Genomic DNA, 55,017 nt, shown 5'->3' with positions numbered 1-55,017 from the left:
AGCGTACCCCGTCAATGTAAGATATACACATATTTAAGAAATAATGTTAGAAACTTTGTCGAAAAATATTTTTTTGACACCCCTGAAACGGCTACAACCGTTGATATATCAACATTTATAGAGGGAGGATGGAAAGTGGGTGTTCATACATTGACAAAAGAACAATATCCTATTGCCAACACAAACACATTGAATTTTTTGAAAACGAATGTTTTAAGTGTTACGGATCTTTCTAGAACAAAAAAATTATCAGAGATACTGGATCGTTTTTCAAATGGAGTTTCAGATGAAGTATTTGTTATTCAAAATGCAAAAAAGAAAAATGCACTGGCTGTAGTTGTTGATATAGATTATTTTGAGCAGTTGCTTCAAATAAAAGAAGTTGTAGAAGAAGCACTTGACCAAATTGTTATGGAAGAGGCATATGCACGTAAGAATAAACCTGTAAATCAAACTTTATCAGATATTTTTGATGAAGAGGATATTAATGTAAACGAACTAATGAAATTATTAGAGGAAGATTGATGTGAAAACGCTTGAAGATTTGCAGGAGATTATTTTAGAAAAATATAATGTTGAACTGAGGTTTGTTGAGGATGTAAAGCAGGATATTAAAGCGATTAATAAAGGACATAGACAAACCATTTTATTAGAAATTTTAAGAAGGGCAAAGCAAGGTCCCCTATTTAAGCCGGATGGAATTGCTGAATCGTTACATGGGGACTTGCATGGTTTTGCAAAGATTAAGTCGAAGTCACTAAATATTAGAATTATTTATCGCCCGGTTGAAGGACAGCCGATAAGGATGGAAATAATTGCGATAGGTCCTCGTGATAAAGAAAAGGCATATCGAATGGCTGCGGAACGTTTACAAAAATTCTTCATGGAAATGGGATAGCATGCCTGCCACGCCCCGAAGGTTGTCGAAGATTGATAGAGACAGAGAGTCATTGAGTGGCTCTCTGTTTTTTGTTGCGAACGTGGTTACGTGCCAGTCGTCCAGAGAGAGAAATTTTTCTTTTGATGCAGGATTTTCGCTGTTTTTGTCGAAGGGATATGTAAGAAAATTCATGTGAGGTGAAAAGTGTGGGTCGGGCAAGGCGGATATGGGTGCCGCATTTGTTTTATCACATTGTGTGCCGTGGGAATCGGCGTGATCCATTGTTTAAAGAAGCGAATGGTTTCCGCGCGTTTTTGTATATCCTCGAACAGCTTCATGAAAACATTCCGTTTGAAATTGCTTCGTATTGCCTCATGACGAATCATTTCCATCTGCAGCTTCGTTCGCAACAACAATCCATTTCCAAAGTCATGGCACTGATTAACAAACGATACGCCAATTATTACAATACACGTTACGGATTAACCGGTCATGTGTTTGAAAAGCGTTATTTCAGTAAACTCATTGACGATGACGCAGGGATGTTAGAAGTCAGTCGCTATATCCACCTCAACCCTGTCGAGGCGCGTAACGAGAGTAGCTTTTCGCGAAATCGGGCGCGATGAACAAGGAAGGAAACAGTCTTGTAAGTTTTCTGTAACGGTGTTAAGTATGGTGCGAGTGATTCGAATGGCGGAAGAAAGAGCGAGAATCAATGAAAGCCAGCAGGCAATAAAAAAATATTTAAGCGCAAGATTAGGGTTGGAAAGTAAACCGATGCAAAATAAAGTAGATCGTATTACGGATTTGTATTTGTTGCATCATTTGCTAGACGATTTATATCGAGCAGAGAAGGAAGGTTTATGATCATGGCGAATGAGAGTATTATAAATACACAAAAAATTCAAAAAAATTTTTATTGAAATTTCTTCTTTTTTTATGTACGATACTTAGTAAGTGGGGCCGTTTGTCACCCCTTTACTATACCCCTTTGTGCAAACGGTTTCACTCGAAAGAAAATTTAAATAAAGGAGGAGCAAATGGTGAAGGGAAGATGGAGAAAGTATGTCGCTTATTTCTCAATCTTTTTGCTTTTTGCACAGTTGTTTTCATTTAGCGCAATCGTTCGCGCAAATGAACCAGTGCAAAGCCCTGTTGTCAACGGAAACGATGTGACGTTTCGCTACGTTGGAACGGGAGAAGAGCAGTCTGTTTTGCTGGTCGGATCGTTTAATGACTGGCAAACAGATGGTGAGAAAAAGATTGAATTGACGAAAGAAAGCGATCATATTTGGTCAGTAACAAAAACGCTTTCAAATGGAACGTATATGTACAAGTTTGTTGTAGACGAAAATTGGATGACAGATCCATTAAATAACAACAAAACAGATGATGGATATGGCGGAAAAAATAGCGTTGTCGTAGTCGGTCAACCTGTCGAACAACAACGAACCATCACGCTTGTTGGGAACTTACAAGATGAATTTGGACATACAAGTGAATGGGATCCGAAAGCGACTGCTACGATCATGACGCATGAAGGCAATGGATTGTACACATTCACAGGAACGCTTCCAGCAGGTACGTATGAATACAAAATCGCCATAAACGGAAGCTGGGATGAAAACTATGGTGCAGGTGGACGGAACGGTGGAAACATTTCTTTCACGCTTGAAAAAGAGACAGAAGTAACGTTCTATTACCACGATAGTACTCATGCGATCGCTGATTCAACGTGGTATACGCCGATTCCAAAAGAAAAACAGCCACGATTAGTCGGAACGATTTTGCCTGCGATCGGCTATGAAAAAGAAGACAATGGTTGGACGCCAGGGACGTCGAGTGCATTTTTAGTCGATAATAACTTCGACTTCATTTACACATTTACTGCTCGTGTACCAAAAGGAAACTATGAATTTAAAGTGACGTTAGGGAATAGTTGGGATGAAAATTATCCTCAAGATAATGCTAAATTAAACGTGTTAGAAGAAACGACAATTACGTTCTTCTTTAACGCAAAAACAAAGGAGTTATATACAGACTACAGTCCAACAGGTTCGGATGGAAACGTTGACAAAGATCGTTTAAAGCATAATACGTGGGACTCTTTATATCGTCAGCCGTTTGGAGCAGTGAAAGCAGGAACGGAAGTGACGTTACGTTTAGCTGCGAAAAAAGGCGATGTAACGAAAGCGAACGTGTATGTGAAGAATACAACGACAGGAACGGCGAAGTTGTACGAGATGAGCAAAGTAGGAGTGATCGGAGACGATGAATATTGGGAAGCGACATTCACTCCTGAAGAAAAAGGGTTATATGGCTATAAATTTATCGCGATGGACGGTGCAGCTAAAGCAGAGTATGGTGAGGATACACAAGAAGGTCAATGGGGACGAGCGGTAGATAAAAACGCAGAATTGTTCCAGTTGACGGTATATGATCCAAACTATAAAACGCCAGATTGGATGAAACAGGCGGTTGTATATCAAATTTTCCCTGATCGTTTCTTTAATGGCAATCCAAACAATGACGATGCTAAATCGAATGCGCGAGGAAATGAACCAATTGAACATCGTGAATGGTCTCAGCTTCCTGACAATCCGCGCATGAAAGGAACGGCTGGATATGATGGGGACGGCATTTGGTCGAACGACTTTTTCGGTGGAGATATTGCAGGAATTGAACAAAAGCTAGATTATTTACAATCTCTTGGGGTTAATACGATATATTTAAACCCGATTGCTAAAGCGCCGTCAAACCATAAATATGATGCGAATGACTACAAAGAGCTTGATCCAATGTTTGGAACGCCTGAAGAATTTCAATCATTTGTGCAAGCGGTTGCATCTCGTGGTATGCACTTAATTTTAGACGGTGTATTTAATCACGTATCAGACGATTCCATTTATTTTGACCGCTATGGAAAATATCCAACCGTCGGAGCATACGAATATTGGTCGGCTGTGTATGATTTGATGAATGAAAAAGGATTATCAGAAGAACAAGCTCGTGCTCAAGTTGAACAAAAGTTTAAAGATGAAGGACAAGAGTTTAGCCCATATGGTTTTCACTTATGGTTCAACATTGAAAACGAAAAAGTAAACGGTGTGTACAAATATCAATCGTGGTGGGGATTTGATAGTTTACCAGAATTTAAGTCTATTTCTGGAACGAAAGTACCGTATGCGAGCGAATTAAACAATGAGCAACTCGCAAACTACATTTTTTACGAGCAAGATTCCGTCGCCAAAAGCTGGATTACGCGCGGAGCATCCGGTTGGCGTTTAGATGTAGCTAATGAGGTGGATACGGAGTTTTGGCGTGAGTTTCGTAAAGAGTTATTGCAAGGTGACTATGACCGTGGGCCAACGCTCAAAAACGGACAACAGCCGTTAATTCTCGGTGAAATTTGGGATGATGCATCAAAATACTTCCTTGGTGATCAATACGATTCAGTCATGAACTACCGTTTCCGCGGAGCTGTATTAGACTTTTTACGAAACGGTAAAGCAGAGGAAATCGATGCGCGTTTAACAGCTATTCGTGAAGATTATCCGGAAGAAGCTTTTTATGCGCTCATGAACTTAATTGGTTCACACGATACGGCACGCGCTGTTTTCTTACTTGGAAACGGAACGGATTCATACGAACGTGCTGAACTTGATCCGAATTATAATGAAGAACTCGGTAAAAAGCGATTAAAACTCGCTGCTATTTTACAAATGGGTTATCCAGGTGCGCCGACAATCTACTATGGTGATGAAGCAGGAGTGACAGGTTCGAAGGATCCGGACGATCGTCGTACGTATCCGTGGGGAAGTGAGGACGAGCAACTCATTGCACACTATCAAAAAGTAGGTGCGATTCGCACGAAGCATCAAGATGTATTAGCGAAAGGAACAATTGAGACAGTATATGCGAAAGGTGATGTATACGTCTTTGCCCGTCAGTACGAAAAAGATGTTGCGCTTATTGCGGTAAACCGCGGCAATAGTGAACAAACGGCTGAATTGGATGTCGCTTCACTTATTCCAAATGGCATCAAATTAGTAGATGAACTACATGATTCATATGATGTAACCGTAACAAATGGAACAGTCACATTACGTGTTCCAGCAATGGACGGTCGAATGTTATTTGGAGAAGCAACTGTTGCTCTTCCGAATAAAGTAACAAATGTTCAAGCGACAGCAGGCGTTGGACAAGTGGAGTTAATGTGGGAAGGGGATGCACCGACTTATCGCATTTATCAATCCACGTTAAAAGGTGCAGGTTATACGTTCGTGAAAGAGACGAAAGAGAAAAAGGCTATCATTGATGGTCTGAAAAATGGAACAGCGTATTATTTTGCTGTTACAGCTGTTGATGAAAACGGAAATGAGTCGGCTAAAGTAGAAACGAATCGCGTCGTGCCACATTATCCTTTAGATAAGCAGCATATTGTACATGTGGACATCGTAAGCGATGGTGTTTTGGACTTGGCAAAAGCGATCGTTGTTGAGGCGAAAGTGCGCATTGATGATGTAACAAAGCACGGCTTAGCGGACGGTTTAGAAGCTGTATTACAAGTGAAAAGACCGAATAGTGACAAGTGGGAAGACATACAAGCAGTGTATGATCGTCAAGATGGTGAAGCAAACGTATTCCGTGCTTCTTTCACTCCGTTGCAAGCGGGAACGTACACGTATCGTTACGGCTTTACAACAAATCTCGGTGACAGTTGGGTGTATACAGAAGAAAAAACGTTTACACTCGCTGCAAATGAGGCAGATCGACAAGCACCAGCAAAGGGCATTCAGCTCTTGCAACCAGATGTCGAATCTGGTCAAGTAAATTTATCATGGTCGTTTACTGAAAGAGATGATCATGATGCTTATATGGTAGTCATTGAGCGCGACGGTCAAGTGATTCATACGACAACAACGATTAGCACATCATTTACAGATTATGATGTAGAAAACGGAAAAACGTACACATATGTCGTAAAACTGTACGACCGAGCAGGAAATGTTGTCGAATCCAATGCGGTGGAAGTAACACCGAACATCGTTATGGTTCAAGTGACGTTTAAAGTGAGAGCGCCTAGTTACACGCCGTTAGATACGCGCATTACTATTCCAAACAGCTTGAACGGTTGGAACACAGGAGCTTGGGAAATGACGCGTGGTGGAGCGGTAACACCGGATTGGGAGTTTACAACGGAGCTTCAAGAAGGCGAAACAATTACTTATAAGTATGTAAAGGGTAGCTCATGGGATCAAGAAGGATTAGCTGATCATACACGTGATGATCAAACAGATGATGATGTTAGCTATTATGGCTATGGCGCAATCGGAACGGATTTAAAAGTTACGGTACAAAATCAAGGCAATAACAAAATGATCATTCAAGATTACATTTTACGTTGGATCGATATGCCTGTCGTTATTGAAGAAGTGAAAAAAGATGGCGATCGCGTCACGATAAAAGGAAACGCCATTAAAGGCGGTGTGCTCACGATCAATAAAGAACGTGTAACGATTCACGATGATATGTCATTTACGTACACGTTCACACCGAATGCAAACCAAAAAGAAGTAGCTATCCATATTGAGCCTTCTGAAGAAAGCAAGGCGAATATTTTCAAAAATGACGGTGGAGCCATTGCGAAAAATACGAAAAGTTATGTGTTAAACATTGAAACGAAGCAATTACGTGAAGGGGTGTTAACTGAGCAGCCAGACAGCGGTACAACACCAGGAAGTGGCACAACACCAGGAAGCGGTACAACGCCGGGTAATGGCACAACACCAGGTAGCGGCACAGCACCAGGAAGCGGTACAACACCAGGAAGTGGCACAACACCAGAAAAAGGTGCAGTTGTTGTTGAGCCGAAAGTGGAAGTGAAAGAGAGAGATGGAAAAGTTGTTGAAAAAGTTGCTGCCGTTTCGTCGAACGATATCGCAACGATTGTCAACGAACTTTCGAATGAAAAGAAACAAGTCGTCATTTCCACAGGTTCGCTCGTTAAAGATGTAGCAACAAAAGTGGACGTACCTGCGGCGTTGTTTGTTCAAGCAGCGAATAAGCAATCCGATGCGCCGATTGTTAGTGCGAGTGAACAAGCGGTGTATAAATTGCCAGCAAAAGAAGTGAAGCAAGCAGTAGATCAAGTGGCTAAACAGCTCGGAACGACGGTAGATCAAGTAAGCATTTCCATCGAGATGAAAGTAAAAGATGCGCCACAATTACGGGTTAAAACGTTGTCTGATGCGGTACAGTTCCACGTTGTCGCAAAAGCAAATGGAAAGGAACAAGCTATTGATCGCTTTACTCAATATGTCGAGCGAGAGATTGCGCTCAAACAACCTGTTCAGCCAAATCGCGCGGTAGTTGTGCGCGTAAACGATGATGGGTCATTGACTCCAGTACCGACAACGTTCGTCGATCAAAAAGCGGTAGCGAAGTCGTTAACGAACTCGACGTATGTTGTTGTCGAAGGAACAACGACGTTTGCGGATGTCGGTCAACATTGGGCGAAGCCGTATATTGATTCGTTGGCAGCAAAACAGCTCGTTCGCGGGGTAACAGAGACGGCGTACCGACCAAATGAACCGATGACGCGTGCACAATTTGCCGTATTGCTTGTGCGTGCCCTCGCGTTGCCTAGTGAAACATATGACGGTCGATTTGCTGATGTAAAAGGAACAGAATGGTTTAACAAAAACGGTGAATTAGCGGCTGCAGTCAAACTAGGTATCATTCAAGGAAAGACGCTAAGCACGTTTGCACCAAATGAGCCGATTACACGCGCCGAAGCAGCTGTTATGATCGAGCGAGCATTGAAACTTTCGTTTGTTGGCTATAATGAAGCAACAAACGACAAAACGAAAAAGGTAACAGATTTCCGCGATGCAAAACAATTGCCACCATGGGCAAAACAGGCGATTGAAGCAGTATACCAAGCAGGAGTCATGCAAGGACGAGATAATGGAAGCTTTGATCCTACGAGCCATATGACGCGCGCCGAAATGGCGAAAGTATTGGCGGAGTTTTTAGGAAAAGTAAAATTGATGTAACGAAAGGGAGGCCTCCGATATGGAAGCCTCCCTTTACTTCACCGTCGAAACTTCAACCCCAAGCGGCAGCGCGGCTCCGCCCGCATGCATGAATTCAAGCTCGAGAACGTCTTGAGGGGAGAAGACGGTATAATCGATATAGGCTGATTGGGTAATCGGTTGAAGCGGCGGGATGAGATAAACAACACCGTTTATTTTCACAGCTCCACAATAAGCCCCGCCGCGACCGCTAAAACGAAGGCGAATCGTTTTTATTTCCCCTGTTCCATTTTGAATCGGAAGCGATAGACGGTATGTTAAGCCGTAATGCCCCGGGTTGTGTACCGTTTGTGACGGATCGCTTAACGCATTGGCAACCGAGAGTAGATGATCCGTTCTTCCGTTTGAGATACTGTAGGCGACGGCTGGGCTGTCAGTTGTATATGCAGGCAACGTCGCTTCTAGTGTCGATCCTTTCCATACGCCGCGCGGATGGGTTGCATAAGAATCAATCGGTGCAAGCGTAGGAGAAATGGTTGAAAAGTTAGCTAAAGAACTCGTTACGATCGTTCGTATGCGATAGTTAGTCATTGCCCCTTCTTGTTGGACGGTAAAGTCATATAAAAATCCGAGCAGTTGGTTGTTTGAGACGTCAAATGCTTGAATGACCGCGCTCGTTCCTGCTTTCACTTTTATTGTTGGAAAGGTTGCGAGCGATTGGCGCAACACCGCCTCTGCAATCGGTAAGCCAACATCGTAATGTCCCCAACTGTTTGGGCTTGTTCGATACGTCCCCTTTCCGCTTGTAACGACAAGGTCGTTAGATGAAGAGAGGTTATCAATCACAATAGCAACCGATGCCTGTTGACCTAACATATTGGCATGCCAACCGAACACACGATGATCGACTGTTTGTTGTCGCTCGCGAACGTCATCTAGCGCTAACGTTGCTTGGCGATTTGGCACTGACTCCGTTGTAAGTAGTTCGGGATTGTCGCTAATGAGTAAACGCCGTTCGTCAGCAACGGTCGGTGTATGAATATGTTGCGGTACAGTAATCGCTGTTTCTTCGGTAAGTAACATAGGGCTTCGAAACGTCGTTCGTGGAATCGTGAAAAACATATTTGTTCCGCTCGTCGACATTTGTGCCCCAAATATGCTCATAACCCAAGAAGCGGACACGTACCATTCATCGTTTACACGAATCGGTGCGAGCGGAGTGATCATTTCATGGTTATCGACGATCACTTCTCTTTTTCCAGCGGTAATCATCATTTGTCCATGTGACAAACGAACCGTCATTGTTTCATTCGTTTCGATCCAATCGACATTCACATCAATGGCGGTTAATAGCTGTTTCAATGGGATGTATGTATAGACGCCGTCGGTCATCGCGTGGCTCTCGATTTTTGTTTGATTGACATATACAGAAAAAGTGCTTCGTTGCAACGCATTCCATGAAATGCGTACTTCTTTCCCCGTCCATTGAACGTTAGCATCTAACGCTTCCGACACGAATCGAACGGGTACAAACGTGCGTCCTTTATGAATGATCGGGGGGACATCAAGTGTTACGGACTGACCATTGATTGTTGCGGCCGTTGACTGCACTTGAAGAATGATCGTCTTTTTATTTTTTTGTACAATGACACGTCTTGTTGTTGCGTCCCAATGTACGTTCGCCCCTGTCGATTGAGCGATAGCTCGAAACGGGACGAGAATGCGGTTTTGTACCATAATGGGTGGCACATCTGTTTGTAACGCTTTCCCGTTTGTTATGATCGGGATATGAACAGGTCGAACGCTTGATGCTTGGGCATCTGTTGTTATAAACGACAAGCTAAAAAGCGCAATGACTGCATATCCAATAATTTTGTTTAACAACATATTCACTCCTTCCTAATTCCTAACACATTATACCATATTTATCTCTTTTGTCACATGTGTTAAAAAATAGAATAAAAAGGCGTCCTACCATGACGGTTAGGACGCCTCTCGTTTATTGATTCACGACTGTTATTCTTCCTTCAACAGTTGGGATCGGCTTGTTCGATTGCAAGTAGTTCATAACAATGGTGCTTAGCAGCTCGCCGCTATCGAACTCAATCGTGCTTGATTTGAACATGTCATAGCCGTCGCCGCCTTTTGCAATAAAGTCGTTTGTAGCAACGGTATACATTTTCGTCTCATCAAGCGGCTGTCCGTTAATTTTTACAGATGTTACACGTGCTCCTGCTTGTTTTGTCGCATCGAATGTAAACTGAATGCCGGAGACGTGCGGGAAGCCGCCGTTTTGTTCTGGGTACAGGCGAACACCATGTTCAAGTGCTTTTTTCAAATCGGCGCCGCTCATTGACACTTTGACAAGTGTGTTTGCAAACGGCAACGTTGTTAAAATGTGATTGCGCGTCACATCGCCTTTCGGAATGGAAGCGCGAATACCCCCGCCGTTCGTTAGAGCGACATCGGTTTGAAGAGCTTGGCGCATCGCATCAGCGACGAGGTTACCGAGGTTTGTCTCTTTCGTGCGCACGTTTGCACGCTCGCCGTCTAACTGGACATCAATTGTAGCGATCACTTGTTGTAGCGTTGCATCTGTGCTATTTTTATGTGCATCGACAATTGCTTGAACGGACGCATCTGCTTGCTTTGTTGCGCTATCGCGATATAAGAAGCCATTTACACCAATGAGTTTACCTTTGTAAAACAATAAATTCGTTTGTCCGACCGCTTTTCCATATTCGAATGCTTGGGCAACATAGGCGTATTTAAATTTTTTCGGCGTTTCAATTGTGTCGTGGCTATGACCGCCGAGAATGACATCGACACCCGATACGTTGTTTGCCAGTTTTTCATCTGTTTGTAAACCAGAGTGTGATAGGACGACAATATGGTCGACTTTTCCTTTTAATTCGCTCACAAGTTGTTTTAACGTTGCTTCTTCATCAGCGAACGTAATGCCGACGATGCCAGCAGGGTTCGTTTTGACTGCTGTGTCTGTCGCGGTTAAACCGACAAGGGCAATTTTTTTATTGCCGACTTGCTTAATTGTATAAGCAGGAAAAAATGGTTTTCCATCTTTGTAAATGTTTCCGCTTACAATTGGGAATTGAACGGCTTGTTTTAATTCAAGCAATCGATCTTGCCCGTAGTTGAAATCGTGGTTGCCTGGAACCATCGCATCATACTTCATCGCATTCATCAGTTCGACGACTGCTTGTCCACTATTTAAGTTGACGTATGTCGTACCGTGGAACGTATCGCCCAAGTCGACAAGTAACGTTTGTTTATTTTTTTGACGCATATCTTGGGCGATTTTTGCGATTTTAGCAAAGCCCATTTCACCATTTTGTGCATTGGCAATGATGCGCCCATGTGTATCGTTCGTATGGATGAATGTAATCTTCTCAATGTTCGTGTCGTACCGTTTCAATATCGTTTTAGCTTGTTCGACTGTTAGCCATTGTTGTGGGCGGAGCGTTTGATCGCTATAGCCTTGAAGCAATCCGAGATGAATCGCAGCAGCCATTGGCTGTTGTGTCCACGGTTTAATGCTCGTTCCGTCTTTATACAACTTAAATATGTTTGTTGCATAGTGATGGCGAAGCTGTAAGGAACGAATGAGAAAAACATACGCTTGTTCGCGCGTTAATTTCTCATTTGGTGCGAAAGCGCTTTCCGTTTTTCCGTTTGTGATGCCTAGTCGAATAGCCGCTTCGACGTAAGGAGCAAGTTGCGGATCAACGTCTGTAAAAGGAAGCTCTTTTACTTCACTTTTGACGTCTACGCCAAGTGTTGTGATGAGCTGCTGTACAAACTCTCCGCGCGTGATGTGCTCGCTCGCTTGCGATGGTTGCGGATGGAGCGCGAAAGCTACCGCTAGCATACAGACGAGCATCAGCCATTTTTTCATTTTGTGCATCTTTTTTCCTCCTCTATGTAATTTTTACTCTATTAAATTATAACAAGTTTTTTCACTAAAATGTTAAAAAACTATTATTTTTTAGTTAAATCTCTATTTTTATGAAGTTGAAATTTTTGTCTATTCTTGTCGAAATGGACGCGATACAATGGAAGTACGTAGGAGGGAATTTCATATGAGTAGATGGTTATGGCTATCATTTATTTTTCTTTTTATCCCACAAGTCGTTTGGGCGAGTGAAAAAGAAGAATGGATCGTTCAAGTTCGCCACACCTCGGACGTTCGACATCTTCAACCGTACGTTGTGGATACGATCGGGACGTTTGTGAAAGTGGCGGTAACAGAAGAAGAGCGAGAAAACATATCTCGTTTACCGTTTGTGTTAAACATGGAGAAAAACGACATCAAACGAGCCGCTGTCGATGATCCGTTGTTTTCCGAGCAGTGGTCTTTAGCGGTGATTGATTGGCATATCCCCTCGCTAACATCTATGAATCGGCTAATTGGTAAACAGATGATTGTTGATGGACGAGAATACGTGTACGATGGTGAATCGTTTGAAGGGGAACATATCGTCATTGCGCTCGGAGAAGAAACATTATCTCGCCTTTCTGTCACAGTCGATCATATCGAAGGACCGTGGCGTATACAGGTGAAAGATGAAACAGGGGCGATGTTAGGGGAGAACGAAGGAGAACTTGCTCGTCTGGATGTTCTTCTCTCTCGCCCTTCCTCAACGGTTCATTTATATGTTACAGCACCAAATTGGACGAATCGTCCGCGCATCGTGGAGTTGAAAGGGGTCAATCATGTCATTGTGGCGATTGTCGATTCGGGTGTCGCACTGCATGAAGATTTGAACGATCATGTGCTGTATAGTGTAAGCGTTGATTATGCAGAAAACAAGCGGTATGCGGATGATACGTTTGGGCATGGGACACATGTGACAGGCATTTTAGCTGCTAGCGTCAATAATGGAAAAGGAATAGCGGGGCTCATTGGAGATGCGCCGATTGATATTTTACCGATTAAAGTGTTGGACCGTTATGGAGTCGGCGGTGATTTTGAAATTGCAAAAGGAGTGAAATATGCCCTCGATCATGGCGCTTCCGTTATTAATTTAAGCTTAGCCGGTCAAGGAGAGACGGAAGTGTTAAAAGCGATCATTGAAGAAGCTGTAAAACGTGGCGTGCACGTCGTGGCAGCGGCTGGCAATAGCCATATGCCAACGACAAACATTTATCCTGCTAGTTATCCAGGGGTCATGACGGTAGCGGCGGTTGATCGGGAACAAATGCCGCTTTCTATTTCAAATTATGGTTGGGACGTAGAAATAAGCGCCCCAGGGGACTTTTTAATAAGCACTTATATATCTGGCTATCGTACGATGCGTGGAACATCGATGGCAGCTCCGCACGTCTCTGCATTACTCGCTATATTGCGTGCGACATACCCGGAAGAAGATGCGCTTCAGCTTCGTAAACGTGTATGGAAAACAACAAAAGACGTGCATTGGCGTGGATATGATATGTATACCGGATATGGGATGATCCAATGGCAACAAGCACTTGCGTTATCGGCTCCACTAGGTATCGATTGGCTCAATTTACAACCGGGGCAGCCTATCGCAAAAAATCGCACGTATATTTTAGCGTTATCCTCTCCATTTGTCGGGAAACAAGGTCATCTTTTTGTGAACGGAAAGCTTGTTTATTCGTTTAACGTAGATAGGGAAATGATGTCGTTTCGCTTATTTGATTTAATGAAACAGCAAGGGGATGTGGCGGTCGTCATCACGGACGAGAAACGAGTGATCGCTTCCGATGTTCGTGCTACCCCTATTCGGCCAACGCCGTTTTCGGATGTAAAGAAAACATATTGGGCGTATAGCGATATTTTACAGGCGCAACAGTTAGGAATGATACGCGGGTATGGAGATGGTACGTTTCGCCCAAATAATCCTCTCACGCGTCGCGAAAGTATTGTAATGCTTGCTCGCCTATTCGATTGGGAAGCGCCATCTTTGTTGTCCGCTCCTTTTGTCGATGTGCCATTGACAACTACAAATGCACTGTTAGTAGCAACAGCGGCGGAAAAAGGAATTGTGAAGGGGGCAGGGGGAAAAGCCTTATTACATGAACAAGTGACACGTGGAGAGCTTGCGCTACTTCTTGTACGTGCACTTCAACTAGAAAATGAACCGATTCGCTCCGTTTACCCATTTCAAGATGTGAAACAACAAGACGTGTGGAAAGCGGTGCAATTGCTAGCGGAACGTGGGATTGTTGCAAAAGTCCCATATTTTCACCCGAATGAGCCGGTAACAAGAGCGCAAATGTGTGCCATAATCGTGCGAGTGTCGACACTAATTAGACAATATTCGACAAAATCAGCATAAAAAAAGCCCCGCCACTTCCAATTGGCGGGGAGGCTGACTTAGCAACCAAAACCTTATCGCGTAAGTAAGTATAGCCTTTTTTCTTTAAAAAAATCAACACAAAAATAATAACTTAGCTGTATAATTTTGTCGATTTATGTCGTTATTTGTCGAAAAAGATCGACACGTTTGTCGAAAAGAAAATATGCTTGATTGGGTATGGAAAAGGTTAGAATTGTTTGTTATGCTTAAGAATAGAAAAATGTCGAAAGGGAGAAGAACATGCTGGGGAAACGACACGTATATTGTCTAATTATCGTTTTTCTTGCTTTGTTTTCTGTTGCTTCACCTAGTTGGGCGAATACGGAACTAAAGCAAGCAGAGCGATTCGTTGATGTCACGGACGATCATTGGGCAAAAAATGAAATTGAATTTTTAGCAAATGAGCAAATTATTAACGGGTATTCAGTTGGGCAAATATCAGAGTTTCGTCCAGCGCAATCGGTGACGCGAGCAGAAGCAGCAAAAATGATCGTCAGCGCGCTTGGACAAACGGAGTGGAAAGACGGAGCGTTGCCGTTTCAAGATATTCCTCCAAATCATTGGGCGCGCGGCTGGATTGCACGCGCAGTGCAAATGGGTATTATGGGCGGAGACGGGACGGCGAATTTTCGTCCGGACGCCGGATTGTCCCGTGCAGAAATGAGCATCGTGTTAGTCAATGCTTTTTCTTTGCCGAGCAAAGGGGCTGCTGTTGAATCTGCTGCGGTGTTTAAAGACACAGCAGGACATTGGGCGTTAGCGCATATTAATCGTTTATATTACCACGGCATCGCGAACGGAAGTGATGGTCAATTTTTCCCGAGAGATGCCATTTCACGCGCAGAATTTGCTACGTCGTTAGCGCGAACGATTAACGATCAATTCCGCTTGCCGCTACCGGATTTAATTGAGCAAGGGAAAACGAATATTCAAGGTATAGTGACGACTGCAACTCTCAACGTCCGACAAACCCCGTCAGCAACAGGGACGCTTGTCGGAACGTTGAAAAGAGGACAAGTTGTTGATGTGTACGATATAAACGGATATTGGGCAAAAATTGCGTATAACGGTCAGTTTGCTTACGTGCATAAAACGTATGTAAAATTGCGAAATGTAGCAGGCTCTCCAGTGAAAGGGCGCATTATCGTTGTCGATGCAGGACATGGTGGAAAAGACCCTGGTGCAGTTGCTGGTGGGGCGAGCGAGAAAACGATCGTGCTTGAAGTGGTGAAATTATTAAGAGAGAAGCTTGAAAAAGCGGGAGCAACGGTTGTTATGACGCGCGAGACGGACGTGTATCCGACGTTGCAAGATCGCGTTGATATTGCGAAAAACAATTATGCGGAAATGTTTGTCAGCATTCATACGAATTCGGCGACGAACACAAGTGCGAAAGGTGCTGAAGTATATTACGATTCATCGACAAATCCGAATGCTGAAGAAAGTAAAAAATTGGCACAATACATTCAAGGAGAAATTGTTCGTATGGCGAACATGGTCGATCGTGGCGTGAAAAATAGCGGATTGTATGTGTTGCGCAACAATAGTGTGACGAGCGTGCTCGTGGAGCTTGGATTTATTTCTAACGCTGAAGATCGTGCGAAATTAACGTCAGCCGAATATCAAAATATATATGCAGAAGCGATTTATCAAGGAATTGTGAAATACTATACGTCACAATAATGGAGGGAATGTTTTGAAAAGATGGATTGTTTTCATTAGTTTGCTTTTCCTTGCGGCATGCGAGCAAGAGCATGCCGGAGCAAGTGGGGGACAGGAAATTGCGACGGCGCCGTGGACGGAGCAGCAGTTAGCGGATACAAATAGCCGTATGAATCAAATCGATGACAAAATGAAACAATTGGAGCAGGAGTTAGCTAAAATAAAAGTAGCTGCCGATTCTCCGCAAGTGTTTAAAGATGTACCGATTGATCATTGGGCGTATGTTCATGTTGTTCGTTTATATCATCAAAATATTGTTGGCGGTGTCGGAAACGGCTTGTTTGCACCTAAACAGGCAATTACGCGCGCGCAAGCTGCCGCAATGCTCGTTCGAGCGTTTCAATTGCCATTATCAACAAAACCGTCTATTTTTACGGATGTGCCAAACTCTCATCTGTTTGCGCGCGAAATTATGACAGCGTACGAGGCAGGCTTTTTCGGAGGGTACCCAAACAATCGCTTTGCTCCACAAGAGTCGATGAAGCGGCAACATATGGCAATGGTTATTCAACGGGTCTTTCGATTACAAGCAACATCCGCACCGTATGCAGGGTATAAAGATGTGAACGAAAGAACGCAAGGAGCGTTAGAAATTCGTATCATTTCCCAACATGGTATTGCGGAAGGGGATAACGGTTATTTTTATCCAGAACAACCAACGACTCGTGCCCATTTTGCGACATTTATGGACCGAGCGCTGCAAATCAAATAGGCTGTGCATATGCACAGCCTATTTGATTTTTTTCACTTCAATGCCTTTATAATAATGTTTCAAAATTTGATCGTATGTGAACCCTTTTTCAGCCATAGAGCGGGCACCCCATTGGCTCATGCCGAGTCGATGCCCCCAGCCATTGCCTGTGAACGTAAATTCCGTTGGAGCGGTCGGATAGTACATCGTTTCGTTTTCTGTCCGAATCGAAGCATTTCCTGTTGCAATCGTCGTTTGTCCGCCAGTTGTTTGAAGCGCATAGCCAGCGATATGATCAACTGTCTGCTCGGATCCGTCTGCTCGTTTGACTTTGACGTTTGCATTTCCTTTTACATCAAAGGCAATACTTTTTAGTGAGACGCCAAAAAACGAACGAAACGCATCAGATGACGACACGAATGAAGGGCGAGCTTGAACGACTCGCTTTTGCCCTGTTGCAGCATTGTACACTGTTGCTTCCATTTGTTGAACGCTTCCGGCATTCGTTCTTTGTGTAACGCGAAGGGATACGACTTGTTCGTTTGTTAACTTAAATCTTGATGATACAGTGCTTGTCGCAACTTTTGTATTCCATCCGTAGTGTGGGTTGCTTGCATGGCGATCGTACGGATCGGCAACGGAACGGATGTAAGGAACGACCGAGCTCCATACGTTCTCGCTATTTTCCGTATTTCCACCAGAGCTTGAGTGAAAATAAGCAGAAATCGGCTCATTTTGGTATGTCGCATATACACCGGCTGTTTCATTTACTGCCGCAGTAGAAGCAGCTTGTTCTTTCGACTTCCCGCCATATACTTGGCTTGCTACTGTCATTTGTAAAAACGACGTATTTTTCAATTGGGCATACGCATAGCTACGCGCTGCGACCGCTTGTGCTTTTAGCGCCTCTTTATGCCAAGAAGCAGGCATTTCTCCAGGGACGACCCCTTTTAAATAATCTTCCATATCTAACGTATTAAATAAGTTTGGTGCTGTCGTCCCAGGAGTGATCTCGAATGAACCGCGATATGTGACGGGTGCAGACGTGCCTCCTGCTTGTTGAATGCTGCTGATAGTGACGTCATGTTGTTCGCCTCTTGTTACTTCATCTAATAAAAAGCCGCTTGTTGACGTATACGAAACGCCATTAATTGTCGCGACGACTGCTCCGTTCGTTTGTGAAAAGACGATCGGATTTGTAAACGGGATGACTTGTTTCGTTTTTATATCGATCAGTTGATAGTTCCCATTCACCGTTGCTAAAAACGTTGCAGTCGGCAATAGTTTTACTTTTACAGGTGTTGGGTACGAAGCGGCGGCAACCGTCTGTGGAACGAGCAACAACATACTAAACGCAAAACATATCCAGCGAGCGATTTTCATATTTATTTCGCCGCCTCTAATTGTCGTTTTAGCTTTTCGACTTCTTGTTCGAGCTGTTGCACCCGCTGTTCTAGCTTTGTTACTCGTTCATTTAACGGATTGATTTTTGCTAGTACCCATTCCACACTTGCAAGTACAGGTTCGCTGTTCGCTAACGCTTTTGATGCAGATACAGTCAGCATCGCAGCAAGCAACATGACGGCAATCGTTTTTTTTCTCACTTTTTTCTCCTCCCTTATTCTATCTATCTCCCATTATAGCAAATGATTTCAACAAAAAGGACGAAAATGTAACAAAATTCTAGTTTTCTATTTTCTATTTGTCGATTTTAAAATTTATGGTATAATGTCTGATAGGTTTGCGAAAAGAGATGGTAGAAAGTGTTACTTTTTAAGCAATAATTGATCGAAAAATCGGGAATGCTAACAAATAGGGAGGTTTCCTATGGTTTATTTCACCTTGTTTCTGTGCTTTATCGTAGCTGTGCTTATTACGCCTGCTGTGAAGTGGTTGGCGTTTCGGATCGGAGCAACAGATAAACCAAATCAGCGAAAAGTTCATCAAAAAATTATGCCACGTTTAGGTGGATTAGCTATTTTTATTAGTTTTATCATCGGCTACTTCGTATTGAAGCCAGCTAGCCCGTACGCAACAGCAATTGTCATCGGAGCAACGATCATCGTATTAACGGGCGTGCTTGATGATATATATGAGCTACCACCAAAATGGAAGTTGCTCGGTCAAATCGTGGCAGCTGTTGTCGTTGTGTATGGTGGTATTCGAGTCGATTTCATTAACTTACCATTTGGCGGTCATTTACAATTTGGGTTATTAAGCATTCCGATTACGATGCTTTGGATTATCGGCATTACAAACGCGATTAATTTAATTGACGGTTTAGATGGACTTGCGGCAGGAGTGTCTTCAATCGCCCTTGTCACAATTGCCGGAATGGCGGCGACGATGGGCAATACGTACGTATTCGTTTTTGCGATGAGTTTATTATTGCTCGGAAGTACGCTCGGTTTTCTATTATATAATTTCCATCCGGCGAAAATTTTTATGGGTGATACCGGTGCATTGTTTTTAGGCTATATGATCTCTGTACTATCGCTTCTCGGCTTTAAAAACGTTACGGTGTTTTCGTTAATTATCCCGATTCTCATTTTAGGGGTGCCAATTTCGGACACGCTATTTGCCATTGTCAGACGGATCGTCAACAAACAACCGTTATCGGCGCCGGATAAGTCGCACTTGCATCATTGTTTGTTGCGTCTTGGTTATAGCCATCGTCAGACGGTTTTAATCATTTACGGTATGGCGGCGATGTTTGGACTAGCTGCTGTCGTATTATCGAAAGCGACGATGTTTGGTGCGTTGCTTGTGATCGCATTTGTGTTGCTTGTCGTTGAACTTGTCGTCGAGAAAATTGGTCTTGTCGGGAAAGACTATCGCCCACTGCTAAAAATGGTTCGGGGGATGAGAAAAATATCATAAAAAAGAGGGTGTCGCGCGGACACCCTCTTTTTTACTGTTCTTGAGCAAATTGCTCCGTTCTCGCTTGGTAAGATGATACATCGAGATGAGTTTTCAACGTCTGTTTAATTTCATCGACTGCTGCTTCGTCGAGACGGTAATAATATACCCCACTAATACGTGCGTCTTCTCCTTTGAGATGGAGCGTTTCGATGTTCGCTCCTGCATCTTTCGTTGCGTAAGCGAAGAAACCTTTCATTTCTTCAAACGTTAAGTTCGTTGTCATATTTTTGCCGACCGCTTCCATGATATCATCAAACTTAGTTAACGATTTTATGCTCATCGCTTTTTTGAAAATGGCTTTCATGAGCTCTTGTTGGCGTTTGCCGCGCTCGATGTCGTTGTCATATTTGCGCGTTCGAGCAAGCGCTAACGCCTCTTCTCCATTTAATGTTTGTAAGCCTGGTTTTAAGTGAATCGCATTTTTGCGATCGTTGGAGTCCATCTCACGAATTTCATAAGGGACATCAAATTCAATGCCGCCAAGTTCATCAACAACATCGACAAACGCTTCAAAGTTCATTTTGACGTAATAGTCCACTGGAATATCAAGCAATTCTTCGACTGTTTCTACCGTTGCTTTTACGCCACCGTAAGCGTGGGCGTGCGTAATTTTATCGTATTTTTTCTCGATTGGAATATACACGTAAGAGTCGCGCGGAATGCTAAGCAATTTGACTGTCTTATCTTTGACGTTAAATGTCGCTAGGACAAGCGCATCGGAACGTACTGCGCCCATTCCTTTTTTTTGGCGGATGTTGCTGTCATCGACACCGATAAATAAAACGGAGATGTTATCTGAATTTGGATCGACTTCCTTCATTCGTTTCTCCGATTTTTCGCGACCGTCAATTTGTTCAAACGATTGTTGAATGACAGACTGCGCTTTATTGAAGAGAAATGTCGCATATGCCCCTCCGCCAATGAGGAGAAGAAGCAATGGAAGCAATACGAACGTCCATATTTTTTTTCGTTTTCTCTTCTTCTTTTTCATATATACTCGTCTATTTTCCATCGTCGTTCCCCTTTTTCAAAAGTTCAACAAATATCGACATGTAAACAATCATCATTTTACAAAATTTTTATGAAGTCGTAAACGAAAATTTTTTACTGTGCGACGTCAAACTCCACATATACGTGCTCGCCTTCTATGATTGTGCTTTTCCCATTTGTCAGTTCGGTCATCCATGCGCGGAATTCGTCTTTTCGTTTTTCTTCAACGTATGTGTCGATCGTGACGTGCTCGGCATAATGAATGTCTTTAATGGAGTAGGTTGAAGCGCGCAGTTCATTTTCGACTTTCCCAAGCCATGTATAGTCGATCGTTGTATGCATGATGCGCATAAGCTTACGTTCGACAATGCCTGCTGCTTTCAATCCTTCTGTGACCGCTTTACCGTAAGCGCGCACGAGACCGCCAGCGCCGAGTTTAATGCCTCCGAAATATCGCGTCACGACAACGACTGTATCTTTCAACTTTTTCTTTTTTAACACTTCTAGCATCGGAACACCTGCCGTGCCGCTCGGTTCGCCGTCATCGTTTGCTTTTTGAATATGGTCGTGTTCCCCAATGATATACGCGGAACAGTTATGCGTCGCATCCCAATGTTTTTTCTTTATTTGTTGAATAAAGCGAATCGCTTCTTCTTCTGTCGTTGCCCGTTCGACATAACAAATGAAGCGCGATTTTTCAATGATGATTTCTGTTTCTCCATATCCTTTTACCGTATAGTATGCCTCTAACAAAACGAAATCACCTCAATGTTTATTTGGAATGTTGTGTGCATGTTGTCGAAAAATGCTGATGGAAATCGTCGAAACATGCTATAATAAAAATTATAAGGCGAGATGTGACATGATGGAAGTACGAATAAACGTCAGCTAAAAGTCAGAAAAGTCATTTCAATTGACTTTTGGTCATATTTTCTTTAGGTGGTGTATATGTCCAATAAAAAACTAGATGCGCGGCAGCTTGACCGTATTGTAAAAAAAATGATTGAAACAGTCGATCAAAGCAAAGCAGAAATTTTTCATATTAGTGAGCAATCACGAAAAGAACATGAGCGGTTGCTTGAAGAGTTACGGCGGACGAAAGAAGAAGTACAACGTGTCATCTTTCAAACAGATAACTTAGAAATGAAAACAAAGTTAGCGCGACAACGACTGTCGGACGTCAGTAAAAACTTCTCGCGTTATACAGAAGCTGAAATTCGCCAAGCATATGAGAAAGCGCATTCGCTACAAATGGAATTAGCGATGGTGCAAGAGAAGGAAAAGCAGCTGCGTCAACGTCGCGATGAGTTAGAGCGGCGCTTGACAGCTGTGAAAGAGACGATTGAACGGGCCGATCATTTAATTGGGCAAGTGACAGTTGTGCTGAACTATTTGAACGGGGATTTTCGAGAATTAAGCGACTTTATTAACGGTGCAAATGAAAAGCAAGAGTTTGGTCTGCGCATTATTGAGGCGCAAGAAGAGGAGCGAAAACGGCTGTCGCGAGAAATTCATGATGGACCGGCGCAAATGCTTGCGAACGTCATTATGCGTTCTGACCTGATCGAGCGCATTTATCGCGAACGCGGGGCGGAAGAAGCGATTGGCGAGATGCGCGATTTAAAAAAGATGGTTCGCTCCGCGTTGTATGAGGTACGTCGCATCATTTACGATTTACGACCAATGGCTCTTGATGATCTCGGTTTAATCCCAACGTTAAAAAAATATTTACAAACGATCGAAGAATATCATAAAAAAACAATTACGTTTACATACATAGGAGAGGTGCGTCGCCTGTCCGATCGTTTTGAAGTCGCCATTTTTCGTCTCGTGCAAGAAGCGGTGCAAAACGCATTAAAGCATGCGGAGGCGAAGGAGATTCAAGTGAAAATGGAGCTAAAAAAAGATCATTTGCTGATCGTCGTAAAAGATGATGGCAAAGGCTTTAATCCGAACGAAAAAAAAGATAAAGCGTTCGGGTTAATCGGTATGCGTGAGCGAATCGAATGGTTGGAAGGAAAGCTGCATCTTTACTCACAACTTGGACGCGGAACGATTGTCACCATGCACATTCCGCTCCAGAAGACAGAAGGGAAAGGGGAACGACAGCAGTGAAGACGCGCATTGTTTTAATTGATGACCATAAATTATTTCGAGAAGGAATTAAACGTATTTTAGATTTCGAGCAAGATTTCGAAGTTGTTGCGGAAGGAAGCGACGGTGACGAAGCGTTAGCGCTTGTTGAGCGATATAAACCTGATGTTGTCATTATGGACATTAACATGCCTCATGTTAACGGCGTAGAAGCGACACGTCAGCTGATTGAAGCATATCCAGATACAAAGGTGATCATTTTGTCGATTCATGATGATGAAAGTTACGTCATGCATGCGCTGCAAACGGGAGCGATGGGGTATTTGTTGAAGGAAATGGATGCGGACGCTTTAATTGAAGCGGTTCGTGTTGTGGCAGAAGGCGGTTCATATTTGCATCCGAAAGTGACACACAATCTTGTGAAAGAATATCGCCGTCTCGTCGCAGGAGAAGGAGTAGAAAAAGAAAAGCAAAATCAAGGTGTATGTCGTCCGTACCATTTATTAACGCGCAGAGAGTGTGAAGTATTGCAGCTGTTGGCGGATGGAAAAAGCAATAAGGGTATTGCGGATGCACTATATATTAGCGAAAAAACAGTGAAAAACCATGTAAGCAATATTTTACAAAAGCTAAATGTTAACGATCGTACACAAGCGGTTGTCGTTGCGATTAAAAACGGCTGGGTCGAAGTGAAATAAGGTTGTCGAGTGGATTCGACAACCTTTTTCAATGCAATGGTAGTTATAATGTAGTACAATGCAGATAGGAAAAATTTTGGACAAGGAAGGTAAGGATGATGAAAACGGCGATTTTAACGGACAGTACAGCATATATCCCGAAACATATTCGCGAACAGTTGAATATACATATCATTCCTTTAAGCGTCGTCTTTGGAACAGAGACGTATCGTGAAGAGATTGATATGAGCGCAGAAGATTTTTTTGACAAAGTAAAAACGAGCGAACAACTGCCGACAACGTCACAGCCGCCGATTGGACTATTTGTTGAAACGTTCGAGCAGCTAGCGAAACAATACGACGCCGTCATTTCGATTCATTTATCAAGCGGCATTAGTGGCACGTACCAAGGGGCTGTGTCCGCAGGGCAAATGGTTGAGGGGATTCAAGTGTACGCATACGATTCAGAAATTAGCTGCATGGTGCAAGGGTTTTATGCGATCGAAGCAGCGGAAATGGCGCAAGCAGGTGCGCACCCCGAAGCCATTATTGCGCGTTTAGATGAAATGAAACAGTCGGTGCGCGCTTATTTTATGGTTGATGATTTATCCCATTTACAGCGTGGTGGACGGTTAAGTGGGGCACAGGCGTTCATCGGTAGCTTGCTGCAAGTGAAGCCAATTTTACATTTCGTTGATAAAGTGATTGTGCTGTTTGAAAAAATTCGTACACGGAAAAAAGCGTTAAGCCGAATAGAAGAGCTATTTGCCGAAGATGCGCGTCTTGGCGTTCCGATGCGTGCCGTCATCATTCATGCGAATCGTGAAGAAGAAGCGCGCGCATGGAAAGAAAAGCTCGAACAACAATATCCACACGTGGAATTTTTCCTCAGCTATTTCGGTCCTGTCATCGGCACGCATTTAGGTGAAGGCGCGATGGGATTCGGTTGGTATAAAAAATAAGCAGGAATTTTTTTAATGCATGCGAATAGAAGAAGTGGGCGATTCGTCCACTTCTTTTTTCTTTTTTAGTGAGGTGATTCGTTTGTCTCTTGTTGGAAAACAGTTGTTAAGGTCTGAGCTTTCCTTTCCTTACGATAAGCAACATGTGCAAATTATAGACAGCATCATAAAAACAAAGCGAGGCTATGTTTGCATCCGCTGCAATAACGATGACCAACAGCTTTTTGCCTCTTTTCCTTGTGCACATTGTGGACGTACATGTACGTACTGTCGAAAATGCATCATGATGGGACGATGTAGCGAATGCAATCCGCTCGTCATTTGGATTGGACCAACTCCTTCGACCTCTTTTTCTTCACCGCTACAATGGAACGGTCAATTATCTCCAGCACAACAACTTGCTTCTCATGAAGTTTGTCATGCGATTGAACGTAACGATTCGTTGCTTGTTTGGGCGGTATGCGGAGCGGGAAAAACAGAAGTGCTATTTGCAGGCATTAACATGGCGCTGTCGCACGGAAAGCGCGTTTGCATTGCTGCTCCGCGCACCGATGTTGTATTGGAGCTAGCTCCGCGTTTGGCGAGTGTATTTCCGTCGGTCGATATGGCGGCATTATATGGCGGCAGCCAAGACCGTGGCAAACTTGCTTCATTGACGGTGACGACGACGCATCAATTGCTTCGCTATTATCACGCTTTTGATGTGATGATTGTCGATGAAGTTGATGCGTTTCCGTATAGCTTTGATCCGATGCTTTCATACGCCGTTGAACGCGCCCGAAAACCGACATCTTCCCTCATTTATTTGACCGCAACCCCAAATGAACAATGGCAACGTGAGGTAAAAAGCGGAAAACGAAAAGCGGTGACGATTCCTGCGCGCTATCATCGTCGTCCACTTCCTGTTCCGACATTTGAATGGTGCGGAAATTGGAAAAAAAAGTGGCGTAATCAACGTTTGCCATCCTGTGTCGTTCGATGGGTAAACGAGCATCTCGAAAGAAACAAACAAGCCTTTTTATTCGTTCCTCACATCGACTTTTTACAACAAGTTGTTCCGTATTTCCAACAATTTCATCCGCGCATTGAAGGCGTGCACGCCGAAGATCCAAAACGAAAAGAAAAAGTGCTTGCGTTTCGACGTGGGCAAATTCCGCTTCTTGTGACAACAACCATTTTAGAGCGTGGGGTGACTGTGCCAAACGTCGATGTAGCTGTATTAGGTGCAGAACAACCGATTTTTACAGAAAGTGCGCTTGTGCAAATTGCAGGACGCGTCGGGCGAAGTACTCAGTATCCGACAGGTGATGTGCGCTTTTTTCATTTTGGAAAAACGAAAGCGATGATCGCCGCCAAGCGTCATATTGTACGTATGAACGATGAAGCACGAAAGCGAGGGTTGCTTGACGAATGAAATGTTTGATTTGTCATGATGAATGGGTGCCAGCGATGTCGTTTGCGCTGCTTTTAACGCTTCGCCAGGCGGACGTTTGTTGCCCACGTTGTCGAGCCCGTTTTATTCGTCTTGAGGGAAATCGCTGTGAACGATGTAGCCGTTTAAGCGATCAAGCGATATGTGAAGATTGTATCGGGTGGGAAAGACGAAAAACGGTGTTGAAACAAAACGTCTCGGTGTATATGTATAACGATTGGATGAAAGAAATGATGAATCGTTTTAAATTTCGTGGCGATTATGCGCTTATTGAAGCGTTTCGTTCCGATGTTCGTCGCGTGTTTGATGAACATTTTTCTTCGGATGTGTGCCTCGTCCCGATTCCTCTTAGCTCCTCTCGATTAGCTGAACGTAGGTTTAATCAAGCGGAGGCGATCGCTTCACTTTTATCGGTACCGATGATTTTTGCCTTACAACGAATGGACGACGAAAAACAGTCGAAAAAAACGAGACGTGAACGCTTTGTCGGACGGAAGTTTTGTTTGACAGGAGAAGATGTAGCTGAAAAGCGCATCGTCATCGTGGATGATATTTACACGACAGGGGCAACAGTGCACGAAGCAGCAAAACTGCTATATGACGCAGGTGCACGAGAGATTTGTTCGTTTACACTCGTCCGTTCATAGTTGGGAACAAACTCCCATTGAAAACCGCATGACTCTAGTCGATATAAAGAGTAGGAAAATCGGAGAACGGAGATGGGTTGTTATGGAAATTCGCGGATACGGACATTATCGCTCGGCATCTTCACATTCAACGACTGTGACGTTAAAAGCAGGAGATGTGTATGAGGCGGTCGTCAAAGAACAAGTAGGTGAAAAAGAAGCGATTGTACAATTAAGAGGTGTTGACATTCGGTTTCGTTTTGAAGGCGACGTACCGCCATCTGGACGAGTGAAAGTGCAAGTGACAGGTGGAGATGGGGATATAGTGGAAGGAAAGGTTGTCACGCCTCCTCCAGCATCATCATTTGAAAAGTTCGAAACACCTGAGCTTCGCCAAGCGGCGATGATTGTCACCCAAAAACAACTGCCACTCACTCGTGAAACGGTAGAGTCTTTGCGTACATTTTTAACAGAAGGAAAAGGAACGGTTGAACAAAAGTTAGAAACGATTCAAATCGCAGCAACGAAAAAGCTTGATATGACGATAAAGCAGCTGCAAGTCGTTCATGAAGCGCTCCATGGCAAGTCGTTCAGCGAATCGTTACATGATATCGTTCAGGCGATTGATAAGCATTTTTCATTTACGCCAATCGTCAAACAACAGTCGCAAACGGTTAGCGAGCTACGTGCACAACTGCAACAGGAGCGAAACATGGATCGTGTGCTCGAACTGGCGAAGCAGTTTGCAGAGGAAAACAGACATGACGAAATCGCGAAAGCTGTGCGTGAGGCGATCGCGCTGAAAGAGCGCGGACATGAGACGTTTGCCCGAAGCCGCATCATGCAAGCTGTCGCTATGGCGGAAACGAATGAAAAAATAGATCATGGACAAATGGAACGTGCGACAACGAAAGAGAAGCAACTGCAAATGGTACGTCAGCAAATTGAACGTGAGCCGATTGTCGCCAAAGCGCTTACCATTGCGAAAGGAAGCGACGTCGTTCGCCAAACGCTCGGTCGAGCGTTACAAGAAGCAGAACAGTTGTATCGCTCAGGTCAACCGCTTAGCGCAAAAGAGCGATTGCTTGAAGCGTTTGCTTCAGTAGAGGAAAAAGACAATGTACCGACACAACTTTCCCCAACTACGCAAAAACAAATGGTCGATGAAGCGAAACGAATGGTTCGCAACGCGCGCTCGATAGAAGATGCCGTTCGTCAGTTGAAAGAAACGGCGCTTCCACGCATCGAAGCGAATGAATTACATGAAGCGATTGAACGTGTAGAACAACTAGGAGAAAAGGCGAAAACCGATCTTATCCAAGCATTGCGAGCAGTAGGAGCAATGAGAGAAACGTTGCGTCCGAACGCGCCAATAGCGAAAGTAAACGCGCAAGAAGCTCAGCTGAAACAAGTGGTAGAGGTACGAAAACAAGTAGAAAACGCTCCGACGGTGAAAGCGGTAGAACCGCAAGTAAGAGAACTGGCTCGTACGTTGCCAGCGGAGCAAGCAGAGAAAGTGGTTCGTGCATTAAGTCAAGCAAAATTATTTGAAACGGTTGGTCGTGGCGTAGAAGCGCGTCAACCACTTGTGCAAGCATTGCAATCTATTGAACAACAGCTTGAGCCTGAATATATGAATCGTGCAAAAATGATTGCTGATCGCCTCGAGCAGCAAACGATGACGTTAACAGAAGCGGTTCGTCAGCTACAAGCAGACGCTATGCTCACGAAACAACCAAATATGCCACAAACGCTTCAGCAAATGGCACAGATGCTAGATAAACAGCGCGAACAGCTTTTCACGGCGATTGCGACAATTGAAAATGAACAACGTGCAACCAATGACGTTCGCGCGCTAATTGCGCAAGCGATAAAAACGATACAAAAGGAGCCAAATGTCAAAGAAGCGTTACAAATGGCGCGTGCGCATCTTGCGCAACATATGGAACCGCTGCTTCATGATGCGTTCGCCCGTGCTGACGAACTCGCAAAAAACGGGAGAGAAATGGCTGCAAGACAAACGGTCGTCCAAGCACTTCAACAAATCGAAACGACGTTGCCGACAAATGACGCTTCCTCACCTGCTGATGCGGCGTACGAGTCGTTGGTGGCACTCGGTTTACAGTCGAAAGATATGATCGTTCAAACAGTAACGAAACGAATGGCGGAAGCAACGAAACAGTTTCAACAAGCGAAGCGTGATATGATGCGCAATTTAGATGCGATCGATCATCTGATTACTCAATACAAGCAAGCGGCGCGACCGCAGGCAAAACAGTTGCTGGAAACGACGATTAAACAGCTTGACCAAACAATTTTAAAAAGTGATGCGATGTTGTTTACGGATATGACGATGGAGAAAAAATTGCTGCAAGCCAGTTCACAATTGGCGGAGGCGAAAAAGCTGCTAGATAAAGGACAAATGGCAGAAGCACAAAAAATCGTGAAGCAAGTAAAAAGTACGCTCGAACAAATGCAATTTAAACCGTCAGATGTGAAAGTAAAACATTTTGTTCAAGCGCAGTCGCTGAAACAACAAACACCAGAACAAGCACTGCTGACGCAATGGAACGAAATCGTTCAGCCTGAGCCGTCCGCGCGCCACATGCTACAAACGATTCACCGCCTTGGTTTTATGCACGAAGCCGATATAGCAAATTCACTCGTATTTCATGGCGAAAGCGAACAGTCTGAAGAAACGATGAAAGGACTGCTCATGAAATTAGCACAAACGGGTGGCGAAGGATCGAAACAAGCCGAACAAGCGTTGACGCATATGACAGGGCAACAACTTTTAAACAAAAACGACCAAGGAAGTGCGATGCAAACGCTCTTTTTCACCATTCCTCTTCTGCTTCAAAAAGAAGTAAAAGACGTTAAAGTATATGTGAACGCCCGTAACGACGGAAAGAGAGTGGATTGGGAAAATTGCAGTTTGTACTTTTTACTTGAAACGAAAAAGATCGGTGATGTCGGGGTGTTGCTGAGCGCGAACGAGCGCACGCTTTCCGTGACGTTCCGCAACGATCGGGAAGATTTTGCGGAGCGCATGCGCCCACTCGTCGAAACGGCTACGAAGCGCCTTGAAGAAATCGGCTACCGCGTCGGAAATGTACAATTTACAACGTTTGCAAAACATGAAGAAAAGTCAAACGAGCCAAAACGAGCGACATGGACAGAGAAAGGATATGATTTTACAATATGATGTACTTTAACCAAAAACGAAAACGAGAAATAAACGGCCCATCGGCGGCGGTTATTCGCTACGAACAAGGAGATAAAGCGCCGACCGTCGTCGCCCACGGGCGCGGTTACGTCGCTGAAAAAATTATTGAACTGGCAAAACAAAACGGAGTGCCGATCGAACAAGATGCCGCGCTCGTCCAACATTTGCTTGACCTCGACCTCGGCGATACGATTCCGCCACAATTGTATGCCGTTATCGCAGAAATTTTAATTTTAATTGAAAAAATGGAACGAAACTATTAAACAATAACAAATCGTGACGATAAATAAAGTAGGTGAACGACAAAAGGAGAGTGAGCGCGTGGAGTTTTTAACAGAAGAAGTGGTGTATAAAAAAACGCCACAACAATTAACAGCGCTACTTTATGAAGGATTAATGGAAAGTGTAGAAGAAGCGATCGCAAGCACAAAAAAGGGCGACTATATTCATGCCAACAAAAGACTCCAAAAAGCAAATGATATTTTACGTCGCCTTGGCGTTGGTTTGAAGTATGATGCGGGCATTATCGCCCACCAACTAGACGCTCTATATAACTATATGGCGGAGCGTCTTATCGACGCAAATATGAAAAAAGATGTAGCGATGATGGAAGAAGTGCTCACGATCGCAAAAGAAATTGCGACCACATGGAATGAAGCGTTGAAAAAACAACCGACAACAAACGTCGCAGCGAAAAAAGCAGCGGCATATGAGCAATTTATTAAGACGGAGTAAAGGGAGAGAGAAACATGCGAATTAACCATAACATTCAAGCATTGAACGCTTATCGTAACTTGGCAGTAAACCAATCAAACACAGCGAAAAACTTAGAAAAGCTTTCTTCCGGTTTGCGCATTAACCGCGCCGCAGACGACGCTGCAGGTTTGGCGATTTCTGAAAAAATGCGCTCGCAAATTCGCGGCTTAGAAGTCGCAGAACGCAATGCGTTAGATGCCATTTCATTGATTCAAACGGCGGAGGGGGCGCTGAACGAAGTACACAGTATTTTGCAACGCATGCGAGAATTGGCGGTGCAGGCTTCTAACGACACTCTTGAGCCTAGTGACCGCGCGGCCATTCAGGCGGAAGTGGATCAACTTACAAAAGAAATCGACCGTATTGCCGATACAACCCAGTTTAACCAAAAACTTTTATTTAGTGGCTCACCAAAAGGAAAAGCGTTTGCGGAAGTGAATTCTTCGAAAATAAGTTATGCCGGTAACGGAACATGGGAAGGGATTGTAACAACGACACCGACTGCTCCAGCGCAAGTTGTCTTGGATTTTTCACGAGCATTTGGGATGCTTACCGATGATCAAATCGATGGTCAAATTTTTACGATTAACGGAAAAACATACCAAATTGATGCGAAAGGGGATGGAGTGACAAATACAAGCCATATTCGAGTAGATGTTTCTTCTTGGGATCCACTTCCGGTTGATGATAGTGATGCGGTTGCCAACATTAACAGCTTAATGACAGCATTAAAAAATACAATTATTGCAAATGATAGCACGTTTAGTTCTGCGAGTACTATTACTAATGCTTCGGACAGCGGTACTGCAACTGATGGAACGATTAGCAACGGTCAACTGACTTTGTTAACGACGAAAAACATGTCGCCAAAAGAAGCCAATCAAATTCAAGTATCTTCTTCTTTTGATAATACGAAATTAAAATATTTGCCTACATCTAGTTCAACTACTGAAGTTAGTACTTTTGTTGCGAGTGGCACATCGGCGACTTCTGAATCTTTTACGCTGTCATTTAATGATGTTCCAAAGAATGGGGATATACTAAAAATAGATAATTTAAAAATTACGTTCAGCGACTCAACAAGCAATACGTACTCATGGAGCGGAACGGAAGGAACAGCGACCATTAACGTCAGTGGCAAGAGTGTAACAGACGTGCTTAATGAAATTAAGGATGTTCTTGATGATGCTGTAGCGGATACTACGAATAGACCTGTTGATGCGTTGACATTCCACAGTGTCGTAGATAATATGTTGCTTCTCTCTACGAATCGGACAGAAGACGGGGGATCATTTGGTTTTTCAAACGGTCTAGAAATTCAATTGATTGATCGTAATTTTGGGGACAAAGAAGGCCAAAAACTAAATCTTGAAATGCAAATTGGAGCGAATGAATCAGAAACGCTAGCATTTGACTTAAGTGTTATGGATGCGGCAAGTCTAGGATTAGCCAGAAAAGCGGACCGAACTACTGCCGTTACTGCAGGCGTAAACGCTGAAGCTGGAATCGATGTATCCTCTTCTGCTCAAGTTGCTCGTGCAGCGATTTCTGTAATCGACGAAGCGATCCGCAAAGTATCAGAAGAACGCGGCAAGCTCGGTGCCTACCAAAACCGCCTCGAGCACACGATCAACAACTTAAAAACAGCGCATGAAAACTTAACATCGTCTGAATCACGCATTCGCGATACAGATATGGCGATGGAGATGACGAACTTTACGAAAAACAACATTTTAAACCAAGCGGCACAGGCGATGCTCGCGCAATCGAATCAGTTGCCGCAAGGAATTTTACAATTGTTAAAAAGCTAATGGATAAAAAGGGTAGGTCAAAGCGACCTCGCCCTTTTTTTGTAACTGTGGCATAATAAAAAGAAAAAAGGTGTGAACGTTGATGGAAGTGCAAAAAGTGTCGCGGGCGTCGTTGAACCGTGTGGCGAAAAAAGAGGATGTAACGATGGAATCGGTGTCGTTTACGGAAGTGATGCATAAGAAAAAAAGCGATGTATTATTTGAACGTTTTCAAACGATGGCGCAACAAATTGAAGCGCAAGGGAAAAAATTAGCCGAGTCGCAAACGGTGGAAGATTTAAAACAATATAAAAAGTTAGTGAAGCAATTTTTAGACGATGCGGTGAAAAATAGTTTGCAGCTTGAAGAACAGCGCGGATTTAGCCGGGGGGGACGGTCGAAAATTTATAAGCTCGTAAAAGAAGTCGATCAAAAGTTAGTGGAGCTCACAAACACCGTACTAGAAAAAGAAAAAAAAGGGCTCGATTTGCTTGGACTTGTCGGTGAAATTCAAGGATTAATTATTAATATTTACACGTAAGGGGGAGCAACATGTTAGATAACTGCCCAAAATGCGGGAGTTTGTTTGTACGGACGCAATTTCGTGATGTGTGCGAGGCATGTTATAGAGAGGAAGAGAAATTGTTTGAAAAAGTGTATGCATTTATTCGAAAACGAGAAAATCGCACGGCAACAATGCCTCAAGTCGTTGATGCGACGGGGGTAGAAGAAGCGTTAATCATTAAATGGATTAAAAAAGGACGGTTGCAGCTCGTTCATTTTCCAAACCTCGGCTATCCGTGCGAAAAATGCGGGGCAACGATTCGTGAAGGACGCCTCTGTTCTTCATGTATTAGTGGCATTCAAAAAGAGATGACGAAAATCCAACAAGAGGAAGAGCGACAAAAACAAGCGAAACATCAGACGACGTATTTTACCGAGCGACGCAAAGACGACTAAACATTTTTTTCTTTTTGCCGATAATAAATATAAGAAAACAAGGCGGAGAAAAGTGAGGTGGAAATATGAAAATCAATCGCATTCAGCCGATGAACGTTAACCCATATGAGCGGACGTCACGTGTCGAAAAGCCAACGAAGGCGACAAAAAAAATGGATCAAGTTGAAATTTCTAGCGCAGCGAAAGAACTGCAAGAAGCTGCGAAATTTTCTTCGGAACGGTTAGAAAAAGTGGAACGGCTAAAATCAGAAGTTGAAGCAGGTACGTATACAATCGATGCACGAGCGATTGCAGAAAGCGTATTGCGCTATTATAAACGATAACGGAGCGAACGAACATGATCGATGTGATGCAAAAGTTGCTGACGTTTCATCGTGGGTTATTGCAACTAGCAGAGCAGAAAACAGAAGCGATTAAAAAAGGTGATGTTGGTACGTTACAGCAAATGATGATGAAGGAACAAAAATATGTGATGGCCATTCGTCAGCTAGAAAGCGAACGAATGAGCCTTCTGTCGCATTTACCCGAGGAAGAACGAACGGTGAGCCGATATGCTGAACAGTTGGAAGAAAAAGAACGAACAAAGCTACTCCAACTAGCAAGCGATTTAAGTGAAACTATTGCACAGCTAAAACAACAAAACGAACTAAATATGCAGCTATTGCAACAGTCTCTCCAATTTATTCATTTTACATTAGATTTGATGATACCAAACGAACAAGATGTTACGTATGACCCGAAGCGAACGGATGAATTGCCGCCAAGGTCTTCATTTGAAGCGAAAACGTAAGAGGGGGTTTTTTTTGTGCTTTCGACATTTCACGGATTAGAAACGGTGCGGCGTGGGATGACTGCCCAACAACAAGCATTATACGTCACCGGTCATAATATCGCGAACGCCAACACGCCAGGCTATTCGCGCCAACGCGTCAACTTTGAACAAACGCCGCCGTATCCGTTTGCGTCTCAAAACCGCCCCGTCATGCCAGGACAAATGGGAACAGGCGTGGAAGGTGGAACGGTACAGCGAATGCGCGAAGAGTTTTTAGATGTGCAATATCGTGGGGAAAATATGAAATACGGCTATTGGAATACGCGTGCCGAAGCATTGTATAAAATGGAAGAGATTATGAATGAACCATCGGATGAAGGGCTGGCAAAAACGCTTGATCGCTTTTGGCAGTCGCTACAAGATTTAGCTGTGAACCCTTCAAACTCAGGTGCTCGCTCAGTCGTTCGCCAGCGCGGCATCGCGGTTGCAGAGACGTTTCATTATTTATCAAGCTCGTTAAAGTCGATTCGCGAAGATTTAAAAAATGAGTTGGATGTCACAGTAAAAGCAGTAAATTCATTAGCGCGTCAGCTTAATGATATAAACAAACAAATTAGCGAAGTAGAAGTACACGGCTATTTGCCGAACGATTTATATGATGAGCGCAATCGGCTGTTAGATGAGTTGTCGCAGTATGTGAACGTGAAAGTTACCCCTGTGTCAAGCGGTGGCAGCTCCTTAAAAATTGCGGAAGGACGTTTTACGGTCGAGTTAGTGGATCGTACAGGAAGCACGGTGATTGGCACGCTTGTTGATGGGCGACTAGGACAAGTAAATGAGCTTCAACTAAGCTATCAAGACAATGTGACAAAAACAGGGCCAATTGTTGGCTTTTCACTTGGAAATACACCGTTTTCAACGGTTGAACACTTAAAAGAAAATGGGAAAATAGGATCGCTTCTTTATTCATACGGATATAGTGAAGATGGGGGTACAACGACGAAAGGGCTATATCCTGAAATGTTAAACAATTTAAGCGCTATGGCAAAAGCATTTGCGGATGAGTTTAATACCGTTCATTCAAGTGGATGGAGTGTAACGGAGATAAAAAATAATGCTACTGCACCAAGCGCGAAACCATTTTTCACTTACGATCCAAGTGATCCGGCTGGAACGTTAGATGTCGCACAAACTATTAAAGATTCGCTTGACAACATTGCCGCGTCAGCAACAGGTCAAATCGGTGACGGAAGTAACGCTCAAGCGTTAGCCGAAGTGAAAAATGGTATGATGAACATCGCTGGCAACACAACAACAATTCAAAACTTTTATGAAAGCTTAATCGGTCAAATGGCAGTCAATGCGCAAGAAGCGAAACGGTTATCTGAAAATAGCGAAGTGCTTCGCCAATCGGTTGATGAACGGCGCATGGCGGTCAGTTCCGTATCGCTTGATGAAGAAATGATGAACATGATGAAATTCCAGCATGCGTATAACGCCTCTGCACGTATGATTACAATGATTGACCAAATGCTAGACAAAATCATTAATAACATGGGTATTGTCGGAAGGTAGGTGAGTAACGTATGCGCGTCACGCAAATGATGCTAGCGAACAATACGCTGCGCAACGTCAGCAAAAGCTATGATAAGCTTGGCACGTATCAGCAACAGCTAGCGACGGGGAAAAAAATTCATCGCCCGTCTGAAGATCCGGTCGTGGCGATGAAAGGAATGCATTATCGTACAAGTTTAACGGAAATCGAGCAATTCCAGCGCAATTTGTCGGAGGCGTATACGTGGATGGAAAACTCGGAATCGGCGCTTAACCATACGACAAATGTTTTGCAGCGCGCTCGCGAACTCGTTGTGCAAGCGAAAAACGGCACGCTCGGTCCTGAAGATCGTCAAGCGATCGCCCGTGAAATCGAACAATTGAAAAAAGATTTAGTACAAGTCGCTAACACAAAAGTGGCAGGCAAATATATTTTTAATGGCACAAACATCGAACAAGCACCTGTGGCAGACGGGACACCACCAACCGTTACTAACAACAACGATGATTTTATGGTCGAAGTCGCCAAAGGGGTAAAATTAAAAATTAATGTCACCCCAAACAATGTGTTTAACCAAGGTTTGTTTAATACGTTACAGCAAATTGAGAACGAATTAGCTAACCCAACCGGGAATTTAGACAATTTGCTTTCCCAATTAGATGGTCATTTAAACGACGTACTTGCAGAACGGGCAGAGCTTGGGGCGCGCGTGAACCGTTTAGAGCTCGTGGAGCAACGTCTTGCCGAACAACAGCTGATCGCCAAACGAATGATTTCTGACAACGAAGATGCGGACATTGAAAAAATTATTACCGAACTGAAGTCGCAAGAAACTGTGCATCGCGCAGCACTCGCTGTCGGAGCACGCATCATTCAGCCGACGCTCGTTGATTTTTTACGTTAAGGGGATGAGTTAGAATGAAAATCCCACAACTGACGATGCAAGCGACGTTCCCGCAACTATCCATTACAGTTGAGAGCGGATATATGCATATGCGTCAACAACAAGCCGAGCTGTCGATTGAACAACCGAAACCACAGCTTGAGATGAAAACAACGCCACCGCGCCTCACGATTGATCAAACCGAAGCGTGGGCAGATATGGATTTAAAGCACATTTTCCGTCGTATTGAAGAAGCTGCGCAAGACGGCTATGCCAGTTGGTTATCGTATTTAGAAACGACTGCAATACAAGGCGATGAATTAATGCGCATTGAACAAGGCGGCGACGTGCTTGCGATGCAAGCGCAGGCGAATAGCGAACGACCGCCTTTTGATTATAATGTCGGGCTTATTCCACGCCCATTTAGCGTGAAAGTCAGTTTTGAGCCAGGACATATCAATATGAACTGGCAAACATCAAATGCTCGTATTCATATTGAGCCACGCCCTGTGCAAATCGATTACAAACCAAACGTTGTGCATATTGACTTAGCGCGTCACAACAACTTGCGCATTGACGTGACCGTATAAATGAGGGATGAACATGAATATTGAAACGAAATATCATGGAACGGTTCAGCTTTCTCAGTTGGCACTCGTTTCATTTGAAAACGGACTACCGGGCTTTGAACATGAAAAACAATTTGCGTTGCTTCCGATTCACGATTCGCCATTTACAATTTTACAATCAATACAAAATAAAGATGTGGCGTTCGTAATGATCGAGCCGTTTTCGTACTTTCCAACGTACGAAATCGAATTGGACGATACGACGTGTGAGCAGTTGAAAATACAAAAAGAAAACGATGTGGCGCTATACGTCATTTTAACGGTCGCAGAACCGTTTACAAATACGACAGCGAACTTACAAGCGCCTGTCGTCATTAACGTTCATGAACGAATTGGAAAGCAAGTTATTTTAACAAACACGGACTACAAAACGAAACATCGCCTCTTTCCTGAAAAAGTGGCGAAATAAGGAGGCGAGGGTATGCTTGTATTAACGCGCAAATTAAAAGAAGCGATTCAAATCGGTGATGACACCGAAGTCGTCGTTCTCGCCATCGATGGCGACCAAGTCAAGCTCGGCATTCGCGCACCGAAACATATCGATGTGCATCGAAAAGAAATATATCTCGCCATCCAAGCAGAAAATAACGCTGCCTCTCTCGCCTCTGCCACTTCGCTTCAACAACTATCCGATCAATTAAAAAGGGAGGGAAGAAACCATGAGCGTTAGCATCGGCGGTGTTCAAATCCCTGGCGTCATCGCGCGCATCGTTCAAGACAATAAAGCGATCGCCGAACAAGCGTTAAACGAAATTGTTAACAAACATAAAGATGATCCAGCGCGCATCGTCAAAGAAATTCAACAACCATCGCCGTTTTCACAATTTCTTGACATTAAAGTATAAAATTTTTTTCGCAACCTATTAAACTTTGAAAAAACAAGCCGATAATAAATGTGAGCGCAAGAAAGAAGGGCGGCCGACTTCAATCTTGCCAACTAAAAACCACACGGACGTGGGAAAAACAAATTCAAGGAGGAAAAAAACAATGAGAATTAACCACAACATCGCAGCGTTAAATACACACCGTCAATTGACAATTGGCAACTCTAACGCTGCGAAAAACATGGAGAAATTATCTTCTGGTCTTCGTATCAACAAAGCAGGCGATGACGCGGCAGGTCTTGCGATTTCAGAAAAAATGCGCGGACAAATTCGTGGATTAGAAATGGCTGCGAAAAACTCACAAGATGCGATTTCTTTAATCCAAACAGCAGAAGGTGCATTAAACGAAACACATGCGATTCTTCAACGCATGCGTGAGCTAGCGGTGCAAGGTGCGAACGATACGAATACAACAATTGACCGCGAACAGATTCAAAAAGAATTGAACCAATTAATTTCAGAAATTGACCGTATTTCGAACACGACACAATTTAACACAAAGAACTTGCTTGACGGTTCTTTAAATGCGACGTTCCAAGTTGGGGCGAACAGCAACCAAATCATTAGCCTATCGATTTCAACAATGGACTCTACAGCTCTAACAGTTGATGCAGCAAATGTTTCTGTTGCTTCAAACGAATTAGCTAGTACAGCGATTAAAAACATTGATGATGCAATCAATGCTGTATCACAAGAACGTTCAAAACTTGGTGCATTGCAAAACCGCTTAGAGTACACAATTAACAACTTATCTACTTCTGCTGAAAACTTAACAGCAGCGGAATCTCGCATTCGCGACGTAGATTATGCTTTAGCCGCATAAGCGGTGACAAGCACAGTCGTCCTAACTGGAAACGGTTAGGAGTATGACCGGGTGAATTGCTGGAAACCCCTTAGAGCCTTTGACGCCACAACGAAGCTGGAAACGGCAAGCGTGATGGCTTGAAAAGTCAAAGGATTGGGCAACCGAGCAGCCAAGCTCCTGTGACGAAAGTCTGGAGAAGGTTCAACGACTAGGACATACCACCTAAAGCGAGAGCTATGGTGATGAAGTCCGTAGGGTGAGTAGGATGCTCCATCGTCCTATATCATTCGAAGTGCCCGGCCCCTACCTAGCGACAAGCTAGCGGGTGAAGAGATAGTCTAGTCGTTTGCGAAAGCAAATGTTCGCACGATGGCGAAAGAAATGATGGAGTTCACGAAGAACAACATTTTAACGCAAGCAGCACAAGCGATGTTGGCTCAATCCAATCAAATGCCACAAGGTGTATTGCAATTACTTCGGTAATTTGATTGGAAGGGCGTCTTAGCTGGAAACGGCTAAGAGGATGACTGGGTGAATTGCTGGGAAGCCCTAAAGCTTTCCTTGCCACAACGAAGCTGGAAACGGCAAGCGTGACGGCCTGAAAAAAGGAAAGATGCTACAATGGGCAATCAGCAGCCAAGCTCCTGTGAGGAAACTCTGGAGAAGGTTCAACGACTAGGACATACCACCTAAGGCGAGAGCTATGGTGATGAAGTCCGTAGGGGAAATCCCCGAAGTGCCCAGCCCTTCGCTAGCTAATGGCTAGAAAGGTGAAGATATAGTCTACACAACGATCGAAAGACGTTGCGGCATGGCAAGCCAACCAACAACCACAAGGAGTATTGCAATTACTCCGTTAATGAAGCAACAAGAGATCTTAGGTTTTCTAAGGTCTCTTGTTTATTTCTCTCCATTTGTACGTAACAGACCAGTAGCTCCGTTGCAATGCGTTTGCAATTTCTTGAACAGTTGCTCCATCCTTTTTCATCTTTTTTATAAGCTGTATTTCTTCTTCGGTGTAATTTTTCCAACGATCAGCGTTGCTTACTAAAACTTTAAAATCAGGGTACTTACTTTTCCATTTTGTATTTTCCATTTGCAAACGCTCGTTCCAATTTGTTTTATAATACATGGATGGGCAATCGATCGTAATAGGGGAAATAAGATCTAAAAATAAGAATGTTTCTTTTACAGATGTCGTTTTCAAAATTACTCCCTGTCCATCTTTTCGTCTGCTTAATTGAAATTTTATACCAAAGGTGTGGAAGATGTGTTGTTGTAGTTGCTGAAGTTCGGTTGCTGTGTAGCATTGTAAGTAGAGATAGATGTGCGGTGTTAAGTAAATCTGTTTTTTTCGAATATTTATTCTTGAAGAGATGCAAAGAGCCCCATCATCCATGTACAAGAAAGCAAGAAAGTGCGGAAGCGTGCAATATGATAACAAACGCACTGGAACACGTTTTACTCCGTCTTCATCGTAAAAGTGAGCATATAGTGCCGTAAACAGTTGTAAAGAAGCAGAACGAATACATTGACTCCTTGGTGTTATGTACAACAGTTTATCAAAAAATGATACTTTCCACTGTCGATATTCTTTCTGAGCTATTCCAAAATGTTCACGGTAGCTATGATTTTTTCTCCGACTGTTTGAATAGATCTTTGTAATTTCCCCATCACCTATGATACTAGCAATTAAAATATTCTGTTGAATAGGAGTTAATCGCCAGAAATCTTCCATATGGTTTTTCCTCCTAACAAGAACGTGTATTCTTTGTTTTACTCATTATAACACGTTTTTGAATAGATGTGTGTATTTTTCATTAGACGTTCGTCAGAATCCTCTGTTTTAGAGGGTTTCATAAAGCATAAAATGAATAATTGCTATATTTGTTTTCTCTCCTCTTCACATCTTCATCTTTTTATCCGATATAAACAGTAGATGAATACATAAATGAAGAAAGAAGGAAGAGAAATGAAGCCATTTTTATCGTTATGTATGATCGTAAAGAATGAAGAAAAAGTGTTACAACGTTGTTTAGACTCTGTATATGGCGTTGTAGATGAAATTGTTATTGTCGATACAGGTTCAACCGACTCAACGAAAGACATTGCGTTAAAATATACAAATAAAGTATATGATTTTGAATGGACGAATAGTTTTGCGGATGCGCGCAACTTTGCTCAGCAACAAGCGACTGGAGAATGGATCCTTGTACTCGATGCAGATGAATACGTCGATCAAGCAAATTTGAAAGAAATGATTGATATATTAAAGCAAGCGGATGAGAGTGTGGAAGCGTATGATGTGGCTATTTACAACTTTATGGGTGTGTACGGCGAACGTGTTCTTCAACATCGCCATACGCGTATTTATCGCAACTCCCCACATTTACGATACGATCGAGCCATTCATGAACAGTTGCGTAGAGTAGACGGCGAATACGTTCAAGCTTCGCAAGGAATTTTAACCATCTACCATACCGGTTATATGCATCAGGCAGTGACAGAAAAGAAAAAACATGACCGCAATGCACCGCTTCTTGAGCATGAAATGGAAGTAGGTGAAAGCGTTGCTTTTGACTATTTTAATTTAGGAAACGAGTATCTTTCTAAGGGGGAAATAGAAAAAGCACTACAATCATTTATTCAAGCATACCAAGCGAAAAAAGACATTCGCTTGAGCTGGGTATCTTATTGTCTTGTGCAAATTATTTTATGCTTAAAGTATTTACAAAGGTTTGAAGATGCTTTACAAGTCATCACGGATGCAGAAAATTTATATAGCGAAACAGCTGACTTTCCATTTTTGCGTGGGGAAATTTACTACTTGCAACATCGTTACGACGATGCGATAGAACAGCTTGAATATTTGCTTGAACATAAAAGCAAATATCCTCATACGATTAAAACGTTTGAATATGTCGAATATGATCCACATATGTTGCTCGGACATATGTACAAGCATAAAGGAAATTTACAAAAAGCAATGTATCACTATTCTAGTGCATTGTCTTTCAATCGCAATAGTTATGAGGCACTATACCATGTGTTGCAGTTGTTAGCACGTGTTCATCGCGAGGAAGAAATCATTGAATTTATTGAAAATAAGCAATTAGCGAACAACGAGCTATCTATTTTGCTTATTTTGCGCATTGCTTCAGTTTTACATTTAGAAAAAGTAGTGCGATGGTACGCTCCGAAGTTAAACGATGAAATTGTTCGATATGGCTTTGAAATAAAAACAAATATATTGCAAAAACGTTATGAAGAAGCGTTACAACAAATATTAAAAAGTTCTCTATCTCATTTACAAACGTATATTCGAACGGGAAGTTTAGATTTGTACGACTTATTGGTTGTGGCGTTTAAAACAAGCCAACTCGATGTCGTTCGCTTATTGCTTCATCTCGTTTCTGAGCAAAAAGAAAAAGAGTTTCTATTGTTTATGATGAACGAGTTAGAGAAAGCCCCATCGCATGAATTTTACTTACTTTTGCTTGAGCGAACGATTCAACTGAAAGAGTACGAGTTATTTGAACAATTTCTTGCTTTAAGAGATACATTTCCTTCGTCCGTTCATATAAAAATTGGGCATTTGCTGCATCGTTATGAATTTATGGACGTGGCCCTTCAACTGTATCGTTCAGTTGATGATATGAATGATTGGGATGCGGAGTCGTTTGTAAATGTGATCGAGGCGTTAGCAGTAAAAAATGAAGCGATGGAAGCGATGCAATATGGACTGTTAGCGATCAGTTTCGGCCATCGCGATTTTCGCTTGTACAAATATGTCATTGAGTTAATGAACATATGTGGAATGAATGAAGAGAAGAAGAAAATTGTTCAACAAGCGAAACGGATGTATCCAGACAGCGAATGGTTAAAGGAGAAAGAAGAATAAAAGGGAGAGCGCGATGAAAACTAGTATCGTTATATTAACTCACAATAAGTTAGACTATACAAAGCAATGTATTGAAAGCATCCGCCAATATACGAGAGAAGGAACGTATGAAATCATTGTAATCGATAACCATTCTACAGATGGAACAGTTGAGTGGTTAAAGGCACAAACAGATATACGAACGATTTTCAACGATGAAAATGTTGGTTTTCCAAAAGGATGTAATCAAGGAATACAAAACGCAACGGGAGAAAACATTCTTTTACTGAATAATGATGTCGTCGTTACGAAACATTGGCTTGACCACTTGCTAGTTTGCTTATACAGCGCTGATGATATTGGAGCTGTAGGGCCAGTGACAAATTCCGCTGCTTATTATTCAACGATTCCAGTGAGCTATACATCGATTGACGAAATGCATGCGTTTGCTTCTCGATATAATGTTTTAGACCCGAATAAATGGGAAGAGCGATTAAAATTGATTGGTTTCTGCATGCTCATTAAAAAAGAAGCGATCGATAAAGTCGGGCTGCTGGATGAACGGTTTACCCCAGGAAATTTTGAGGATGACGATTATTCTGTCCGTTTAAGACAAGCTGGGTATCGTTTAATGCTATGTAAAGACACGTTTATTCATCATTATGGTAGCGTATCATGGAAAGATGACGATAGCGGTTATTTGAAGTTGTTGCGAGATAATCAAAAAAAATTCGAAGAAAAATGGAATGTTGATGTCCAAGCATATGCTATTGAATGGGAGATAATCAGTGAAATAACGATGGATCGCCAAACGAATGTTAATGTGTTACACATTGGTTGCGGTGCAGGAGCAACGCTATTGAAAATGAAGCAAGAGTACCCGCATGCAACGTTTTACGGTGTAGAACAAAATGCGGTGGCGATAAAAGAAGCACAACGGTACGCGTACGTAGCAAATGACTTAGAAGATAGTGAAATTAAAAGACAAATGTTTGATCTTATTTTGTACAGTAATCGTATGTTTACGTTAGATGATCATGTTCTTCGTTTTGTCGTTGAACATTTAAAACCAAATGGACAGTTTTTCGCTTATGTGCAAAATGCGGGGCATTTCCGAGTGATTGAAGAACTGATCGCTGGACGTAATCCTCTTGAACGTACGAATTTATATAGCTTAGGTCAATTAGATGATTTGTTTAAACGGCATCCGCTATCGATGTCTATTAAAGGTATGATCGTTTCAGAGGACGACAACAAACATCGATTAGTCAACCATCTGAAAGCATTATATGGAGAGACTGTTCAATCTTTACTTATACCAAAGTCGTTTGTTGTACGCGCTTATAAGCAAAATGAGAATATAAGGAAACTAATTGACAATTTTGTGTGTAAAAAAGATCGTCATTATGTTTTAGAACAGTTACATCGTCTTTCTACTAACGAAGTGATCGATATCATAAAAAGAATGGATCATGCGGTTGAATTATTAAATGAACTTGCGATCGAAAATTTTGCGCATGGCTATCATGAACACGTTTTACCTTATTTACAAGCAGCGTTTGAGTTATGCCAAGATGATACAGACACGTTGTACAATTTAGCTTTTGTATTGAACTCCTATGGTGAGAAAGAGCTAGCGAATCGATATTTGTCATTCATTCGCCAACCCGATGATGAAGTGAGAAAGTTGTTTGAGGAAATTAACGAACAGTCATTGAAAAAGGCACAGCAACTTACATTTTTGTTGCGTCGTCTCGAGTTTGATGTCGATGTTGACGAGACAAAGCAATCGCTCGTTGACCAACTTGCCCGTGGTGAGATAGATGAACAACTCATTAAGGAGATTATCGATACAAGTATTATTCATAAAGTGAAAGTTTTTCAAAGTATCGCCATCGCATGTTTCGAACGAGGATTGCATGAACATGTACTACCGTATTTACAGCTTGCTTATGAACAAGAGCCGACGAACGTAGATACGTTATATAACTTAGGATACGCGCTTCTTACTTATGGAGAACATGCGCTAGCAGAGACATTTTTACAAAAAATTCAACAACCAGATGAACAAGTGCTACAACTGTTGAAGATCGCAAGAGGAGAGTCTGAATGATGAACGATAAAAAAATTGCATTTATTTATTGCGTTAACAATCGAGAGTTATATGAAGAGTCTGTCCGTTATGTGAGATCGCTTCACGTGCCGGACGGATACGAAATCGAAATTATAGCCATTGAAGGAGCAAAAAGCATCACTTCTGGATATAACGAAGCAATGAAAAAAACAGATGCAAAGTATAAAGTGTATTTGCATCAAGATGTTTTTATTGTGAATAGGAATTTTTTAGTTGATACTATTGAGCTATTCAAAAAAAATAAAAAGCTCGGAATGATCGGTGTAGTTGGCGCGAAAACAATTCCTAACTCAGGAATATGGTGGGAAAGTGAAAATAAGGTTGGCAAAGTTTATGATAGTCATACTGTGAAAATGGAGCTATTGCAATTTGCAGAGGTAGATCAAGGCTATGAGCCTGTGCAGGCTATTGATGGTCTCCTTATGATGACCCAATATGATGTTCCTTGGAGAGAGGATATTTTTAAAGGATGGCATTTTTATGATATCTCTCAATGTATGGAATTTATTAATCGAGGGTATATTGTCGGTATTCCACAGCAGAGAACACCATGGTGTATACACGACTGTGGATTAGTAAATACAAAAAATGGTTTTGAGAAAGATAGAAAAATATTTATTGAACAGTATGTTAGTCAAAGCTTCGGAAATAATCTTGGTGATAATGAGAATGATTATAGTAAAAAATCAGAGAATTATTATCAAGGGGTTAATTACTCCATACTAAATTTTATTAACCCTAGGGCAACTTACGTACTCGATATAGGTTGTGCACAAGGAAATTTAGGGTATGTAATAAAGCAAAAATTTGGATCTAGAGTCTTTGGTATAGAAGCATTTGCTCCAGCTGCTGAGAAAGCTAAAACAAAATTGGACAAGGTTTATATAGGGGATATCGAATCATTCAAATTTCCTTTCTCCGAAGAGATGTTTGACCATATTATTTTTGGAGATGTTCTCGAACATTTATACGATCCATGGGGTGTATTAAGCAAAGTTAAGCCATATTTAAAGAAGGATGGAACTATAATAAGTAGTATACCAAATGTTGGGCATATTTCAGTTTTAACTGAACTTCTTATGGGGAAATGGACGTATAGAGATTTAGGGTTACTTGATAAAACGCATTTAAGATTTTTTACTTTAAGTGAAATTAAGAAAATGTTTGAACTTTGTGGGTATGAGATTAAACAAATACATAGGATTGAGGTTACAAATGAATTTTATAATAAATTAATTATTGCTTTAAAAGATTGCTTAGAAAGTGTTGGTGTTAATAGAGAGAATTTTATTGAAGAGCTGGTGGCTTATCAGTACGTTATAGAAGCTAATAAGAAATAGTGGAAAGTTTGCTTTTTATCAATTAGTTATGGAGGGTTATATGAAAGGTATCATCCTTGCGGGAGGGACAGGCTCCCGTCTTTATCCACTTACGAAAGTAACAAATAAACATTTGCTTCCAGTTGGCAAATATCCGATGATTTACCACGCCATTTATAAGTTAAAAGAAGCGGGAATGAGCGATATTTTGATCGTCACTGGGCGTGAGCATATGGGTGATGTGGTGAATTTGCTTGGAAGCGGTTCGGAGTTTGACGTTCAGTTTACGTATAAAGTACAAGATCAGGCAGGCGGTATTGCACAGGCGCTTGGGTTGTGTGAGGCGTTTGTTGGTAATGATCTCATGACGGTTATTTTAGGGGACAACGTCTTTTCCGACAGTATCGTCCCGTATGTAGAAAATTTTAAAAAGCAACAAACAGGTGCAAAAATTTTAATTAAAGAAGTGAGTGATCCAGAGCGTTTTGGTGTTCCGGAATTAGACGGGGAACGAATTAAAAGTATTGAGGAGAAACCAAAAAAACCGAAAAGCAGTTATGCGGTAACAGGTATTTATATGTATGATACTAAAGTGTTCGATATTATTCGTACATTAAAGCCATCTGCGCGTGGAGAATTGGAAATTACTGATGTCAATAATGCTTATATTGCTTGCAACGAGCTGACATATGATGTATTGCAAGGATGGTGGACGGACGCGGGGACGCACGCGTCTTATTTGCGGGCGAATGAACTAGCAAAGGATGTTAACTTCGGCCAATGGTTTAATAAGAACATGAAATATTGAAGGATGAAAGATATGAAAATAATCGAAACGATATTTGATGGTGCATTTGTTTTAGAACCAGCTGTATATGGGGACGCTCGTGGTTTTTTTATGGAAAGCTATAATGAGAAAACGTTTCGCCAACTAGGTTTTCACTTTCGGTTCGTGCAAGATAATCATTCTCTTTCTGTTAAAGCGGGAACGATTCGTGGATTGCATTATCAGTTAAACCCAAAAGCCCAAACGAAACTCGTCCGTGTTACGCGCGGGGCAATTTTCGATGTGATTGTCGATATCCGACAAGGTTCTCCGACGTTCGGAAAATGGCAAGGTTTCATTTTGAGCGCTGATAATAAAAGACAATTGTTAGTTCCTAAAGGATTTGCGCACGGCTTTTGCACCTTGGTTAGTCATACAGAAGTTCAATATAAGGTGGATGACTATTATTCTCCAGAATATGAAAGAGGGATTTTGTGGAACGACCCTTCTCTAGGGATTGATTGGCCAATGTCAACTCCTATTCTTTCCGAAAAGGATGCAAATCATCCATTGTTGACTGATGCGGAGATTAATTTTACGTGGGAGAGACTGATATGAATGTGTTGGTAACTGGTGGAGCTGGTTTTATCGGCAGCAACTTTGTACGTTATATGTTACAGAAATATCCTAGATACAAAATTGTGAACTATGATCTGTTAACGTATGCCGGAAATTTAGAAAATTTGCAAGATATTCAAAAAAATGAGCGGTATATTTTCGTTAAAGGTGATATTGGAAATTATCAGCTCGTTGATTATGTGGTGAAAACATATGCGATTAATGTCATTGTAAATTTTGCAGCCGAATCACATGTCGATCGCAGCATTTCTGATCCAGCAGCCTTTGTAAAAACAAATGTGCTTGGTACGCAAGTGTTATTAGATGTGGCGAGAGCGAACAGCATTGAGAAATACGTACAAATTTCGACAGACGAAGTGTATGGAAGTTTGGGGGAGACGGGGTATTTTACTGAAGAAACTCCATTAGCTCCGAACAGCCCTTATTCGGCAAGCAAAGCGAGCGCCGATTTGCTTGTGAGAGCGTATCATGAAACATATGGGTTAAACGTGAATATTACGCGCTGTTCAAATAACTATGGTCCTTATCAGTTTCCAGAAAAGCTTATCCCATTGATGATTACAAATGCTTTGGAAGGAAAAGAACTTCCGATTTATGGGGACGGTCGACATGTTCGCGATTGGCTCCACGTCGTTGATCATTGTGAGGCGATAGATTTAGTCATTCATAAAGGGAAAGCAGGAGAAGTGTATAACATTGGCGGACATAATGAGCGAACAAATAATGAGATTGTTCACCTCATTGTTGAAAAACTTGGTGTATGTCAATCGCTCATTAAATATGTTCCTGACCGTCCAGGACATGATCGACGCTATGCAATTGATGCGACAAAAATGATGACTGAACTCGGTTGGAAGCCTCAGTATACGTTTGATAAAGGGATTGAAGAAACGATTCAGTGGTATATGGATCATTCTCATTGGTGGAAGCGGATGAAGTCTGGGGAATATATGGAGTATTATAAAAAACAATATGGTGAAAGAACATGAGCAAAAAAGTCGTGGTAACAGGAGCAAAAGGTCAGCTTGGTACGGAAGTAGTTGAACAATTTCGGCAAATGGGATGGGACGTGTATGGATATGGAAAAGACGAGCTTGATGTGACAGATGCGCAACAAGTCATGGGCAGGCTTGAATATATTCGCCCGCATGTCGTCGTTCATGCAGCTGCATATACAAAAGTTGATGAAGCGGAAAAGGAAAGAGAACAAGCTTTTTTGATTAATACATATGGAACGAGAAATGTCGCTGTGGCTGCTGAAAAAGTGGGGGCGAAGCTTGTATATGTAAGCACCGATTACGTATTCGATGGTAGAAGAAAAGAGCCCTATGACGAATTTACGAACACCCACCCGATAAATGTTTATGGAAAAAGTAAATTAGCAGGAGAACAGTTTGTATGTCATTTTCATTCGAAATTTTTTATTGTACGAACGTCGTGGGTGTTTGGAGCGCATGGAAGTAACTTTGTGAAAACAATGTTACGGTTGGCAAAAGAAAAAAAAGAAATTTTCGTTGTTAATGATCAACGTGGCTGTCCGACATATGCAGTCGATTTAGCACATTCCATTTACGAGCTTGCTCAAACGGAAAAATACGGATTGTACCACATATCGAATACAGGCCAATGTTCATGGTATGAGTTTGCCCAAGCTATTTTTACGGAAGCATGTGTTGATGTTCCCATTCACCCTTGCCGAACAGAAGATTATCCGCGGCTAGCTGCTCGGCCATCTTATTCCGTGTTTGACCATATGGCTTTACGATTGAATGGGTTTGAACCACTTCGTCATTGGCGTGAGGCGCTACAACAATTTTTGCGTGGCTATGAGGTGAAACATTGAAAACATTAGCTTTAGTCATGATTGTGAAAAACGAAGAGAAACATTTAGCGCGCTGTTTACAGAGCGTTCAACAGATCGTTGATGACATCGTTATTGTTGATACTGGTTCTATTGATGCGACAAAAGATATTGCTTATTCGTTTGGTGCAAAAGTGTTCAACTTCGAGTGGGTAAACGACTTTTCTGCGGCACGAAACTATGCGCTCATGCAGTCGACGTGCGATTGGAATCTTGTGATTGACGCTGATGAATATATTGTAAACGACTGTAAGAGCATCATCAGACATTTCATTGAAACAAATGAGGGAGTAGTTGGACGAATTAAACGAATAGATGAGTTCAATCAAAACGGCGAGCGACGATATGCCCAATCTTACTTATCACGGTTGCTTCCTAAAGGGGTAACATACAGCGGGAGAGTTCATGAGCAAGTCGATTCTCCGTTTCCACGCAAAAATGTTAATGTCGAAGTGTACCATGATGGATACGTCCACACGAATAAAACAGAACGGAACTTGAATTTACTATTGCAAGAGTTAAAACAACACCCAACCGATGATTATGTTTTATACCAAGTAGGAAAGCAGTACAAGCTGTTGCAGCAATTGAACATGGCAGAGAAGTATTTTGAGGAAAGTTATCGTTTTGTTCCCCTCCATGCGCGGTATCGTCATAGTTTAGTCGTTGACTATTTATACACGATGACAGCCAACCGTTCGTTTGAACAAGGATTGCAAGTTATCGCAATAGAGCAAAAAAGATTAGATGATTCGCCGGATTTCCACTTCGCGTGTGGACTGTTTTATATGGATGCGATTTTTTGTCATACGGATCGTTATGCGCACTTGTTTCCGTTAATTGAACGATGTTTTATCCGCTGCTTAGAAATTGGCGAAACAGAGAAATACGATCGTGTGCGCGGAACGGGGAGTTTTTTAGCAGCGTACAATCTTGGCGTATTTTACGAAGTGACTGGACAAGTGGAGAAAGCGATATATTTTTATAAACAGGCAGCATATGAAGGATATGAAAAGGCGATTGAACGATTAAATATGTTATTAAACCCATAGCAATCATGGTGTGATGTCTAGCCTCTCGAATGCGAGGGGTTTTTTCTTTTCCCCCTTCAAATTTCCCTTCCTCCATCCGATATAAACAGTAGGAACGTATATGTAAAGGAGCGAACGGTGATGATTGAACGAATTTCTTCTTCTCATTCTTCCACATATATGTATGAAAAAATGACAGAGCGTCCAGCCGAACAGCCAAAACAAGAGCAAGCGACAGCCAAGCAAACGACAGTCAAGCAAGAGGAAGAACGTATTCCAAAACAAAAGCTTGAAGAAATCGTCAAAGGGATGAACGAATTTTTACAGCCGAGCCATACGTCGTTAAAGTTTAATGTGCATGAAGATTTAAAAGAGTATTATATTCAACTAATCGATGATCGAACGAAGGAAGTTGTGCGTGAAATTCCGCCGAAAAAGCTGTTAGATATGTATGCGGCGATGATGAAGTTTGTCGGGTTGATTGTTGATCGAAAAATTTGAGAGGATGGTGAGAGGGCATGAGTACAATGCGTATCGGTGGCTTAGCGAGTGGTATGGATATTGATCAACTCGTCAGCGATTTAATGAAAGCGGAGCGCATACCTCTTGATAAGCTGTATCAGAAAAAGCAAATTTTAGAATGGCAACGCGATGACTATCGTTCGATGAATACGTTGCTTCAAGATTTGGATAGTTATATTTTTAATAACTTAACGCTGCAAAGCAATATGCTCAAAAAAAAGACAACAAGTTCTGATGAGAGTGTTGTGACGGCAACAGCGAATGCTTCTGCAGCGAATATTAGCACGAATTTAACGGTTACGAAAGTCGCTACGTCGGCCACTTGGGTTTCTGAAGCTTCAGCTAGTTATACACCAAGCGGTACAGATACGACGCTGAAAATTAACGTAACAAATGGGGACGGAACGAGCCCAACAAACCCTGTAACCATTACAATTGCAGCGAACTCATCGTTAGATTCAGTCATTGCTCAATTGAACAGCAATAATGACCTCGGCATTAGTGTGTTCCATGATACGCAAACAGGGAAAATTTCGATTATGAAGAAAGATACAGGTGCCGCAGCAAGTTTAGTCATGGGGGATGCAACGACAGCTTCCTTCTTCCAAAGCCTCGGGTTTACAGGTGCTGCAGATGGCGGGGAACTCACAGGAAAAACGGCAGGAGAAGATGCTCAATTTACAATTAATGGATTAACGACATCACGTTCGTCAAATACGTTTACCATTAATGGTGTGACTTATACGTTGAAAAAACCAGGATCATCGACGATCACCACTTTGACAGATACAGATCATATGTTTAATACCATTAAAGGTTTTGTGGATAAATACAATGAAGTCATTGGCAAAATTAACGCAAAAATATCGGAAGAGCGTTATCGTGACTATACGCCGTTAACGGATGAGCAAAAAGAAGCGATGACAGAAAAACAAATTGAATTATGGGAAGAAAAAGCGAAAAGTGGACTTCTGCGTCGAGATTCGATTTTATCAAGCGGTTTAAGTCAAATGCGGTTAGATTTGTATAGCCAAGTGAGTGATCCAAGTGTTAACAGTAATTATGACACGCTCTCTGAAATTGGGATTACGACATCAAGTAACTATTTGGAAAACGGAAAACTGATTATTGATGAGACAAAGTTACGTGATGCAATCGAAAAAGATCCAAATGCCATTTATCAACTGTTTAACGCTAGTGGGGCTGATTTCGACACCAAAGGGATTGCGAAACGTTTGCGTGATACGATCAAAAATACGATCGGAAAAATTGAAGCGAAAGCTGGGAAAACGATTTGGACGAACAATCAGTTTGAAATTGGGAAAAGCTTAAACGATTTGGATCAGCGTATTGATGACTTCGAGGATCGATTAAAAAAAATCGAAGATCGATATTGGCGTCAGTTCACTGCGATGGAGAAAGCCATCCAACGCGCCAATGAACAAAGTATGTATTTGATGAATGCCTTCGGTGGCGGAGTATAATGGGGTAGGAGGAAATGAATATGGCGATGAATAATCCGTATCAATCATATCAAACAAACGCGGTGCAAACAGCGTCACCAGGAGAATTAACGCTTATGCTTTACAACGGTTGTTTGAAATTTATTGCACAAGCGAAAAAAGCGATTGAGGAGAAAGATATTGAAGCGCGCAACACAAACTTATTAAAAGCGCAAAAAATTATTCAAGAGCTCATGGTGACGCTCAATATGGAATATGAAGTGGCGAAGTCGATGATGACGATGTACGACTATATATATCGTCGTCTCGTTGAAGCAAATATTAAAAGCGATATTTCTATTTTAGAGGAAGTTGAAGGGTATGTGAAAGAATTTCGCGATACGTGGAAGCAAGTTATTCAAATGAATCGTCAGCGTCAATACGCGCAAGGCGGTCACGTGTAATGAGCATTGTGTCGGAACTTTTGGATATCACGAAAGCGATGGTAAAGTTGCTTCGTGAGCCGATCGAGAAAGAAAAGCGTGATGGCGTCATTGAACAAGTTGAACAACTGCTGGAGAAGCGTGAACAGCTTCTTCAGCACCTTCCAAACGTATTGACAGATGAAGAAAAACAAATGGGAAAAGAGCTGCTTATGCTTGATTGCGAGGCAAACGCTCTTCTCCAACAATTGAAGCAACAAATTCAACAAGATTTAAAGCAAATGAAACAAACGAAAGTGGCAGCACACCGATATCATGATCTGTATGAGCCGTTATCGATTGACGGTATGTTTTATGATAAACGAAGGTAGGTAGAACATATGGTACATTTAACTCCAGAACAATTAACAGTCGTTCGTCAATATGCGGCGTTATTAGACACAATTGAAGAAGGCTTTCAATATGTCATTGAAAGTTTTGCGAATTACGAACGTACGCAAGGGGATGTCGTACTCGCTGATATTTTTACAGCGTTCGGTCAAATTGATGCGACAAATGAGCGTTCGCTTGCGCATTTTTTCGCTGATGATACGGCGTTGTTGAATGAACTTCAACGTTTTTCTTCTGTCGTCGAAGAAGCGTGGAAATTAGACGGAAAGCTACATGATCCAAACGCGAAGCAACAAATTGTCGAAAAACATGTAGCGCCAGCGTTTGAAGCGTGGAAAGTAAGCGTGATGCAACATCTTCGTCCGTATGTGGAGCAATAATAAAAAGGTGCGAGTAGCTCGCACCTTTTGTAGTTTAAAACGCCTCTGTAATTGTAACGTTCACTTCTTTTCGTAAGTCAATTTCAAACGGTGATTTCAGCACTTCCCCGTTTGGATTTTGTAAAATGCGAACGACAGGGCGAAGCGGATATTCAGGGAAAATGTTTGAGACGACACCTCGGTATCCTGTGTTTAATACGACGTTTGTGCCGACCGGATAAATAGCAACATACTTTAAAAACGTTTTAATGAGTTCATAGTCAAACAACGTGTTGCCTGTTGCGCATAAATATTCAGCTGCTTCATGTGGTGAATGTTGTTTGCGATGATCGCGCGGGGAAGTGAGCGCATCGAATACGTCGGCGATGGCGATAATGCGCGCGAATTCATGAATGTATTTGCCAGCTGCTTGATGTGGATAGCCGCTTCCATCAAATCGTTCGTGGTGCTGTAGAGCACAGTATGCGGATGACGCAGAAATATTATTTTGCTTCTTTAATAACTCAAATCCAAACTCAGTATGATGGGAAATGATGCGACGTTCTTCCGGGCTAAGCACCCCTTTTTTGCTCCAAAGTGCGCTTGGAATTTGCGTCATGCCGATATCGAATAAAAGTGCGCCCACCCCTAAGTCCAGTAGTTGCTGGGATGAATATCCTTTTGCCAATCCGATGACACCTGCGATCGTTGCTACGTTAACCGAGTGGTGAAAGAAATATCCTTTTGAAATAACAAGATCAGATAAGTTAATAAGCAAGTTTTCATGACTTAATAAATAATCTAAAATTTCCTTAAATATTTTTTGATATTCTTGACCGAGGTCAAGTGAGGATACACGCTGGACAGCTTTTTGTTCCTCGATTAGCTCTGCCATCGTTTCATACACTTTTTTTACTGCTTGTTGTCGCACGACTGGGCTAATCGTCGGGCTTTCTTCGATATCGAATGTAAAGATGTCGTGAATTTGAACTACCGCTAGGCTAAAGCCATAGCGGATTCCTACGAACACCGAAAGTTTTTTCGGTTATTTAGTAGGCGATCCCCACAGTTCCTGCGGTTAAGAAGCCTAATGGCTTCGTTTTTGATATTGATACTTGCGTTCACATCCCGATCGTGATGAGTATGGCACACAGGACATTCCCATTCACGCAAAGCAAGATGTTTCACGTCTTTGTTTTGATAACCACAGCACGAACAAAGCTGGCTAGATGGAAAGTTTTTTGCTACGGTGACGACTTGTTTTCCGTACCATCTAGCTTTGTATTCGATCATGGCTTTAAACGTTGACCAAGATACTTCTTGAATCGCTTTTGCGAGGTTGTGATTTTTTAGCATATTAGCTACCGACAAATCTTCCATCCCGATGATGTCGTGGTTTTTGACAATCTCGGTGGAGATTTTGTGCAAGTAATCATGTCGTGCATTTGTGATTTTTTCGTGCAATCGTGTAACTTTTATTCGTTGCTTATTCCAATTCGAGCCACCTTTTTTTCGTCTGGAAAGAATACGTTGTGCTTTTGCTAGTTGTTCTTCTAGCTTACGAAGCCATTTCGGGTTGACGTACTTTGTTCCATCA

50 protein-coding genes and 3 pseudogenes are annotated in these 55,017 nt (G+C 42.4%); 44 read left to right on the top strand and 9 right to left on the bottom strand.

Annotation, left to right across the window (positions count from 1 at the left end):
- From ETB99_RS10940 to ETB99_RS10920, 5 genes are all read left to right on the top strand, one after another.
- Positions 1-525: hypothetical protein (locus ETB99_RS10940; protein ID WP_253263619.1), on the top strand; the 525-nt coding region annotated here is incomplete at its 5' end.
- Position 526: 1 nt separating this feature from the next.
- Positions 527-898, top strand: coding sequence for a type II toxin-antitoxin system RelE family toxin (locus ETB99_RS10935; RefSeq protein WP_091705275.1), 372 nt, complete (start codon positions 527-529; stop codon positions 896-898).
- 188 nt (positions 899-1,086) lie between these two features.
- On the top strand, positions 1,087-1,506 hold the full coding sequence (locus ETB99_RS10930; RefSeq protein ID WP_171700595.1) for a transposase: 420 nt from the start codon (positions 1,087-1,089) through the stop codon (positions 1,504-1,506).
- Between the two features lie 46 nt (positions 1,507-1,552).
- Entirely contained in the window at positions 1,553-1,747 is a 195-nt protein-coding gene (locus ETB99_RS10925; protein WP_253263618.1) for a hypothetical protein, read from the top strand.
- Between the two features lie 176 nt (positions 1,748-1,923).
- Positions 1,924-7,938, top strand: a complete 6,015-nt coding sequence (locus ETB99_RS10920) for a pullulanase X25 domain-containing protein (RefSeq protein WP_171700594.1) — start codon at positions 1,924-1,926, stop codon at positions 7,936-7,938.
- Positions 7,939-7,971: 33 nt separating this feature from the next.
- Here ETB99_RS10920 and ETB99_RS10915 read toward each other — a convergent pair whose 3' ends face one another.
- Together ETB99_RS10915 and ETB99_RS10910 are read right to left on the bottom strand one after the other, a co-directional pair.
- Entirely contained in the window at positions 7,972-9,804 is a 1,833-nt protein-coding gene (locus ETB99_RS10915; RefSeq protein WP_171700593.1) for a stalk domain-containing protein, read from the bottom strand.
- Between the two features lie 112 nt (positions 9,805-9,916).
- A complete protein-coding gene (locus ETB99_RS10910; RefSeq protein ID WP_171700592.1) occupies positions 9,917-11,839 on the bottom strand; it encodes a 5'-nucleotidase C-terminal domain-containing protein in 1,923 nt (640 codons plus the stop codon).
- Positions 11,840-12,014: 175 nt separating this feature from the next.
- On the opposite strand from ETB99_RS10910, the gene ETB99_RS10905 reads away from it, so the two are divergent.
- The 3 genes from ETB99_RS10905 (at position 12,015) to ETB99_RS10895 (ending at position 16,692) form a co-directional block, all read left to right on the top strand.
- On the top strand, positions 12,015-14,237 hold the full coding sequence (locus tag ETB99_RS10905) for a S8 family peptidase (protein WP_171700591.1): 2,223 nt from the start codon (positions 12,015-12,017) through the stop codon (positions 14,235-14,237).
- A 261-nt stretch (positions 14,238-14,498) separates the two neighbouring features.
- Positions 14,499-15,941 carry an N-acetylmuramoyl-L-alanine amidase gene (locus ETB99_RS10900; RefSeq protein ID WP_171700590.1) on the top strand — a complete coding sequence of 481 codons (1,443 nt, stop codon included), beginning with the start codon at positions 14,499-14,501 and terminating at the stop codon, positions 15,939-15,941.
- Positions 15,942-15,954: 13 nt separating this feature from the next.
- Positions 15,955-16,692 (top strand): S-layer homology domain-containing protein, encoded by a 738-nt coding sequence (locus ETB99_RS10895; protein WP_171700589.1) that lies wholly within the window; start codon positions 15,955-15,957, stop codon positions 16,690-16,692.
- A gap of 18 nt (positions 16,693-16,710) precedes the next feature.
- Here ETB99_RS10895 and ETB99_RS10890 read toward each other — a convergent pair whose 3' ends face one another.
- Together ETB99_RS10890 and ETB99_RS10885 are read right to left on the bottom strand one after the other, a co-directional pair.
- Entirely contained in the window at positions 16,711-18,054 is a 1,344-nt protein-coding gene (locus ETB99_RS10890; RefSeq protein WP_171700588.1) for a SpoIID/LytB domain-containing protein, read from the bottom strand.
- Between the two features lie 2 nt (positions 18,055-18,056).
- Positions 18,057-18,275, bottom strand: a complete 219-nt coding sequence (locus ETB99_RS10885; RefSeq protein WP_004892712.1) for a hypothetical protein — start codon at positions 18,273-18,275, stop codon at positions 18,057-18,059.
- A gap of 223 nt (positions 18,276-18,498) precedes the next feature.
- Between ETB99_RS10885 and ETB99_RS10880 the strand changes: the two genes are divergently transcribed.
- A complete protein-coding gene (locus ETB99_RS10880) occupies positions 18,499-19,551 on the top strand; it encodes a glycosyltransferase family 4 protein (RefSeq protein WP_077429004.1) in 1,053 nt (350 codons plus the stop codon).
- A gap of 31 nt (positions 19,552-19,582) precedes the next feature.
- Here the strand turns inward: ETB99_RS10880 and ETB99_RS10875 are convergent, their stop codons facing one another.
- Positions 19,583-20,605 carry an LCP family protein gene (locus ETB99_RS10875; RefSeq protein ID WP_171700587.1) on the bottom strand — a complete coding sequence of 341 codons (1,023 nt, stop codon included), beginning with the start codon at positions 20,603-20,605 and terminating at the stop codon, positions 19,583-19,585.
- Positions 20,606-20,697: 92 nt separating this feature from the next.
- Positions 20,698-21,336, bottom strand: a complete 639-nt coding sequence (locus ETB99_RS10870) for a YigZ family protein (RefSeq protein WP_171700586.1) — start codon at positions 21,334-21,336, stop codon at positions 20,698-20,700.
- Between the two features lie 195 nt (positions 21,337-21,531).
- On the opposite strand from ETB99_RS10870, the gene ETB99_RS10865 reads away from it, so the two are divergent.
- From ETB99_RS10865 to ETB99_RS10765, 21 genes and pseudogenes are all read left to right on the top strand, one after another.
- Positions 21,532-22,698 carry a sensor histidine kinase gene (locus tag ETB99_RS10865; protein WP_077429007.1) on the top strand — a complete coding sequence of 389 codons (1,167 nt, stop codon included), beginning with the start codon at positions 21,532-21,534 and terminating at the stop codon, positions 22,696-22,698.
- Positions 22,695-23,375, top strand: coding sequence for a response regulator (locus ETB99_RS10860; RefSeq protein WP_077429008.1), 681 nt, complete (start codon positions 22,695-22,697; stop codon positions 23,373-23,375). Before ETB99_RS10865 ends, ETB99_RS10860 begins: the two co-directional genes overlap by 4 nt.
- Before the next feature lie 98 nt (positions 23,376-23,473).
- A complete protein-coding gene (locus ETB99_RS10855) occupies positions 23,474-24,316 on the top strand; it encodes a DegV family protein (RefSeq protein WP_171700585.1) in 843 nt (280 codons plus the stop codon).
- Between the two features lie 19 nt (positions 24,317-24,335).
- The gene (locus ETB99_RS10850) at positions 24,336-25,730 is read left to right on the top strand and encodes an ATP-dependent helicase ComFA (protein ID WP_171700584.1); all 1,395 of its coding nucleotides are present in this window, start codon (positions 24,336-24,338) and stop codon (positions 25,728-25,730) included.
- Positions 25,727-26,395, top strand: coding sequence for a ComF family protein (locus ETB99_RS10845; protein WP_171700583.1), 669 nt, complete (start codon positions 25,727-25,729; stop codon positions 26,393-26,395). Before ETB99_RS10850 ends, ETB99_RS10845 begins: the two co-directional genes overlap by 4 nt.
- An 82-nt stretch (positions 26,396-26,477) precedes the next feature.
- Positions 26,478-29,579, top strand: coding sequence for a metal-dependent peptidase (locus ETB99_RS10840; RefSeq protein WP_171700582.1), 3,102 nt, complete (start codon positions 26,478-26,480; stop codon positions 29,577-29,579).
- Positions 29,576-29,863 carry an EscU/YscU/HrcU family type III secretion system export apparatus switch protein gene (locus tag ETB99_RS10835; protein ID WP_003397391.1) on the top strand — a complete coding sequence of 96 codons (288 nt, stop codon included), beginning with the start codon at positions 29,576-29,578 and terminating at the stop codon, positions 29,861-29,863. The genes ETB99_RS10840 and ETB99_RS10835 overlap by 4 nt, the downstream gene beginning before the upstream one ends.
- A gap of 58 nt (positions 29,864-29,921) precedes the next feature.
- The gene (gene fliS / locus ETB99_RS10830; RefSeq protein ID WP_171700581.1) at positions 29,922-30,335 is read left to right on the top strand and encodes a flagellar export chaperone FliS; all 414 of its coding nucleotides are present in this window, start codon (positions 29,922-29,924) and stop codon (positions 30,333-30,335) included.
- Positions 30,336-30,349: 14 nt separating this feature from the next.
- Positions 30,350-32,167, top strand: a complete 1,818-nt coding sequence (locus tag ETB99_RS15230) for a flagellin N-terminal helical domain-containing protein (protein ID WP_171700580.1) — start codon at positions 30,350-30,352, stop codon at positions 32,165-32,167.
- Positions 32,168-32,249: 82 nt separating this feature from the next.
- Positions 32,250-32,687 carry a YaaR family protein gene (locus ETB99_RS10820; protein ID WP_171700579.1) on the top strand — a complete coding sequence of 146 codons (438 nt, stop codon included), beginning with the start codon at positions 32,250-32,252 and terminating at the stop codon, positions 32,685-32,687.
- 11 nt (positions 32,688-32,698) lie between these two features.
- Positions 32,699-33,106 carry a TIGR03826 family flagellar region protein gene (locus ETB99_RS10815; protein ID WP_171700578.1) on the top strand — a complete coding sequence of 136 codons (408 nt, stop codon included), beginning with the start codon at positions 32,699-32,701 and terminating at the stop codon, positions 33,104-33,106.
- 65 nt (positions 33,107-33,171) lie between these two features.
- Positions 33,172-33,429, top strand: a complete 258-nt coding sequence (flgM, locus tag ETB99_RS10810; protein ID WP_094240435.1) for a flagellar biosynthesis anti-sigma factor FlgM — start codon at positions 33,172-33,174, stop codon at positions 33,427-33,429.
- Between the two features lie 14 nt (positions 33,430-33,443).
- On the top strand, positions 33,444-33,896 hold the full coding sequence (locus ETB99_RS10805) for a flagellar protein FlgN (protein ID WP_171700577.1): 453 nt from the start codon (positions 33,444-33,446) through the stop codon (positions 33,894-33,896).
- Between the two features lie 15 nt (positions 33,897-33,911).
- On the top strand, positions 33,912-35,453 hold the full coding sequence (gene flgK / locus ETB99_RS10800) for a flagellar hook-associated protein FlgK (RefSeq protein ID WP_171700576.1): 1,542 nt from the start codon (positions 33,912-33,914) through the stop codon (positions 35,451-35,453).
- 11 nt (positions 35,454-35,464) lie between these two features.
- Positions 35,465-36,337 (top strand): flagellar hook-associated protein FlgL, encoded by an 873-nt coding sequence (gene flgL / locus ETB99_RS10795; RefSeq protein WP_171700575.1) that lies wholly within the window; start codon positions 35,465-35,467, stop codon positions 36,335-36,337.
- A 14-nt stretch (positions 36,338-36,351) separates the two neighbouring features.
- Positions 36,352-36,906 (top strand): DUF6470 family protein, encoded by a 555-nt coding sequence (locus ETB99_RS10790; RefSeq protein WP_171700574.1) that lies wholly within the window; start codon positions 36,352-36,354, stop codon positions 36,904-36,906.
- Between the two features lie 13 nt (positions 36,907-36,919).
- Positions 36,920-37,354 carry a flagellar assembly protein FliW gene (gene fliW / locus ETB99_RS10785; RefSeq protein WP_171700573.1) on the top strand — a complete coding sequence of 145 codons (435 nt, stop codon included), beginning with the start codon at positions 36,920-36,922 and terminating at the stop codon, positions 37,352-37,354.
- Positions 37,355-37,366: 12 nt separating this feature from the next.
- Entirely contained in the window at positions 37,367-37,615 is a 249-nt protein-coding gene (gene csrA, locus ETB99_RS10780; RefSeq protein WP_128999696.1) for a carbon storage regulator CsrA, read from the top strand.
- Positions 37,605-37,790: a hypothetical protein gene (locus ETB99_RS10775; protein WP_035047206.1), complete on the top strand. Its 186-nt coding sequence runs from the start codon at positions 37,605-37,607 to the stop codon at positions 37,788-37,790. Before csrA ends, ETB99_RS10775 begins: the two co-directional genes overlap by 11 nt.
- A gap of 142 nt (positions 37,791-37,932) precedes the next feature.
- On the top strand, positions 37,933-38,652 hold the full coding sequence (locus ETB99_RS10770; protein WP_171700572.1) for a flagellin N-terminal helical domain-containing protein: 720 nt from the start codon (positions 37,933-37,935) through the stop codon (positions 38,650-38,652).
- Positions 38,653-39,003: 351 nt separating this feature from the next.
- A pseudogene (locus ETB99_RS10765) lies at positions 39,004-39,117 on the top strand (flagellin); the annotation flags it as partial.
- Positions 39,118-39,520: 403 nt separating this feature from the next.
- On the opposite strand, the gene ETB99_RS10760 reads toward ETB99_RS10765, so the two are convergent.
- Positions 39,521-40,372 (bottom strand): DNA endonuclease, encoded by an 852-nt coding sequence (locus ETB99_RS10760; RefSeq protein WP_171700571.1) that lies wholly within the window; start codon positions 40,370-40,372, stop codon positions 39,521-39,523.
- Between the two features lie 234 nt (positions 40,373-40,606).
- Here ETB99_RS10760 and ETB99_RS10755 point away from each other — a divergent pair, with 234 nt between their 5' ends.
- From ETB99_RS10755 to ETB99_RS10695, 14 genes and pseudogenes are all read left to right on the top strand, one after another.
- A complete protein-coding gene (locus ETB99_RS10755) occupies positions 40,607-42,535 on the top strand; it encodes a tetratricopeptide repeat-containing glycosyltransferase family 2 protein (protein WP_253263617.1) in 1,929 nt (642 codons plus the stop codon).
- A 13-nt stretch (positions 42,536-42,548) separates the two neighbouring features.
- Positions 42,549-43,598: pseudogene (locus tag ETB99_RS15310) on the top strand (glycosyltransferase); the annotation flags it as partial.
- A 1,025-nt stretch (positions 43,599-44,623) separates the two neighbouring features.
- Positions 44,624-45,265, top strand: a pseudogene (locus ETB99_RS14885) (glycosyltransferase family protein); the annotation flags it as partial.
- Entirely contained in the window at positions 45,266-45,988 is a 723-nt protein-coding gene (locus ETB99_RS10745) for a class I SAM-dependent methyltransferase (protein ID WP_171700598.1), read from the top strand.
- 40 nt (positions 45,989-46,028) lie between these two features.
- Complete coding sequence (locus ETB99_RS10740) at positions 46,029-46,775, top strand: sugar phosphate nucleotidyltransferase (RefSeq protein ID WP_171700568.1); 747 nt, start codon at positions 46,029-46,031, stop codon at positions 46,773-46,775.
- Positions 46,776-46,787: 12 nt separating this feature from the next.
- A complete protein-coding gene (rfbC, locus tag ETB99_RS10735; RefSeq protein ID WP_128999706.1) occupies positions 46,788-47,351 on the top strand; it encodes a dTDP-4-dehydrorhamnose 3,5-epimerase in 564 nt (187 codons plus the stop codon).
- Complete coding sequence (rfbB, locus tag ETB99_RS10730) at positions 47,348-48,361, top strand: dTDP-glucose 4,6-dehydratase (protein WP_171700567.1); 1,014 nt, start codon at positions 47,348-47,350, stop codon at positions 48,359-48,361. The genes rfbC and rfbB overlap by 4 nt, the downstream gene beginning before the upstream one ends.
- The gene (gene rfbD / locus ETB99_RS10725; protein WP_171700566.1) at positions 48,358-49,215 is read left to right on the top strand and encodes a dTDP-4-dehydrorhamnose reductase; all 858 of its coding nucleotides are present in this window, start codon (positions 48,358-48,360) and stop codon (positions 49,213-49,215) included. Before rfbB ends, rfbD begins: the two co-directional genes overlap by 4 nt.
- Complete coding sequence (locus ETB99_RS10720) at positions 49,212-50,285, top strand: glycosyltransferase family 2 protein (RefSeq protein WP_253263616.1); 1,074 nt, start codon at positions 49,212-49,214, stop codon at positions 50,283-50,285. The genes rfbD and ETB99_RS10720 overlap by 4 nt, the downstream gene beginning before the upstream one ends.
- Before the next feature lie 120 nt (positions 50,286-50,405).
- Complete coding sequence (flaG, locus tag ETB99_RS10715; RefSeq protein WP_171700565.1) at positions 50,406-50,765, top strand: flagellar protein FlaG; 360 nt, start codon at positions 50,406-50,408, stop codon at positions 50,763-50,765.
- A gap of 17 nt (positions 50,766-50,782) precedes the next feature.
- On the top strand, positions 50,783-52,270 hold the full coding sequence (locus tag ETB99_RS10710) for a flagellar hook-associated protein 2 (RefSeq protein WP_253263615.1): 1,488 nt from the start codon (positions 50,783-50,785) through the stop codon (positions 52,268-52,270).
- Positions 52,271-52,290: 20 nt separating this feature from the next.
- Positions 52,291-52,692 carry a flagellar export chaperone FliS gene (gene fliS / locus ETB99_RS10705; RefSeq protein ID WP_003397358.1) on the top strand — a complete coding sequence of 134 codons (402 nt, stop codon included), beginning with the start codon at positions 52,291-52,293 and terminating at the stop codon, positions 52,690-52,692.
- Positions 52,692-53,042 (top strand): flagellar protein FliT, encoded by a 351-nt coding sequence (gene fliT / locus ETB99_RS10700; protein ID WP_171700564.1) that lies wholly within the window; start codon positions 52,692-52,694, stop codon positions 53,040-53,042. Before fliS (ETB99_RS10705) ends, fliT begins: the two co-directional genes overlap by 1 nt.
- A 9-nt stretch (positions 53,043-53,051) precedes the next feature.
- Positions 53,052-53,441 (top strand): DUF8042 domain-containing protein, encoded by a 390-nt coding sequence (locus ETB99_RS10695; RefSeq protein ID WP_171700563.1) that lies wholly within the window; start codon positions 53,052-53,054, stop codon positions 53,439-53,441.
- A 34-nt stretch (positions 53,442-53,475) separates the two neighbouring features.
- On the opposite strand, the gene ETB99_RS10690 is transcribed toward ETB99_RS10695, so the two are convergent.
- Together ETB99_RS10690 and ETB99_RS10685 are read right to left on the bottom strand one after the other, a co-directional pair.
- Positions 53,476-54,450, bottom strand: a complete 975-nt coding sequence (locus ETB99_RS10690; protein ID WP_309138148.1) for an HD-GYP domain-containing protein — start codon at positions 54,448-54,450, stop codon at positions 53,476-53,478.
- Positions 54,441-55,017, bottom strand: a 577-nt coding sequence (locus ETB99_RS10685; protein ID WP_171700562.1) for an RNA-guided endonuclease TnpB family protein, incomplete at its 5' end; no start/stop codon positions are given. The genes ETB99_RS10690 and ETB99_RS10685, both read right to left, overlap by 10 nt.

This window comes from Anoxybacillus sp. CHMUD (assembly GCF_013096965.1).
Taxonomy (GTDB): Bacteria; Bacillota; Bacilli; order Bacillales; family Anoxybacillaceae; genus Anoxybacillus; species Anoxybacillus kestanbolensis_A.
The sequence above is the reverse complement of the archived record's forward strand: the minus strand, read 5'-3'. Positions and strand labels throughout refer to the sequence as shown.

What these genes read in the sequence shown, in the direction of transcription:
- ETB99_RS10925 (WP_253263618.1), top strand. Translation starts at nt 1,553, where the DNA reads ATGGTGCGAGTGATTCGAATGGCGGAAGAAAGAGCGAGAATCAATGAA.
- ETB99_RS10915 (WP_171700593.1), bottom strand. Translation starts at nt 9,804, where the DNA reads ATGTTGTTAAACAAAATTATTGGATATGCAGTCATTGCGCTTTTTAGC.
- ETB99_RS10910 (WP_171700592.1), bottom strand. Translation starts at nt 11,839, where the DNA reads ATGCACAAAATGAAAAAATGGCTGATGCTCGTCTGTATGCTAGCGGTA.
- ETB99_RS10905 (WP_171700591.1), top strand. Translation starts at nt 12,015, where the DNA reads ATGAGTAGATGGTTATGGCTATCATTTATTTTTCTTTTTATCCCACAA.
- ETB99_RS10900 (WP_171700590.1), top strand. Translation starts at nt 14,499, where the DNA reads ATGCTGGGGAAACGACACGTATATTGTCTAATTATCGTTTTTCTTGCT.
- ETB99_RS10890 (WP_171700588.1), bottom strand. Translation starts at nt 18,054, where the DNA reads ATGAAAATCGCTCGCTGGATATGTTTTGCGTTTAGTATGTTGTTGCTC.
- ETB99_RS10880 (WP_077429004.1), top strand. Translation starts at nt 18,499, where the DNA reads ATGGTTTATTTCACCTTGTTTCTGTGCTTTATCGTAGCTGTGCTTATT.
- ETB99_RS10875 (WP_171700587.1), bottom strand. Translation starts at nt 20,605, where the DNA reads ATGGAAAATAGACGAGTATATATGAAAAAGAAGAAGAGAAAACGAAAA.
- ETB99_RS10865 (WP_077429007.1), top strand. Translation starts at nt 21,532, where the DNA reads ATGTCCAATAAAAAACTAGATGCGCGGCAGCTTGACCGTATTGTAAAA.
- ETB99_RS10855 (WP_171700585.1), top strand. Translation starts at nt 23,474, where the DNA reads ATGAAAACGGCGATTTTAACGGACAGTACAGCATATATCCCGAAACAT.
- ETB99_RS10850 (WP_171700584.1), top strand. Translation starts at nt 24,336, where the DNA reads ATGCGAATAGAAGAAGTGGGCGATTCGTCCACTTCTTTTTTCTTTTTT.
- ETB99_RS10845 (WP_171700583.1), top strand. Translation starts at nt 25,727, where the DNA reads ATGAAATGTTTGATTTGTCATGATGAATGGGTGCCAGCGATGTCGTTT.
- ETB99_RS10840 (WP_171700582.1), top strand. Translation starts at nt 26,478, where the DNA reads ATGGAAATTCGCGGATACGGACATTATCGCTCGGCATCTTCACATTCA.
- ETB99_RS10835 (WP_003397391.1), top strand. Translation starts at nt 29,576, where the DNA reads ATGATGTACTTTAACCAAAAACGAAAACGAGAAATAAACGGCCCATCG.
- ETB99_RS15230 (WP_171700580.1), top strand. Translation starts at nt 30,350, where the DNA reads ATGCGAATTAACCATAACATTCAAGCATTGAACGCTTATCGTAACTTG.
- ETB99_RS10820 (WP_171700579.1), top strand. Translation starts at nt 32,250, where the DNA reads ATGGAAGTGCAAAAAGTGTCGCGGGCGTCGTTGAACCGTGTGGCGAAA.
- ETB99_RS10815 (WP_171700578.1), top strand. Translation starts at nt 32,699, where the DNA reads ATGTTAGATAACTGCCCAAAATGCGGGAGTTTGTTTGTACGGACGCAA.
- flgM (WP_094240435.1), top strand. Translation starts at nt 33,172, where the DNA reads ATGAAAATCAATCGCATTCAGCCGATGAACGTTAACCCATATGAGCGG.
- ETB99_RS10805 (WP_171700577.1), top strand. Translation starts at nt 33,444, where the DNA reads ATGATCGATGTGATGCAAAAGTTGCTGACGTTTCATCGTGGGTTATTG.
- flgL (WP_171700575.1), top strand. Translation starts at nt 35,465, where the DNA reads ATGCGCGTCACGCAAATGATGCTAGCGAACAATACGCTGCGCAACGTC.
- ETB99_RS10790 (WP_171700574.1), top strand. Translation starts at nt 36,352, where the DNA reads ATGAAAATCCCACAACTGACGATGCAAGCGACGTTCCCGCAACTATCC.
- fliW (WP_171700573.1), top strand. Translation starts at nt 36,920, where the DNA reads ATGAATATTGAAACGAAATATCATGGAACGGTTCAGCTTTCTCAGTTG.
- csrA (WP_128999696.1), top strand. Translation starts at nt 37,367, where the DNA reads ATGCTTGTATTAACGCGCAAATTAAAAGAAGCGATTCAAATCGGTGAT.
- ETB99_RS10775 (WP_035047206.1), top strand. Translation starts at nt 37,605, where the DNA reads ATGAGCGTTAGCATCGGCGGTGTTCAAATCCCTGGCGTCATCGCGCGC.
- ETB99_RS10770 (WP_171700572.1), top strand. Translation starts at nt 37,933, where the DNA reads ATGAGAATTAACCACAACATCGCAGCGTTAAATACACACCGTCAATTG.
- ETB99_RS10760 (WP_171700571.1), bottom strand. Translation starts at nt 40,372, where the DNA reads ATGGAAGATTTCTGGCGATTAACTCCTATTCAACAGAATATTTTAATT.
- ETB99_RS10755 (WP_253263617.1), top strand. Translation starts at nt 40,607, where the DNA reads ATGAAGCCATTTTTATCGTTATGTATGATCGTAAAGAATGAAGAAAAA.
- ETB99_RS10740 (WP_171700568.1), top strand. Translation starts at nt 46,029, where the DNA reads ATGAAAGGTATCATCCTTGCGGGAGGGACAGGCTCCCGTCTTTATCCA.
- rfbC (WP_128999706.1), top strand. Translation starts at nt 46,788, where the DNA reads ATGAAAATAATCGAAACGATATTTGATGGTGCATTTGTTTTAGAACCA.
- rfbB (WP_171700567.1), top strand. Translation starts at nt 47,348, where the DNA reads ATGAATGTGTTGGTAACTGGTGGAGCTGGTTTTATCGGCAGCAACTTT.
- rfbD (WP_171700566.1), top strand. Translation starts at nt 48,358, where the DNA reads ATGAGCAAAAAAGTCGTGGTAACAGGAGCAAAAGGTCAGCTTGGTACG.
- flaG (WP_171700565.1), top strand. Translation starts at nt 50,406, where the DNA reads ATGATTGAACGAATTTCTTCTTCTCATTCTTCCACATATATGTATGAA.
- ETB99_RS10710 (WP_253263615.1), top strand. Translation starts at nt 50,783, where the DNA reads ATGAGTACAATGCGTATCGGTGGCTTAGCGAGTGGTATGGATATTGAT.
- fliS (WP_003397358.1), top strand. Translation starts at nt 52,291, where the DNA reads ATGGCGATGAATAATCCGTATCAATCATATCAAACAAACGCGGTGCAA.
- fliT (WP_171700564.1), top strand. Translation starts at nt 52,692, where the DNA reads ATGAGCATTGTGTCGGAACTTTTGGATATCACGAAAGCGATGGTAAAG.
- ETB99_RS10695 (WP_171700563.1), top strand. Translation starts at nt 53,052, where the DNA reads ATGGTACATTTAACTCCAGAACAATTAACAGTCGTTCGTCAATATGCG.